This is a genomic window from Mesorhizobium sp. WSM1497 (genome assembly GCF_001672455.2).
Classification (GTDB): Bacteria; Pseudomonadota; Alphaproteobacteria; order Rhizobiales; family Rhizobiaceae; genus Mesorhizobium; species Mesorhizobium ciceri.
The window spans coordinates 3,747,886-3,803,524 of sequence record NZ_CP021070.1 but is presented as its reverse complement, the minus strand read 5'-3'; the positions used below and the strand labels follow the sequence as shown (position 1 = coordinate 3,803,524).

Annotated in this window: 59 protein-coding genes (2 of these 59 running past the window's edge); 34 read left to right on the top strand and 25 right to left on the bottom strand. The window is 62.9% G+C overall.

Going from position 1 to position 55,639, the window contains the following annotated elements; all coding sequences use genetic code 11:
- The 3 genes in view from A9K65_RS18465 to A9K65_RS18455 are tightly spaced (at most 36 nt apart) and all read left to right on the top strand, a layout consistent with a single transcriptional unit that may run on beyond the window.
- Positions 1-173, top strand: partial view of a beta-ketoacyl-ACP synthase gene (locus tag A9K65_RS18465; RefSeq protein WP_013531223.1) — the 3' portion only. 1,105 nt of this gene lie to the left of the window's left edge; the window shows 173 of its 1,278 coding nt (coding positions 1,106-1,278); the start codon falls outside the window, past its left edge; it ends in the stop codon at positions 171-173.
- Between the two features lie 36 nt (positions 174-209).
- The gene (locus A9K65_RS18460; RefSeq protein ID WP_013531222.1) at positions 210-1,238 is read left to right on the top strand and encodes a zinc-binding dehydrogenase; all 1,029 of its coding nucleotides are present in this window, start codon (positions 210-212) and stop codon (positions 1,236-1,238) included.
- A gap of 4 nt (positions 1,239-1,242) precedes the next feature.
- A complete protein-coding gene (locus A9K65_RS18455) occupies positions 1,243-2,232 on the top strand; it encodes a lipid A biosynthesis lauroyl acyltransferase (protein WP_064993698.1) in 990 nt (329 codons plus the stop codon).
- 60 nt (positions 2,233-2,292) lie between these two features.
- On the opposite strand, the gene A9K65_RS18450 is transcribed toward A9K65_RS18455, so the two are convergent.
- Positions 2,293-2,721: a L,D-transpeptidase gene (locus tag A9K65_RS18450; RefSeq protein WP_013531220.1), complete on the bottom strand. Its 429-nt coding sequence runs from the start codon at positions 2,719-2,721 to the stop codon at positions 2,293-2,295.
- Between the two features lie 4 nt (positions 2,722-2,725).
- Positions 2,726-2,932, bottom strand: a complete 207-nt coding sequence (locus A9K65_RS35225; protein WP_127384794.1) for a hypothetical protein — start codon at positions 2,930-2,932, stop codon at positions 2,726-2,728.
- Between the two features lie 8 nt (positions 2,933-2,940).
- On the opposite strand from A9K65_RS35225, the gene A9K65_RS18445 reads away from it, so the two are divergent.
- From A9K65_RS18445 to A9K65_RS18425, 5 genes are all read left to right on the top strand, one after another.
- Positions 2,941-4,221, top strand: a complete 1,281-nt coding sequence (locus A9K65_RS18445; RefSeq protein ID WP_063168179.1) for an acetylornithine deacetylase/succinyl-diaminopimelate desuccinylase family protein — start codon at positions 2,941-2,943, stop codon at positions 4,219-4,221.
- A 161-nt stretch (positions 4,222-4,382) separates the two neighbouring features.
- A complete protein-coding gene (locus A9K65_RS18440; RefSeq protein WP_064993699.1) occupies positions 4,383-5,861 on the top strand; it encodes an ABC transporter substrate-binding protein in 1,479 nt (492 codons plus the stop codon).
- A 13-nt stretch (positions 5,862-5,874) separates the two neighbouring features.
- On the top strand, positions 5,875-6,822 hold the full coding sequence (locus tag A9K65_RS18435) for an ABC transporter permease (protein ID WP_063172358.1): 948 nt from the start codon (positions 5,875-5,877) through the stop codon (positions 6,820-6,822).
- Positions 6,819-7,688, top strand: coding sequence for an ABC transporter permease (locus tag A9K65_RS18430; protein ID WP_064993700.1), 870 nt, complete (start codon positions 6,819-6,821; stop codon positions 7,686-7,688). The genes A9K65_RS18435 and A9K65_RS18430 overlap by 4 nt, the downstream gene beginning before the upstream one ends.
- Positions 7,685-9,307, top strand: a complete 1,623-nt coding sequence (locus A9K65_RS18425; protein ID WP_064993701.1) for a dipeptide ABC transporter ATP-binding protein — start codon at positions 7,685-7,687, stop codon at positions 9,305-9,307. Before A9K65_RS18430 ends, A9K65_RS18425 begins: the two co-directional genes overlap by 4 nt.
- Positions 9,308-9,328: 21 nt before the next feature.
- Here the strand turns inward: A9K65_RS18425 and A9K65_RS18420 are convergent, their stop codons facing one another.
- A complete protein-coding gene (locus A9K65_RS18420; RefSeq protein WP_064993702.1) occupies positions 9,329-9,760 on the bottom strand; it encodes a TerB family tellurite resistance protein in 432 nt (143 codons plus the stop codon).
- Positions 9,761-9,907: 147 nt separating this feature from the next.
- Between A9K65_RS18420 and A9K65_RS18415 the strand changes: the two genes are divergently transcribed.
- The 4 genes from A9K65_RS18415 (at position 9,908) to A9K65_RS18400 (ending at position 12,336) form a co-directional block, all read left to right on the top strand.
- Entirely contained in the window at positions 9,908-10,693 is a 786-nt protein-coding gene (locus A9K65_RS18415) for a TSUP family transporter (RefSeq protein WP_013531213.1), read from the top strand.
- Positions 10,694-10,744: 51 nt separating this feature from the next.
- Complete coding sequence (locus A9K65_RS18410; protein ID WP_013531212.1) at positions 10,745-10,915, top strand: hypothetical protein; 171 nt, start codon at positions 10,745-10,747, stop codon at positions 10,913-10,915.
- Between the two features lie 101 nt (positions 10,916-11,016).
- Complete coding sequence (locus tag A9K65_RS18405; RefSeq protein WP_064993703.1) at positions 11,017-11,847, top strand: AraC family transcriptional regulator; 831 nt, start codon at positions 11,017-11,019, stop codon at positions 11,845-11,847.
- A gap of 72 nt (positions 11,848-11,919) precedes the next feature.
- On the top strand, positions 11,920-12,336 hold the full coding sequence (locus A9K65_RS18400; protein WP_064993704.1) for a VOC family protein: 417 nt from the start codon (positions 11,920-11,922) through the stop codon (positions 12,334-12,336).
- Between the two features lie 12 nt (positions 12,337-12,348).
- Here A9K65_RS18400 and A9K65_RS18395 read toward each other — a convergent pair whose 3' ends face one another.
- Complete coding sequence (locus A9K65_RS18395) at positions 12,349-13,821, bottom strand: cobyric acid synthase (protein WP_064993705.1); 1,473 nt, start codon at positions 13,819-13,821, stop codon at positions 12,349-12,351.
- A complete protein-coding gene (locus A9K65_RS18390) occupies positions 13,821-14,435 on the bottom strand; it encodes a dimethylsulfonioproprionate lyase family protein (RefSeq protein WP_064993706.1) in 615 nt (204 codons plus the stop codon). Before A9K65_RS18390 ends, A9K65_RS18395 begins: the two co-directional genes overlap by 1 nt.
- Positions 14,436-14,579: 144 nt before the next feature.
- On the opposite strand from A9K65_RS18390, the gene A9K65_RS18385 reads away from it, so the two are divergent.
- Positions 14,580-15,746 carry an isobutyryl-CoA dehydrogenase gene (locus A9K65_RS18385; protein ID WP_013531207.1) on the top strand — a complete coding sequence of 389 codons (1,167 nt, stop codon included), beginning with the start codon at positions 14,580-14,582 and terminating at the stop codon, positions 15,744-15,746.
- Between the two features lie 25 nt (positions 15,747-15,771).
- Positions 15,772-16,656 carry a 3-hydroxyisobutyrate dehydrogenase gene (mmsB, locus tag A9K65_RS18380; RefSeq protein WP_064993707.1) on the top strand — a complete coding sequence of 295 codons (885 nt, stop codon included), beginning with the start codon at positions 15,772-15,774 and terminating at the stop codon, positions 16,654-16,656.
- A gap of 327 nt (positions 16,657-16,983) precedes the next feature.
- Here the strand turns inward: mmsB and A9K65_RS18375 are convergent, their stop codons facing one another.
- The 8 genes from A9K65_RS18375 to A9K65_RS18340 all read right to left on the bottom strand — a co-directional run bounded on the left by A9K65_RS18375 (position 16,984) and on the right by A9K65_RS18340 (position 27,081).
- Positions 16,984-19,419, bottom strand: a complete 2,436-nt coding sequence (locus tag A9K65_RS18375; protein WP_064993708.1) for an FAD-dependent oxidoreductase — start codon at positions 19,417-19,419, stop codon at positions 16,984-16,986.
- A 193-nt stretch (positions 19,420-19,612) separates the two neighbouring features.
- On the bottom strand, positions 19,613-20,257 hold the full coding sequence (locus A9K65_RS18370; protein ID WP_064994033.1) for a cytochrome c oxidase assembly factor Coa1 family protein: 645 nt from the start codon (positions 20,255-20,257) through the stop codon (positions 19,613-19,615).
- Positions 20,258-20,338: 81 nt separating this feature from the next.
- Positions 20,339-20,704: a hypothetical protein gene (locus A9K65_RS18365; protein WP_064993709.1), complete on the bottom strand. Its 366-nt coding sequence runs from the start codon at positions 20,702-20,704 to the stop codon at positions 20,339-20,341.
- Positions 20,705-20,846: 142 nt separating this feature from the next.
- Positions 20,847-22,226 (bottom strand): aspartate aminotransferase family protein, encoded by a 1,380-nt coding sequence (locus A9K65_RS18360; RefSeq protein ID WP_013531202.1) that lies wholly within the window; start codon positions 22,224-22,226, stop codon positions 20,847-20,849.
- Positions 22,227-22,274: 48 nt separating this feature from the next.
- Entirely contained in the window at positions 22,275-22,415 is a 141-nt protein-coding gene (locus A9K65_RS18355) for a hypothetical protein (protein ID WP_063172368.1), read from the bottom strand.
- A gap of 68 nt (positions 22,416-22,483) precedes the next feature.
- Positions 22,484-24,556 carry a prolyl oligopeptidase family protein gene (locus A9K65_RS18350; protein ID WP_064993710.1) on the bottom strand — a complete coding sequence of 691 codons (2,073 nt, stop codon included), beginning with the start codon at positions 24,554-24,556 and terminating at the stop codon, positions 22,484-22,486.
- Positions 24,557-24,622: 66 nt separating this feature from the next.
- Positions 24,623-25,795, bottom strand: coding sequence for an MFS transporter (locus A9K65_RS18345; RefSeq protein WP_024501292.1), 1,173 nt, complete (start codon positions 25,793-25,795; stop codon positions 24,623-24,625).
- 110 nt (positions 25,796-25,905) lie between these two features.
- Positions 25,906-27,081: an MFS transporter gene (locus A9K65_RS18340; RefSeq protein WP_064993711.1), complete on the bottom strand. Its 1,176-nt coding sequence runs from the start codon at positions 27,079-27,081 to the stop codon at positions 25,906-25,908.
- A gap of 252 nt (positions 27,082-27,333) precedes the next feature.
- On the opposite strand from A9K65_RS18340, the gene A9K65_RS18335 reads away from it, so the two are divergent.
- From A9K65_RS18335 to A9K65_RS18320, 4 genes are all read left to right on the top strand, one after another.
- Positions 27,334-28,911: a trimethylamine methyltransferase family protein gene (locus A9K65_RS18335; protein ID WP_064993712.1), complete on the top strand. Its 1,578-nt coding sequence runs from the start codon at positions 27,334-27,336 to the stop codon at positions 28,909-28,911.
- Between the two features lie 138 nt (positions 28,912-29,049).
- Positions 29,050-29,535: a DUF559 domain-containing protein gene (locus tag A9K65_RS18330; RefSeq protein ID WP_084015854.1), complete on the top strand. Its 486-nt coding sequence runs from the start codon at positions 29,050-29,052 to the stop codon at positions 29,533-29,535.
- A complete protein-coding gene (locus A9K65_RS18325) occupies positions 29,532-32,102 on the top strand; it encodes an FAD-dependent oxidoreductase (RefSeq protein ID WP_064993713.1) in 2,571 nt (856 codons plus the stop codon). The genes A9K65_RS18330 and A9K65_RS18325 overlap by 4 nt, the downstream gene beginning before the upstream one ends.
- Positions 32,103-32,111: 9 nt before the next feature.
- The gene (locus A9K65_RS18320; RefSeq protein WP_064993714.1) at positions 32,112-33,467 is read left to right on the top strand and encodes a Xaa-Pro peptidase family protein; all 1,356 of its coding nucleotides are present in this window, start codon (positions 32,112-32,114) and stop codon (positions 33,465-33,467) included.
- Here the strand turns inward: A9K65_RS18320 and A9K65_RS18315 are convergent.
- Positions 33,432-34,259, bottom strand: coding sequence for a PhnD/SsuA/transferrin family substrate-binding protein (locus tag A9K65_RS18315; protein ID WP_064993715.1), 828 nt, complete (start codon positions 34,257-34,259; stop codon positions 33,432-33,434). The two genes, A9K65_RS18320 and A9K65_RS18315, sit on opposite strands and share 36 nt — an antisense overlap.
- Positions 34,260-34,350: 91 nt before the next feature.
- Complete coding sequence (locus tag A9K65_RS18310; protein ID WP_064993716.1) at positions 34,351-35,361, bottom strand: fatty acid desaturase; 1,011 nt, start codon at positions 35,359-35,361, stop codon at positions 34,351-34,353.
- Between the two features lie 230 nt (positions 35,362-35,591).
- Between A9K65_RS18310 and A9K65_RS18305 the strand changes: the two genes are divergently transcribed.
- Together A9K65_RS18305 and bmt are read left to right on the top strand one after the other, a co-directional pair.
- Positions 35,592-36,449: a helix-turn-helix transcriptional regulator gene (locus A9K65_RS18305; protein ID WP_064993717.1), complete on the top strand. Its 858-nt coding sequence runs from the start codon at positions 35,592-35,594 to the stop codon at positions 36,447-36,449.
- Positions 36,450-36,580: 131 nt separating this feature from the next.
- A complete protein-coding gene (gene bmt / locus A9K65_RS18300) occupies positions 36,581-37,603 on the top strand; it encodes a betaine--homocysteine S-methyltransferase (RefSeq protein WP_063173709.1) in 1,023 nt (340 codons plus the stop codon).
- A gap of 15 nt (positions 37,604-37,618) precedes the next feature.
- On the opposite strand, the gene A9K65_RS35655 is transcribed toward bmt, so the two are convergent.
- From A9K65_RS35655 to A9K65_RS18285, 3 genes are all read right to left on the bottom strand, one after another.
- Positions 37,619-37,888, bottom strand: a complete 270-nt coding sequence (locus A9K65_RS35655; protein WP_024501300.1) for a hypothetical protein — start codon at positions 37,886-37,888, stop codon at positions 37,619-37,621.
- Positions 37,889-38,099: 211 nt separating this feature from the next.
- Entirely contained in the window at positions 38,100-40,214 is a 2,115-nt protein-coding gene (locus tag A9K65_RS18290) for a VWA domain-containing protein (RefSeq protein ID WP_064993718.1), read from the bottom strand.
- Between the two features lie 2 nt (positions 40,215-40,216).
- Positions 40,217-40,777, bottom strand: a complete 561-nt coding sequence (locus A9K65_RS18285) for an RNA polymerase sigma factor (protein WP_027160496.1) — start codon at positions 40,775-40,777, stop codon at positions 40,217-40,219.
- Positions 40,778-40,934: 157 nt separating this feature from the next.
- Here A9K65_RS18285 and A9K65_RS18280 point away from each other — a divergent pair, with 157 nt between their 5' ends.
- Genes A9K65_RS18280 through A9K65_RS18255 form a run of 6 tightly spaced genes read left to right on the top strand, consistent with a single transcriptional unit; the run spans position 40,935 to position 43,290 of the window.
- The gene (locus tag A9K65_RS18280) at positions 40,935-41,258 is read left to right on the top strand and encodes a metalloregulator ArsR/SmtB family transcription factor (RefSeq protein WP_013531187.1); all 324 of its coding nucleotides are present in this window, start codon (positions 40,935-40,937) and stop codon (positions 41,256-41,258) included.
- Positions 41,255-41,680 (top strand): SRPBCC domain-containing protein, encoded by a 426-nt coding sequence (locus A9K65_RS18275; RefSeq protein WP_013531186.1) that lies wholly within the window; start codon positions 41,255-41,257, stop codon positions 41,678-41,680. Before A9K65_RS18280 ends, A9K65_RS18275 begins: the two co-directional genes overlap by 4 nt.
- A 54-nt stretch (positions 41,681-41,734) precedes the next feature.
- Complete coding sequence (locus tag A9K65_RS18270) at positions 41,735-41,956, top strand: hypothetical protein (RefSeq protein WP_013531185.1); 222 nt, start codon at positions 41,735-41,737, stop codon at positions 41,954-41,956.
- Between the two features lie 13 nt (positions 41,957-41,969).
- The gene (locus tag A9K65_RS18265; RefSeq protein WP_064993719.1) at positions 41,970-42,410 is read left to right on the top strand and encodes a DUF1801 domain-containing protein; all 441 of its coding nucleotides are present in this window, start codon (positions 41,970-41,972) and stop codon (positions 42,408-42,410) included.
- A gap of 39 nt (positions 42,411-42,449) precedes the next feature.
- Positions 42,450-42,842 carry a VOC family protein gene (locus A9K65_RS18260; protein WP_013531183.1) on the top strand — a complete coding sequence of 131 codons (393 nt, stop codon included), beginning with the start codon at positions 42,450-42,452 and terminating at the stop codon, positions 42,840-42,842.
- Between the two features lie 40 nt (positions 42,843-42,882).
- Complete coding sequence (locus tag A9K65_RS18255) at positions 42,883-43,290, top strand: DUF1801 domain-containing protein (RefSeq protein WP_024501305.1); 408 nt, start codon at positions 42,883-42,885, stop codon at positions 43,288-43,290.
- 2 nt (positions 43,291-43,292) lie between these two features.
- On the opposite strand, the gene A9K65_RS18250 is transcribed toward A9K65_RS18255, so the two are convergent.
- The 6 genes from A9K65_RS18250 to A9K65_RS18225 form a co-directional block, all read right to left on the bottom strand.
- Positions 43,293-44,471 (bottom strand): NAD(P)/FAD-dependent oxidoreductase, encoded by a 1,179-nt coding sequence (locus A9K65_RS18250; protein WP_064993720.1) that lies wholly within the window; start codon positions 44,469-44,471, stop codon positions 43,293-43,295.
- Positions 44,472-44,579: 108 nt separating this feature from the next.
- Positions 44,580-45,317, bottom strand: coding sequence for a dienelactone hydrolase family protein (locus tag A9K65_RS18245; RefSeq protein ID WP_027160499.1), 738 nt, complete (start codon positions 45,315-45,317; stop codon positions 44,580-44,582).
- 110 nt (positions 45,318-45,427) lie between these two features.
- The gene (locus A9K65_RS18240; RefSeq protein ID WP_064993721.1) at positions 45,428-46,726 is read right to left on the bottom strand and encodes an MFS transporter; all 1,299 of its coding nucleotides are present in this window, start codon (positions 46,724-46,726) and stop codon (positions 45,428-45,430) included.
- A complete protein-coding gene (locus A9K65_RS18235) occupies positions 46,723-47,400 on the bottom strand; it encodes a FadR/GntR family transcriptional regulator (RefSeq protein ID WP_064993722.1) in 678 nt (225 codons plus the stop codon). The genes A9K65_RS18240 and A9K65_RS18235 overlap by 4 nt, the downstream gene beginning before the upstream one ends.
- A gap of 102 nt (positions 47,401-47,502) precedes the next feature.
- Positions 47,503-48,198, bottom strand: coding sequence for a 4Fe-4S dicluster domain-containing protein (locus A9K65_RS18230; protein ID WP_064993723.1), 696 nt, complete (start codon positions 48,196-48,198; stop codon positions 47,503-47,505).
- 89 nt (positions 48,199-48,287) lie between these two features.
- Positions 48,288-49,862, bottom strand: coding sequence for a trimethylamine methyltransferase family protein (locus tag A9K65_RS18225; protein WP_024501311.1), 1,575 nt, complete (start codon positions 49,860-49,862; stop codon positions 48,288-48,290).
- A 272-nt stretch (positions 49,863-50,134) separates the two neighbouring features.
- On the opposite strand from A9K65_RS18225, the gene A9K65_RS18220 reads away from it, so the two are divergent.
- Positions 50,135-50,833 carry a cobalamin-binding protein gene (locus A9K65_RS18220; protein WP_013531175.1) on the top strand — a complete coding sequence of 233 codons (699 nt, stop codon included), beginning with the start codon at positions 50,135-50,137 and terminating at the stop codon, positions 50,831-50,833.
- An 88-nt stretch (positions 50,834-50,921) separates the two neighbouring features.
- Here A9K65_RS18220 and A9K65_RS36620 read toward each other — a convergent pair whose 3' ends face one another.
- Positions 50,922-51,140, bottom strand: a complete 219-nt coding sequence (locus A9K65_RS36620; protein WP_318011966.1) for a hypothetical protein — start codon at positions 51,138-51,140, stop codon at positions 50,922-50,924.
- On the opposite strand from A9K65_RS36620, the gene A9K65_RS18210 reads away from it, so the two are divergent.
- From A9K65_RS18210 to A9K65_RS18180, 7 genes are all read left to right on the top strand, one after another.
- Positions 51,126-51,755 carry a DUF1638 domain-containing protein gene (locus A9K65_RS18210; protein ID WP_013531173.1) on the top strand — a complete coding sequence of 210 codons (630 nt, stop codon included), beginning with the start codon at positions 51,126-51,128 and terminating at the stop codon, positions 51,753-51,755. The genes A9K65_RS36620 and A9K65_RS18210 overlap by 15 nt on opposite strands.
- 104 nt (positions 51,756-51,859) lie before the next feature.
- On the top strand, positions 51,860-52,435 hold the full coding sequence (locus A9K65_RS18205; protein ID WP_064993724.1) for a DUF4893 domain-containing protein: 576 nt from the start codon (positions 51,860-51,862) through the stop codon (positions 52,433-52,435).
- A gap of 93 nt (positions 52,436-52,528) precedes the next feature.
- Positions 52,529-53,311, top strand: coding sequence for a formyl transferase (locus tag A9K65_RS18200; RefSeq protein ID WP_027160505.1), 783 nt, complete (start codon positions 52,529-52,531; stop codon positions 53,309-53,311).
- Positions 53,312-53,515: 204 nt separating this feature from the next.
- On the top strand, positions 53,516-53,818 hold the full coding sequence (locus A9K65_RS18195) for a virulence factor (RefSeq protein ID WP_013531170.1): 303 nt from the start codon (positions 53,516-53,518) through the stop codon (positions 53,816-53,818).
- Entirely contained in the window at positions 53,811-54,437 is a 627-nt protein-coding gene (locus A9K65_RS18190; protein WP_013531169.1) for a methylenetetrahydrofolate reductase C-terminal domain-containing protein, read from the top strand. The genes A9K65_RS18195 and A9K65_RS18190 overlap by 8 nt, the downstream gene beginning before the upstream one ends.
- Positions 54,434-55,525, top strand: a complete 1,092-nt coding sequence (locus A9K65_RS18185) for a methylenetetrahydrofolate reductase (RefSeq protein ID WP_064993725.1) — start codon at positions 54,434-54,436, stop codon at positions 55,523-55,525. The genes A9K65_RS18190 and A9K65_RS18185 overlap by 4 nt, the downstream gene beginning before the upstream one ends.
- An 81-nt stretch (positions 55,526-55,606) precedes the next feature.
- On the top strand, positions 55,607-55,639 hold the start of the coding sequence (locus A9K65_RS18180; protein WP_013531167.1) for a methyltetrahydrofolate cobalamin methyltransferase. 942 nt of this gene lie beyond the right edge of the window; 33 of the gene's 975 nt are visible here — the first part of the coding sequence; its start codon is at positions 55,607-55,609; its stop codon lies off the right edge, out of view.

Below are 55,639 nucleotides of genomic sequence, written 5' to 3'. Positions count from 1 at the left end.
TGCGCGAAAGCGTCATTCCGCCGACCATCAACTATGACAATCCCGACCCCGCGATCGTGCTCGACGTGGTGCCGAACAAGAAGCGCAACGCCGAGGTCCGCACCGTTCTGTCGAGCTCCTTCGGCTTCGGCGGCCAGAACACTTGCCTTGTCATGGCGCGGGAACCGGTCTAAGCGACCTTTTTCAGCCAGACTGAACCGACAGGCCCCATGCGCGCATTGCAACTTATAGAGGACCGCCGTCTTGAGACGGTGGACCTGCCGCCTCCTCCACCGCCGGCACTCGGCGAAGTCACGCTGCGCATCAAGGCAGTAGCGCTGAACCATATCGACGTCTGGGGCTGGCGCGGCATGGCCTTCGCCAAGCGCAAGCTGCCGCTGGTCGTCGGCGCGGAGGCATCCGGCGAGGTCGAGGCGGTTGGCCCCGGCGTTTCCAGCCTGCTGCCCGGACAATTGGTGTCGATCTATGGCGCGCGCACCTGCGGCCTCTGCCGAGCCTGCCGCGAAGGCCGCGACAACCTTTGCGAACATGTTTCGGGCGTGCACGGTTTCCATCTCGACGGTTTCGCGCAGGAGAAGATCAATCTGCCGGCCCGCCTGCTGGTCCCTGCCCCGCCCGGCGTGACCGACATCGGCGCGGCGGTGGCGCCCGTCACCTTCGGCACCGTCGAGCACATGCTGTTCGACAACGCCAGGCTTCAACCCGGCGAAACCATCCTTATCCATGCCGGCGGATCCGGCATCGGCTCGGCGGCCATCCAGCTGGCCAAGCGGATGGGCTGCACGATCATCACTACGGTCGGCTCCAACGACAAGATCGACAAGGCCAAGGCGCTCGGCGCCGACCATGTCATCAACTACCGCGACGACCGTTTCGAGGGCGTCGTGCGCAAGCTGACCAAGAAGAAGGGCGTCGACGTCGTCTTTGAACATGTCGGCGCCGACACATTCGCCGCCTCGATGCTGTGCCTGAAGCGTGGCGGCCGCCTGGTGACCTGCGGTTCGACCTCCGGCGTGTCGACGCAGATCAATTTGATGCAGCTGTTCCAGCAGCAATTGAAACTGCTTGGCTCCTTTGGCTGCCGCATGGAAAACATGGCCAACGCCATGCAGAAAATGGCGGCGGGACAAGTCGCACCCGTCATCGACACCGAAGTCGGCTTCGACGGTATCGACGCCGCGCTGAAGCGCATGGAAGGCCGCGACGTTTTCGGCAAGATCATCCTGCGCGTCGGCTAGAGCCTTGACCTCTGTATTCAAGAAGTTCCGCCGGGACCTCAAATTTCGTTACGGCAGGCAACTGCGCCAGCTCAATTACTGGCTGGTGGCGCGGGCAGCGATGATGGTCATCTCGGTCCTGCGCCTGCTGCCGGCCGACAGTGCGCTGAATTTCGCCGACCGCGTCGCACGCCTGGTCGGCCCCCGGGTGGGACGCCATCAGGTCGCCATCGACAATCTGCGCAAGGCCTATCCGGAAAAGAGCGAAGCCGAAATCCAAGCGATCGCCTCCGACATGTGGGGCAACATGGCCCGCTTGGCCGCGGAATACATTTTTCTCGACGCCCTCTTCGACTACGACCCCGCGGCCAGCGAGCCCGGCCGCGTCGAGGTCAAGGGAGCTGACCACTTCGTCGAAATAGCCAGCGAAGAGAAGCCGCATATCGTCTTTACCGGCCATCTCGGCAATTTCGAATTGCTGCCGGTGGCGGCCGCGACTTTCGGCATGAACATCACTGCGCTGTTTCGCCCGCCTAACAATCCCTATCTCGCCGACTACATCCTCTCGACGCGCCGCTCGACCATGGGCTCGTTGCTGCCATCCATGGCGGGCGCGTCATTCGCCCTGGCCGGGGTTCTGGAGAACGGCGGCAACATCGGCATCCTTGTCGACCAGAAATTCTCCAATGGACTGGAGACGACATTCTTCGGCCGTCCCTGCCAGAGCAATCGCGTGCTGGCCACCCTTGCCCGCCACTACGACTGCGACGTCTATCCGGCGCGCTGCGTCAGGCTGCCAGGCAACCGCTTCCGGCTCGAAATCGAGGACAAGTTAACCTTGCCGCGCACCGCTGACGGCAGCGTCGATGTCCGTGCCACCACCCAGCGTCTCAACGACGTCGTCGAGCGCTGGGTGCGAGAAGATCCCGGCCAGTGGATGTGGTTCCACAAAAGGTGGGAGATCAGCGGCGGGCGTCGAAAGCGACCGCAGGCAAAGGCGGTCCCAAACGCTTAGGCAGAGCTGCTGGCGTGGGGTTAGCCCAGCGCCAGCAGACAACAGCGAACCTGAACCGCCTTAGTTGGTGACGACAATGCGCGTGTTGCCGAAACCCACTTCCCGCACCATCGAATAGAACGTGGCGGCATTGGCCGTGTGCAGCCTCACGCAGCCATGCGACGCCGGGCGGCCGAGCTGCCTGACGGCGCCGGTTCCATGGATGGCATAGCCGCCATGGAAGAACACCGAATAGGGCATCGGCGACATATGGTATTTGCGCGAATACCACATCCTGGCCGTGCGCTGCGGCCGATAGGTGCCGCGCGGCGTGAAATAGCCGGTGCGGGCGGTGGAGACACTCCACCGGTAAACCGACGCGCCATATCTGACGGTCATCGTCTGCGACGACACGTCTATATTTGCAACGAGGCTGGCTGCCCAGCCCTGCCCCGAAGCACCGAACAGCATTGCAACAAACATGGTTGCCATGAGAACTGTCTTTTTCATGCGATCAAACCCCTTTGATTGCCCCTAACCTGCCTGCCTGATTGTTTTTCATCTTTTTAATGGCAGATGCACGGGCTAACACACACACCTTGACCAATTCGCCAATCCAAAGCAGCGAATTTGAACGATTTCCCGCAATAGTTGCCGCAACGACACGCCGCACCGGCTTGATCGCCGGCGGGCTTGCAAAATCGCTGGGATCGCTGCTCAACTCTGCGCATGAACCAGCGACTCCTCCAGGCAATCGATGACAGGCGCGACGACGTCGTCGCGCTGACCGCCGAGCTGATCCGTTTTCCGACCATCAATCCACCCGGCGAGGCCTACCGGCCATGCGCCGAATATCTCGGCGCGCGGCTGAAGAAGAGCGGTTTCGAGACCGAGTTCATCCGCGCCGAAGGCACGCCCGGCGACACCGACCGCTACCCGCGCGTCAATGTCGTTGCCCGTTCCGAAGGCAGGTCGCCGGGCGCCTGCGTCCACTTCAACTCGCATATCGACGTGGTCGAAGCCGGTGATGGCTGGACCGTCGATCCCTTCGCCGGCATCGTCAGGGACGGCAGGGTCTATGGCCGCGGCGCCTGCGACATGAAGGGCGGCCTTGCCGCCTCTATCATCGCAGCCGAGGCCTTCCTGGAAGTCTTCCCCGATTTTCCCGGCGCCATCGAAATATCCGGCACCGTCGACGAGGAATCCGGCGGCTTCGGCGGCGTCGCGCATCTGGCCAGGCTCGGCTATTTCTCAAAACCCAGGGTCGACCATGTCATCATTCCCGAGCCGCTGAACAAGGACCGCATCTGCCTCGGCCATCGTGGCGTCTGGTGGGCGGAGATCGAGACCAAGGGCGAGATCGCGCACGGCTCGATGCCGTTTCTCGGCGACAATGCGGTGCGCCACATGGGCGCCGTGCTGCGGGCTTTCGAGGACGAACTGTTTCCCGCGCTCGACCGCAAGATGACGCGCATGCCGGTCGTGCCCGAAGGAGCAAAACGCTCGACCATGAACATCAACTCGATCCATGGCGGCCAGACCGAGGATTTCCGGCCCGGCCTGCCGTCGCCCAACGTGCCCGACTCCTGCCGGATGACCATCGACCGCCGTTTCCTGCTCGAGGAGGATCTCGACACCGTCAAAGGTGAAGTGACCGGCATTCTCGACCGGTTGAAACGCGAGCGGACAAAATTCGACTATGAAATCCGCGACCTGATGGAAGTGCTGCCGCTGATGACCGAGCGCGACGCGCCGGTGGTCAAGGCGGTTGCGCAAGGCATCATGGCGATCTTCGACCGCGAACCCGATTATGTCATTTCGCCCGGCACCTATGACCAGAAGCATATAGCTCGCATCGGCCATATCTATGATTGCATCGCTTATGGGCCTGGCATTCTCGACCTCGCCCATCGGCCGGACGAATGGGTCGGGATATCGGACATGGTGGAATCGGCCAAGGTGATGGCGATAGGGCTCAACGTGCTGCTGCGCGGCACAGCCACGGGATAAGGTGTGCACCGCGACAAGCTTCGACTGCCGATGCGGTCGCCAGGACAAAAACATTCCCGGCCACGCCAAGGGGCAGAACGAAACGCAATTTACTCCGTGGCGAAATCACGCTTCTATCACTCGGGTTCGAGCACGTGTCTGAACGCATGGGGAGTTGCACGATGAAATTGTGGAAAACCATTCTGGCGGCCGCGGTGCTGTCGCTGGCCGCCGGCAGCTCTGCGTTCGCCGCGCGAACCGACCTGGTCATCGGCATTCCGCTCGAACCCCCGCATCTCGATCCGACCGCCGGTGCCGCCGCAGCGATCGACGAGGTTCTCTATGCCAATGTATTCGAAGGCCTGACGCGCATCGGGCCGAATGGCGAGGTGCTGCCGGATCTGGCCGAAAGCTGGACCATTTCCGATGACGGCACGGTCTACACCTTCAAGCTGCACACCGGCGTGAAATTCCATGACGGCACCGACTTCGATGCCGCCGACGTGAAATTCTCGCTCGACCGGGCGCGAGCCGACAACTCCGTCAACGCACAAAAGGGCCTGTTCGCCGCCATCGACAAGGTCGACGTCGTCGATCCGGCAACCGTCAAGGTCACGCTGAAGAACCCGCAGGGCTCGTTCCTCTACAATATGGGCTGGGGCGACGCGGTGATCGTGGCGCCGGAATCTGCCGACACCAACAAGGAAAAACCGATCGGCACCGGCCCGTTCAAGTTCCAGAGCTGGGCCAAGGGATCGTCGATCACGCTGGTCAAATCGGACAATTACTGGGGCACGCCGGCGTCGCTCGACAAGGCCGAGTTTCGCATCGTGCCGGATGCCGCGGCCTATGTGCCGGCGCTGCTCTCGGGCGACATCCAGGCTTTCCCGTTCTTCGATGCCGACAGCGTCGCCCAGGTCAAGGACGACCCACGCTTCAAGGTAGTGATCGGCGCGACCGAGGGTGAGACCATCCTGTCGATCAACAACAAGAAGCCGCCTTTCGACAAGCTGCAGGTGAGGCAGGCGATCTCTTACGCGCTCGACCGCAAGGCCATCATCGACGGCGCCTCGGCCGGCCTCGGCCAGCCGATCGGCTCGCATATGTCGCCGGCCAACAAGGACTATGTCGACCTCACCGGCCGCTACCCGCATGATGTCGCCAAGGCCAAGGAATTGCTGAAAGAGGCAGGCCTCGAGAACGGCTTCAAGGCGACGCTGAAACTGCCGCCGCCCACCTATGCCCGTCTCGGTGGCGAAATCATCGCCTCGCAGCTTCGCGACGTTGGCATCGATCTGGAAATCATTCCGGTCGAATGGGCACAGTGGCTGGACCAGGTGTTCACCAAGAAGGATTACGACCTGACGATCGTCTCCCACACCGAGCCCAACGACATCGATATCTATTCGCGCAAGGATTATTACTTCAACTACGACAACCCGGCCTTCGACAACGTGATTGCCGATCTCGGCGTCACCTCCGACGAAGCCAAGCGCAAGGAATTGCTGGGGCAAGCGCAGAAGATCCTGGCCGACGATGCGGTGGTCGGCTTCCTCTATGAATTGCCGAAGATCGGCGTCTGGGACGCCAAGCTGCAAGGGCTGTGGGAAAACGCCCCGATCCAGGCCAATGATTTGACCAAGGTGAAGTGGAGCGAGTGATCCCCCACCTTCCATGACCGCCTACCTCCTAAAACGCCTCGCCATCGCCATCGCCACGCTGGTGCTGGCTTCCATGGTGGTGTTCGCCGTCCTGGAGATCCTGCCCGGCGATCCGGCGCGGCTAATGCTGGGCATGAATGCCAGCGCCGACCAGGTCGAGTTGCTGCGCAACCAGATGGGCCTCAACGCGCCGCTAGCTTGGCGCTATCTGCACTGGGCGGGCGGCCTGCTCAGCCTCGATTTCGGCCGCTCCTACACCTATTCGGTGCCGGTCATCGGTCTGGTTCGCGAGCGGCTGGCCGTCTCGCTGCCGCTGGCGCTGATTGCGCTTGCGCTCTCCACCCTCATCGCGATTCCCGTCGGCCTGTTTTCCGCCAGCCGGCGTGGACGGGCCGGTGATACGATTTCCATGGGCGCCGCACAGCTTGGCGTCGCCGTGCCCAATTTCTGGTTCGCGCTGATGCTGATCTATGTCTTCGCCGTCTGGCTGCGGCTGGTTCCTGCTGGCGGCTTTCCCGGCTGGAGTGCCGGCGTCTGGCCAGCCTTGAAGTCGCTGCTGCTGCCGGCGTTGGCGCTTGCCTTGCCGCAAGCCGCGATTCTGGCGCGCGTCACCCGCTCGGCGCTGATCGAGGTGCTGAACGAGGACTATATTCGTACCGCCCGCGCCAAGGGTCTGCCCTACCGAGCTGTGCTGTGGCGGCACGCGCTGCGCAACGCCATGATTCCGGTGCTGACCATTCTGGGCCTGCAGTTCGCCTTCCTGCTTGCCGGCACCATCATCATCGAGAATGTTTTCTATCTGCCCGGCCTCGGCAGGCTGGTGTTCCAGGCGATCACCCAGCGCGACCTGATCGTCGTCGAAAGCGTCGTCATGCTGCTGGTCGCCGCCGTCATCGCCGTCAATCTGCTGGTCGACCTTTCCTATGCGGTCGTCGATCCGCGCCTGAGAAGCCGGCAATGACATTGCACATCGACATATCAGAAGAGACGTTCGGCAGCATCCTGGGCAAGGCGTTCGGGAATACCGCCTTCGTTGCCGGTTTCGTCATCACCCTGCTGATCCTGGCAATGGCTGTCGTCTCCTATGCCTGGACGCCCTATGACGTCACGAAACTGGTGATATCGGATAAGACGCAAGCGCCCTCGCTGGCGCACTGGTTCGGCACCGACCATTTCGGCCGCGACATCCTGTCTATGGTCATGGTCGGCGCCCGCAATTCGATTGCCGTGGCGCTGGTCGCGGTCGGCATCGGCATGGGGGTCGGCGTGCCGCTCGGCGCCTTTGCCGCGGCACGCGGCGGCCTCGTCGACGAGGCGCTGATGCGGCTGAACGACCTCGTCTTCGCCTTCCCGGCTTTGCTGTCGGCGATCATGATCACCGCCATCTTCGGACCGGGCGCCGTCAACGCCATCATCGCCATCGGCATCTTCAACATCCCGGTCTTTGCGCGCGTCGCCCGGGCCGGCGCGCTGGCGATCTGGCCGCGCGAGTTCATTCTCGCCGCACGCGCCGCCGGCAAGAGCAGCACGCAGATCACAATCGAACATGTGCTGCCCAACATCGCCACGCTGCTTCTGGTGCAAGGCACCATCCAGTTCGCGCTGGGCATCCTGGCCGAGGCCGGGCTTTCCTATCTGGGCCTGGGTGCGCAACCGCCAATGCCGAGCTGGGGCCGCATGCTGTTCGACGCGCAGACCCGCATGGTGGTGGCGCCATGGATGGCGATCTTTCCGGGCATGGCGATCGTTGTCGCCGTGCTGGGGCTGAACCTCCTGGGCGACGGCATCGCCGACATCCTCGATCCGAAATCGCGGCGGCAGCGATGAGCCTGCTCGACATCGAGAACCTGTCGCTGACCATCGGCGACACGCAGATCCTCAAGGATGTGGCGCTTTCCGTCGCGCCCGGTGAGGTGATGGGGCTGGTCGGCGAATCCGGTTCCGGCAAATCGATGACCGCGCTGACGGTGATGCAGCTTCTGCCCCATGCCGCGCGCGCCAGCGGATGTGTCACATTCGACGGCATCGACATCCTGGCAGCAACCGAGGACCAGATGTGTGCGCTGCGCGGCGACGACATCGGCATGGTGTTCCAGGAGCCGATGACGGCGCTCAATCCGGTCAAGACCATCGGCGAACAGGTTGCCGAAGGCATACGCTGGCACACCAGGGCCAGCCGCGCCGAGGCCGAAGACCGGGCGCGAAAAATGCTCGACCGTGTCGGCTTGCCCGAAGCGAAATTCCCGCTGTCGCGCTATCCGCACGAACTGTCGGGCGGCCAGCGCCAGCGCGTCGTCATCGCCATCGCCTGCGCGCTGAAGCCGAAGCTGCTGATCGCCGACGAACCGACGACGGCGCTCGACGTGGTGCTGCAGGCACAAATCCTCGACCTTTTGCGCGACCTCGTCGCGGAGAGCCGCATGGGCCTGCTCCTGATCTCGCATGACCTCGCCGTGGTGACCGAGATGGCTGACCGCATCACCATCCTGCGCCGCGGCGAGGTGATGGAAGCCGGCGACACCGCACGCACGCTATCCGAACAGCTCCACCCCTACACGCGCCAGTTGGCGCAGGCCTCGATGCATGTGCCGGCGCGCGTCAGGCCGCATGGCATCGAGACGGGCCGCCCTTTGCTTCAGGTCGAGGGCGTGACCCGCGACTATCCCGGCCGGCGCACCTGGCTGTTTAAGCGCGCGCCTGGTATCCGCGCCGTCGACGACGTCTCGCTGTCGATGGCGCCGAGTCAGTCAGTGGCACTGGTTGGTCGCTCCGGCTGCGGCAAGTCGACGCTCGCCCGCATGATCCTGGCGCTGGATCGGCCGACATCGGGCTCAATCTCGTTCCGCGGCGGGACCATAACCGGCAAGAGCGAAGCCGAGTTAAAGCCGGCGCGACGCGATATGCAGGTCGTTTTTCAAGATCCCTATGGCTCCTTCGACCCGCGCCAGAAGGTGGAAAAGCTGGTTGCCGAACCCCTGCATGTGCTGGAGAAAAAGCCGACGCGCGCCGAGTGCCGCGAGATGGTGGCGCATGCCCTGCACGAAGTCGGCCTCGGCATCAGCGACATGGACAAATACCCCCATGAATTTTCCGGCGGCCAGCGCCAGCGCCTGTCGATCGCCCGCGCCATCATCACCCGCCCCAAGCTGGTCGTTGCCGACGAGCCGGTCTCGGCGCTCGATGTCTCGATCCGCGCCCAGATCCTCGATCTGTTCGCAGAGCTCAACCAGAAGCTCGGCATCGCCTACCTCTTCATCACCCACGACCTGACCGTGGCCCGCGCCATCACGGACGAGGTGCTGGTCATGCATGACGGCAAGATCGTCGAGCGCGGCAAGACGAGCGAAGTGCTCGACCACCCGCAGTCCGAGGCTGCCAAGGCGCTTGTCACCGCCGCCCCTGACTTGCACCGGGCGATCGCGGAGCGGCTGCGGGAGCAAGGCTGATCAGGAGAGAAGGCGGCCCGATCACTCCTGCGTCTTGACCACATCGACCGGATTGATATCGAGCAGGTCGAGCGTGCGGCGCAGCAGGCGGATCTCGCTCTCGGCTAGTTGCGAATCCGCCTTGGCGATCTCCGCCATATGTTTGGCCAATTGCCGGCGCCGCTCGACGTCGAGATCGCGAAACAGTGCAATCGCCTGCGAGCCATTGGTCTCGTAGCCGAACTCGTTGAGATATTCGATGACGCTGTCGATGCTGCTTTCCGGAATGCCGAAGGCATCCTTGCAGATGCGCCGGAAGGCAACCATTTCGCTCTCGCTGACCGACCCGTCGGCCAGGATCATGCGAAACAGCATCAGCAGTTCCGCCGATAGGACCGGATCGTCCGCCACCTTGCGCACGCCGGGGTCGCCGTCGAATATCTGACGTATCTGGTCCAGCAATGCGAATGCCATCAGGAGCCTCTTTCCGGGTTAACTACACAAACACAATCCAGGCGCGATGCGCTAGGATAGAGGTAGCGCGGAATCGATCTTGCGCAAACAGGGCGGCCGTGGTCGAACGCCCGATATTTCAGCCAGCCGGACACCCCCATACATCAGATGATCGACCTTAGCATCCAGACCGTCGCCATGCTCGCTTTCGCCGCTTTTGCCGCGGGCTTTGTCGATTCGATCGCCGGCGGCGGCGGGCTGATCACAGTGCCGGCGCTGCTGCTTGCCGGCTTCACGCCGGTCCAGGCGCTCGCCACCAACAAACTGCAAGGCATGTTCGGCTCGGGCTCGGCGACCATCCACTACGCGTCGAAGGGGCATGTCGACCTGCGCCGGCAATTGCCGTCGGCGCTTCTGGCCCTTGTCGGCAGCGCCATCGGCGCCTTGCTGGCGACGATCGTGCCGGGTGACATACTGCGGGCTGCCCTGCCCATCGTGCTGATCGCCATCGCGCTCTACTTCGCGTTCAAGCCCAACATGAACGATGTCGACCGCGCCGAGCGCCTGTCGCCGTTCCTGTTTGGATTGACCTTGGTGCCCGCCATCGGCTTCTACGATGGCCTGTTCGGGCCAGGCGCCGGCTCCTTTTACATGCTGGCCTTCGTGGCACTTGCCGGCTACGGCGTGCTCAAGGCGACGGCGCATACCAAATTGCTCAACTTCGCCTCCAACATCGGCGGCTTCATCGTCTTCGCGGCCTTCGGCGTCGTCTACTGGAAGATCGGCCTGATGATGGGCGTCGCCCAGTTCCTCGGCGCTCGCGTCGGCGCCAGCCTGGCCATGCGCATCGGCGCAAGACTGATCAAGCCGCTGCTGGTGATCGTATGCCTGGCGCTTGCTGTGAAGCTGCTGGCTGACCCGGCGAACCCGCTGCGGGCCTTGATTGGTGTGTGATCCCGCGCCCTGATAGGATGCCGCTGTTCGAATCATGTTGGAGAGGCAGACATGAATCTTAGCGCACCTACCCAGATCGTTTTTATCATCTCCGTTGTTATCGCCATCATCGGCGTTCTCGCCGCGCTTGGCGTTCTCTCATTCATTCCACTCGCATCGGTGTGGATCGTGCTTATTGCTTTCATCGTGCTTGCCGGCGGCTGCTTGATGCGCGGCGCCTGACCATTTCCCTTGAAGTGGGGACGAGGAGCGCCCGGCCAAAAGCCGGGCGCTTTTGATTCCGGCCCTTGGTCTGTTAGATTTGACTGGCGCGAGGATGGCCGATGCCAGTCAAGATGCAACCCCAGCAAGAGCAGGACCGGTCCGTCGCCGGGCGGTTTGAGATGCGCCGGCGCCTGCCCGATCCTCGACTTCAGGGCATTGTGTCGGACATTTGCGGCTATCGCGAAACAGCGCCCGGCCATATGCGCAACGTCGAATACGCGTCGCTCACCGTACCGCTGGTCATCAGCTTCGCCGAACCCTTCGCCATCGGCCTCGGCAAGGCGCCCGGCGACGATGACCGCTTCGCCAGTTTCGCCGCCGGCCTCTTTGCCGGACCGGTGGTGATCGAATCCTTCGGCGGCGCCTGCTGCGTCCAGGTCAACTTCACGCCGCTTGGCGCACGCCGTTTCTTCCGCCTGCCGATGAGCGAACTGACAGACAGCATGGTCGTCCTCGACGACGTGCTTGGCGCTCAGGGCTTGGCGCTGCGTGAACGGCTGGGCAATGCGCCGGATTGGACGACGCGTTTCGACATGGCCGAAGCCTTCGTCACCGCCCGTCTCGAGAATGCCGCCGAGACGCCACTTGAAATCGCCTGGGCCTATGACCGCATCATCACATCCGGCGGCCGGACCCGCATTGCATCGATCGCCGAAAGGCTGGGCTGGACCCGCAAACATCTCGCCGGCAGTTTCTCCAACGCCATCGGCATGGGCCCCAAGACACTGTCGCGCATCGTCCGCTTCAACCGCGCGCTCGGCCTGTCGAGGCAGCAGGCCGTCGACTGGGCCGATATCGCAGCCGATTGCGGCTATGCCGACCAGGCGCATCTGGTGCGCGAATTCCGCGACCTCGCCGGCGAGACACCAACCGGAATCTCGGCCAGGTAACATTTCTTCAAGACGCTGGAGTGGCCTTTACCCACAGTGGGGCATCGACCAACCCCGCTGAAGGAGATCGACATGACCACCACCGAAGCGCCCCGCCTCTACCCCGCCTTGCGCTACAGGAACGCGGCAAAGATGATCGACTGGCTGGGCGAAGCCTTCGGCTTCGGCGTCCGGGCCCGCTATGGCGAAGGCGACGTCGTGCACCATGCCGAACTGGTTTTCGGCTCTTCGATGATCATGCTGGGCACCGCGCGCGACGACGACTACGGCAAGATGGTCGGCGAACCTGGCTCAGGCGGCGGCAAGTCGATCTACATCGCCGTCGATGATGCCGATGCCGCCTATGCCAAGGCCAGGAAGGCCGGCGCCACGATCATCCAGGAATTGACCAACCGCGACTATGGCAGCCGCGAGTTCATCTGCCGCGACCCGGAAGGCAACGTCTGGTCCTTCGGCACCTACTGGCCGAAGGCAAGCGACAAGGGCTGAGCCAACCGCGAATTACCGCGCCAGTGCAAAGATCGCGTCGCAGTCGAGATAGGTCTCCAGCTCGGCTGCGACCTCGTCCAGCGCCCGCTCGACCTCGGCTCGGTAATCGATGCCGCCGCCCTTGATGCCGAGGCTTTCGAGGAATCTTCCGCGAAAGCCGTCGGCGCCAAACAGACCGTGCATATAGGTGCCGATCACCTTGCCATCGGCCGACACTGCCCCGTCATCGATGCCATTGATGACTGCAGACGGCCTCAGCGTATCCGGCCCGGTGGTGCGGCCGAGATGGATTTCATAGCCTTCGAGCGGCAGGTCGAACGGCACCGAACGGGCCCTGACGTTGCGCACCGTCTTTTCCGGCTCCATCACCGTTTCGATGTCGAGCAGTCCGAGCCCTTCGGCTTCGGTGACGCTGCCTTCGATGCCGTCGGGATCGCGCACCATACGGCCGAGCATCTGGAAGCCGCCGCAAATGCCCACGACATGGCCGCCGCGCTTGCGATGCGCAAGAAGGTCGCGATCCCAACCGTTCTCGCGGAATTTCAAGAGATCGCCGATTGTCGACTTCGAGCCTGGAATGACCACCAGACCGGCATCGGCGGGCAGCGGCTTTCCCGGCGGCACGAACACCACCTCGACCTGCGGCTCAGCCTTGAGCGGGTCGAGATCGTCGAAATTGGCGATGCGGCCAAGCATCGGCACCGCCACCTTCAGCGCGCGCGCTTCGCCGGACGCCAGCCGCTCCAGCACCACCGAATCTTCCGAAGGCAAGCGTGCCGCCGCCTTCAGCCACGGAACGACACCGAAACAGCGCCAGCCCGTGAATGTCTCGATCGACTTCAGGCCGTCGTCAAACAGCGAAACGTCGCCGCGGAACTTGTTGATGAGGTAGCCGGCGATCATGCGCCGGTCCTCCTCCGGCAGGATCAGATGCGTGCCGGCCACCGAAGCGATGACGCCGCCGCGGTCGATGTCGCCGACCAGCACCACGGGCACATCGGCGCGCGTGGCAAAGCCCATATTGGCGATGTCGCGGCTGCGCAGGTTGATCTCGGCCGGCGAGCCGGCGCCCTCGACGATGACAAGATCGGCGCCCTCGCCGACCTTGCCCCAGGAGTCCAGAACGGCGTCCATCAGCCGGCCCTTCATCGCCTGGTAGTCGCGCGCCCGCGCTTCCCCGAACATTTTGCCCTGCACGATGACCTGCGCGCCGACATCGGTCTGCGGCTTCAGCAGCACCGGGTTCATGTGGACCGATGGTGCGACACCGCAAGCGATCGCCTGCAGCCATTGCGCGCGGCCGATCTCGCCGCCGCCGGCTTTATCCCCGGGGATGTCGGCGACGGCGGCATTGTTCGACATGTTCTGCGGCTTGAACGGCCGCACCTTCAACCCACGCTTTTTTGCCGCGCGGCAGAGGCCGGCGACCAGCACGGTCTTGCCCACGTCGGAACCCGTGCCTTGCAGCATGATCGCTTTGGCCATCAGTCCCTGCCCTGCGCCACGGTCCCGGTGATGTTCGATTTTGCCGCCAGCGGCCCGCCGCGCCAGATGTACAGCGCCAGCAATGGCTTCTTGCCGGTGCGCATGGCGTGATTGACGTTGGACGCGTGATGGACGACCTCGCCGGCCGTACGCATGCAAAAGCCGCTCTCGCCCATGCGCCATTCGGTGCCGCCGGTCAGCGGAATGTAGATTTCCTCGGCGACGTGATGGTGGTCGGGATAGACGATATCTGGTCCAAGGATCAGCAGGCCGGCGGCGGCCGCGTCATTGGCAAAGTGGCCACGTGTGCCGAACACTTCCAGCCAGCCGTAATTCTCGATGAACTCTTTCCCGAAGTCCGCCTCGCCATAAGTCTGCCCCCAGCGGAAATCATTCCGACGTTCGGCAAGCAGTTGCACCAGCGGCTTGGCATCCGGAGGCGCCAGTTCGGCGGCGCGATCGAGATGGCGCAGGCAGGCAAGCGGACGCGGCTCCAGCGTGCGAGCCGGCATGTCCCAGCCGATCCGGGCCACGGCATCGCGCATCAGGACGTGATCCACGGTCGCAAGGTATGCGTGGAACCGGCCCAGCAGTTCATCGAATTTTGTCGTCACATCTTGCTCCGGACATGCATTGATGCACAGCCGCTCCGCAGGGGATCGGGTTGCGCGGCGGCATCATTGGTCTAGATTGGTGCGCGCGCAAAGCCAAAAACAACAGGCCAGCGAGCTAGCTGGCCAGCACACAGGGAGCACGCCATGGACGCCGCGGTCGATGCGAGCACCAGCCAATTCGAACTCAACGAGGAGCAGCGCGCCATCCAGGAGATGGCGCAGGCCTTCGCCGCCGACCGTGTCGCACCGAATGCGCTCGATTGGGACCGCAACAAGCATTTCCCGGCCGACGTGATCCGCGAGACCGGCCCGCTCGGGCTCGGCGGCATCTATATCAGGGACGATGTCGGTGGCTCGGCACTTGGCCGGCTCGACGCCGTGCTGATCTTTGAGGCGCTGTCGCACGCCGATCCGGCCTTTTCGTCCTTCATCTCGATCCACAACATGGTGGCCTCGATGATCGACCGTTTCGGCAATGACGAACAGCGCCAGCGCTTCCTGCCGAAGCTCACTTCGATGGAATGGCTGGCCAGCTACTGCCTGACCGAGCCAGGCTCCGGCTCCGATGCCGCGGCGCTCAAGACCCGTGCGGTGAAAAGCGGCGGCGACTATGTGCTCAACGGCACCAAACAGTTCATCTCCGGCGCCGGCGACAGCGATGTCTATGCCGTCATGGTGCGCACCGGCGCGGACGGGCCGAAAGGCATTTCCACCATCGTCGTGCCCAGAGATGCGCCGGGCCTCTCCTTTGGGGCAAACGAGCACAAGATGGGCTGGCACATGCAGTCGACCCGCCAGGTCATCTTCGAGGATTGCAAGGTGCCGGCGGAGAACCTTCTGTCCGACGAAGGCGCTGGCTTCGGCATCGCCATGGCCGGGCTCGACGGCGGCCGGCTGAACATCGCCGCCTGTTCGCTGGGCGGCGCGCAGTCGGCGCTCGACAAGGCGCTGTCCTACACCGCCGAGCGCAAGGCTTTCGGCTCGAAGATCAATCAATTCCAGGCGCTGCAATTCAGGCTGGCCGACATGGAGACCGAGCTGCAGGCGGCGCGTATCTTCCTTTATGCCGCCGCCTCGAAGCTCGACCGCAAGGCGCCGGATGCTGGCAAATGGTCGGCGATGGCCAAGCGCTTCGTCACCGACACCGGCTTCAATGTCGCCAATGACGCACTGCAGCTGCTCGGCGGCTACGGCTACCTGCACGACTACGGCATCGAGAAACTGGTGCGGGACCTGCGCGTGCACCAGATCCTCGAAGGCACCAACGAGATCATGCGCGTCATCATCGCTCGCGCGCTGATTGGCCGTTGAAGCCAGCAACTCTGGGAGACAGACAATGACGACGATCGCCTTCATCGGCCTCGGCAATATGGGCAATCCAATGGCCGCCAATCTGGTCAAGGCCGGGCATGCGGTGAACGGTTTCGACCTCGTTCCGGAAAACCTCACCGTCGCCAAGGAACATGGCGTGACGATTATGGCGAATGCCTTGGCCGCGGTGAAGGATGCCGACGTCGTGATCACCATGCTGCCTGCAGGCAAGCATGTCCTCTCCGTCTACGAAGACATCGCGCCCAAGGCCAGGCAAGGCGCACTCTTTATCGATTCCTCGACCATCGACGTCGAGTCAGCCCGCAAAGCCCACGCCGTCGCCAGGAAGCACGCGCTGTCGTCGATCGATGCACCGGTCTCGGGCGGCACCGGCGGGGCTGCGGCCGGCACGCTGACCTTCATGGCGGGAGGCTCCGATGATGCCTTCGCTGCCGCCGAGCCGATCCTGAAGCCGATGGCCGGCCGCATCGTCCATTGCGGCGGCGACGGCGCCGGCCAGGCAGCAAAGATCTGCAACAACATGATCCTCGGCATTTCGATGATCGGTGTCGCCGAAGCCTTCGTTCTGGCCGAAAAACTCGGCCTGTCGCATCAGGCGCTGTTCGACGTCGCCTCGACCTCCTCCGGCCAGTGCTGGTCCTTGACCACCTACTGCCCGGTGCCCGGCCCGGTGCCGACTTCGCCCGCAAACAAGGACTACAACCCAGGATTTGCAGCCGCCTTGATGCTGAAAGACCTGAAATTGTCCCAGGAAGCCGCGCAAGGTGCGGGTGCTGTAACGCCGCTTGGTGCCGAAGCGGCTCAGCTTTATGCCTTGTTCAACGCCCAGGGACATGGCGGCGTCGATTTCTCCGGCATAATTAATTTTCTCCGGGGTAACCCGGCGTAACCCGCGGATTTGGCGGATTTTTCCGGTTTCCTTCGGTGGAAAAAATGAAAATTTAGATTTGCTTAAGCTCTCGATAACTCCGCGGTAACGATGTCCCTATAAAACGGACTGTGAGGCGGACATCTCATCCGTCCGGCGCTCCGGATCAGGTCTCGCGTACCGGAGCCCGTAAGTTTCGACAAGTGCCATAAGTTTCGCAAAGTGTTTGCGTAGCGAAGCGCCATGCGTATCTGGCAAAACCGCGTTCCCGATGGAGCGCGGTTTTTGCGTTTTACCCTGCAGCACGGTTGAGACACCGATGAACCGGAAACTGTACTCCGGGATACCTCACATGCGCCCGCGGGCGCCTTCCGGATCATAGGGCGAGTCGGCGATCACCTTTGCCGCGCGGCGCTCGCCGAGGATCGAAACCTCGAGCTCGGTACCGGGCGACACAAGTTCCAGGGGCAGCAGCGCAAGTGCTATGTCGTGACCAAAAGTGTAGGAGTAGCCCGCCGAGGTGATGTGGCCGACGAGCTCGCCTTCGCGGTAAACGCCCTCGAAGGCGAATGCGCTCGCACCATCCGTGTCGATCGACAGTGTGGCGATCCGGCGTGTAACCTGCTGCTGTTTCGCGACCAGTGCCGCCCGGCCGATGAAGTCCCTGTTGTCGAGGCTGATGAAGCGCTCGAGGCCGCTTTCCCAGGCGGACAATTCGGGGTTCATATCGCGGTACATGGCCCGGTAGGATTTATCGAGACGAAGCGATTCCAGCGCTTGAAGTCCGACCAGCCTCAGCCCGTGTGCCTCTCCCGATGCCAGAAGCGCATCCAGCAAATGCCGCTGGTAGCAGAGTGGATGATAGAGTTCCCATCCCAGCTCACCCGAATAGTTGACACGCAGCAGCCGTACGTCGCTGGCCATGCCGACGGTGCCGGACTGTACGCTGAACCATGGGAAGGCCTCGTTGGAGAGGTCGATCTCCGTCAGCGGCTGCAGTATGTCGCGCGCCTTCGGCCCAACCACCGTGAAGCTGCCGCGATCCTCCGTGACGTTGCGCAGATGCACGCTGCCGTCCTTCGGCAACAGCCGGCCGAGATCGTCAAGGTTCCAGCGTTCGGCGCGCGGCGTCGATATGAGATAGAACAGGTCGCTCTGCAGCCGCGCCACCACATACTCGGCCTGCACGCCGCCGGTCGGCGTCAGGTGATGGGCAAGAGCGACACGACCGGGACGCGGCAGTCTGTTGGCCAGGATTCCGTCGAGCCAGCCCTCGGCGCCCGGCCCGCCGACCTCGAACTTGGTCATTGGTGTCATCTCGACCAGACCGCCGGCCTGGCGGACAGCCTGGACCTCTGCGGCGACGTGGTTCCCCTTGGGGGTCCAGCGCCAGCTGTAGACATTGCGCGCCTCGACACCCGCGGGCGCAAACCAGCTCGGCATCTCCCAGCCGTTCAACACGTCCCATACCGCGCCAAGCTGACTTAGGCGGTCATAGGACGGGGCCGTTTTCTGCGGTCGCGCCGCCGGCATGTCCTGGCCCGGATAGTGCTGTACGGCGTGGGTGCCCCAGGCTTCCCGGACCTTGGCCCGGGTCCAGTTCTTGTTGGCGTATCGGCCGAACCTGCGGGGATCCAGCTCCGCCGTGTCGATGCTGTTGCCACCCTCCACGATCCGTTCGGAGAGGTAATAGCCAATCGCACCGCCCCAAAGGATGCCCCCCGGCACCCCTTCGGCGAGCCAGACATTCTCCAGGCCCCACGCCTGCCCCATCAGCGGCAGCTCATCGGCCGTCATCTGGAAAGGTCCTCGCACATTGCGCTTGATGCCGGCGCGCCCGAGCGCGGGAACCAGTTCGGTGGCGCGCTCCCAGTTCCAGGAAACGGCATCGAAATCTTCATCGAGCAGATCGGCGCCGAACCATTCCGGGACACCGTTTTCGGCGAACAGCTTGAGCTGCTCGGTACGCTCATAGGGACCGAACATCAGCCCGTCTCCCTCTTCGCGCAGATAGCCCTCGTAACCCTCGTCCCTGAGGATCGGCATCTCCGGAAGACCAAGCCGTTTGCGTTCCACGATTTCGGGAACCGCCTCGGTGATCCAATACTGGTGCAGGATCGGAATCGCGGGAATGTCCAGGCCCAGCATGGCGCCTGTCTGGCGTGCGTAATTGCCTGTTGCAAGGATGACATGTTCACAGACGATCTCGCCGCGTGAGGTCTTGACCCTCCACCCGCCGCTCGGCATCCGCTCGAAACCCACGACCTCGGTATCAAGATGGATCTTCGCGCCGAGGTCGCGTGCACCCTTGGCCATGGCCTGGGTGACATCGGCGGGTGCAATGTGGCCGTCATCGGGATGGTAGAGGGCACCCAGCATGGTGTTGTTGTCGAGCAGCGGCCATATCTCTCGCGCCTCCGCGGGCGATACGATCCGGGCCCGCACTCCCTGGACCTGGGCAACGTCCATGTAGCTTCTGTACTCGTCCAGCCTGTCGCGCGTGTTGGCAATGCGCAGTTGCCCGCATTTGTGCCAGCCGACGTTCTGGCCCGTCTCCGCCTCCAGGCCTTCATAGATCGCGATCGATCTGGCGATCATGCGGCCGACATTGCGGCTGCGCGCGTAAGAGGGGATGAGCCCCGCGGCATGCCATGTCGAGCCGGCCGTAAGCTGTGTTCGCTCCAGCAATGCCACATCGGTCCAGCCGCGCTTTGCCAGGCCGTAGAGAATGCCGGCACCCACACAGCCGCCACCGACCACGACCGCATGAAAGGAACTCACCATATGCGCGTGCCCTTGTCTGAAATTGCCACCGGTCCACATGAACGCATGCGCATACTGTCAGACAGCATCCGGCTTTTCAGCATATTTCCTTGTCTGGAACGCTGCAGTGGTCACCCGACTGTTGGGCCACGAAGCCGGCCGAACTGTCAGCTGTCGCGCCCGTATTCAGGCCGCTTTTTTGCGTTTTGCCTAGCTATATTCCGATTGCAGCATTCGGGATCGGGACATGATCTTCGTTGATCAGCACGATCGGTGCGTCGGTTCCCTCGACCCTGACGACCAGCAGGCGCAGGCTCCACGTGCCGGCTGTCCGGACAGCCGTCGAATAGGCCGTGCCCTTGCCCCTGGCGCCGTGGACCGGAATGCCGAACTGGGCGTCACCAGCCCCATTCGCATCGACGTTGAGATGGCCGCCGACCCAGAAACTGTCGGTCAAATCATCACCCAACGCCGCCTTGACGCGGTCGTCGGCGCGAAGCCTGTCCATCGTCATGAGATAGGCATCGCTGCCTTTCAGGACGTAGGGAATGCTGCCGACCATCGTCGCGCAGCCGCCAATCCCGACCACCCAGACGGCAAGGCCGGCGATTGCCCAGTTGCGCTGCGTCTTGCGAAACTGCTCCGCGTCGCGCCAGGCGCGGTTCTGCCAGGCCCAGCGGCTGCCGCGCGCGCCCAGCACGATGATCATGATGATATTGACGACAGGGATCAACGCCAGCAACGCAATGAAGGTGCTGTTGCCGATGCCCCAGATCCAGTTGAGGAAGAAGGCGCCCCAGTTCCAGCGGTCGAGTTCGGCTGGAATTTCAGCCGGCTGGTTGAGCGGTTGTCCGGCCATCATGTCCCCAATCGGTAACGTACGGACTGATTCTAGCGCATGCGCTCCTCTATGCGCAAAATCAAAGTTTTGCAGCCCCGGTCAGGTCTTGTTGGACAGCCGGCGAAAATTCGCTTTCACGGCACGGCTTGCGGGCTTCAGCGCGGCGCTGATCGAGCGCTCCGCCGCAACCCCGTTGAACAGCGATGGCGTGCGGCCGGAAAAAACTTCCGGCCAGAACCGCGACGCCGATTGCAGGAAAGACATTTGCGCCGCAAACGCGCCTTCGGCCATAGCGGCGGTCTTCTCGTTGACCGCACGTGCCGTCTCCGTACTCCATGGCTGGCGGCTCCCGCCATCCATGCCCATCAACGGTAGCCGCATCATCGCCACCAGCGGCGCCAGCATCAGGTCGCCGCTGATGCTGGCCGCTTCTCGCGTCCGTCGGCTCTTGCCGGTTTTTCTCATGGAAACAAACCCCTTGTGGCGGCCGAATCAGCCGCTGCCCCACACACTACGCGCTTGTGATGGAATTCGTTCCCTCGCCGCTTCGGCATGGTCTCAAGGCTGGGCGCGCCCGCCGAAGAGCGCCCAGCCGAGGGGTCGAGTTCTACCGCTTGCGAAGATCGGCTTGCGCCAGATCCAGCGCCTTCGAGATGCGGTCGCAGGCCATGTCGATCGTATCGCGGGTCCAGATCAGCGGCGGCGACAGGATCATCGTGTCGCCGGTGGCGCGCAGCATCATGCCATTCGTGATGGCGTGATCCCGCACGGTTACCGCCGCACTTCCAGCCGGCAGGAACCGCTCCTTGGTCGCCTTGTCCTTGACGATCTCGATCGCGCCCATCAGTCCGATCGAACGGACCTCGCCGACCAGATCATGTCCGGCAATGCGCTCCTGCAACGCCTTGGCGAAGTAAGGGCCGGTGTCGTTCCGGACGCGGTCGACCAGCCCTTCGCGCTCGATGATCTCGAGGTTCTTCAGCGCCACGGCGCAGGCCACCGGATGCCCGGAATAGGTGTAACCGTGATTGAACTCGCCGCCCTTCTCGACCAGCGTCGAGGCGATGCGGTCGCCAACCAGCAATGCCGACAGCGGCTGATAGCCCGAGGTCAGCGCCTTGGCGGTGGTGATCGTGTCGGGCTCGATGCCGAGTGTCTGTGCGGCAAACCATTCGCCGGTGCGACCATAACCGGTGATGACTTCGTCCAGCATCAGCAGGACATCGTATTTACGGCAGATGCGCTGCACTTCCGGCCAATAGCTCGCCGGCGGTATCTTCACGCCGCCGGCTCCCATGATCGGCTCGCCGATAAACGCGGCAACCTTGTCGGCGCCGGCTTCGAGGATCGCCTCCTCGACAGCCCCGGCCGCGCGCAGACCGAAATCATGATCGCTCTCGCCAGGCAGCGCTAGCTCATAGGCATAGGGCATCATCACATGGACGATGTTGGGCACCGCACCGTTGAGCTGCTTGTGCATACCATCCATGCCGCCGAGCGAGGTGCCGGCAACGGTCGAGCCGTGATAGGCCATCTTGCGCGAGATGATGCGGTTCTTCTCCGGCTTGCCCTCCAGCACCCAATAGTGGCGCACGAGGCGCAGCGCGGTGTCGTTGGCTTCCGACCCGGAAGAGCCGTAGAATACCTGGTTGACGTGCTTCGGCGCGATCTCCGCCAGCTTCTTGGACAGCAGCACTGGCGTCGGCGTCGAGCATTTGAAGAAGGAGTTGTAGTAAGGCAGTTCCTTCATCTGGGCATAGGCGGCCTCGGCCAGCTCGTCACGGCCATAGCCGATGTTGACGCACCACAGCCCGGCCATGCCGTCGAGGATTTCAGCCCCCTCGGAATCGTAGATGAAAGGGCCGTTGGCATGGGTGATGATGCGCGACCCGGCCCCGCGCATTTCCTTGTGGTCGGTGAACGGATGCAGATGATGCGCGGCGTCGATCTGCTGAAGCTGCTTCAGCGAATAATTCTGATAGGTCATGTCTGATCTTTCCTCTGGATTCTATCCGGCCAAGCCGGGGCGAATGCTTCAGAGGAAGAGAGGTGGCGAATAGCCGATGCGCGCGCACAGCCGCAAAAGCTCGGCGCGCAGCGTACGCGGTGACGGCGTCACCGCGACCCGCAATGCGCGAGCCTCGAATGCGTCAATCAACATCCTGACGAGAGCCATGGAAGCCACCTTAGAGCAAAGGCTGCTCGAGGAGAACCACCCTTTGCTTGGCCCATAACTGAATGACTCTAGGCCTTGGCTGTCAGCGCCCTTTGCAGGAAGACATATTTCATCGCCGTCTGCGCCGCCTGCGGCCGGCGGTCGCCACGCCCGCCATGGCCGCCCTCGGTCTCCTCGAAGAACAGCGTCCTGGCATGGCCGGCTTCCTGCAGGCGGGCGGCCATCTTGCGCGCGTGGCCGGGATGGACCCGATCGTCAGCGGTCGATGTGGTCAGCAGCACAGGCGGATAGGCGGCAGCGGCGTCGACATGCTGGTAGGGCGAGTAGGCTGAAAGCCACTTCGCGTCTTCGGGTTTCGACGGATCGCCATATTCGGCCATCCACGAGGCGCCGGGCGGCAATTCGGCGTAACGCAGCATGTCGAGCAGCGGCACCTCGATGATGACGGCGCCGAAAAGCTCGGGATGCTGCGTCAAGGAAACGCCGGTCAGCAAGCCGCCATTCGAACCACCCTGGATGCCGAGCGAGCTTGCTGTCGCGATGCCGCGCTTGACGACGTCCTGCGCGACCGCTGCGAAATCGTCGAATCCGTTCTGGCGATTGCCCTTGAGCGCCGCCTGATGCCAGGCTGGGCCGAACTCGCCGCCGCCGCGGATGCATGCCTGCACATAGGCATTGCCTTTCTCCAGCCACAGCTTACCACGCACGCCGGCATAGCCGGGCAGCAGCGGCACTTCGAAGCCGCCATAGCCGTAAAGCAGCGTCGGCACCGGACCTTTCTGGTCGCGCCGCCTGACGACGAAATAGGGGATCATCGTGCCGTCCTTGGAGCGCGCCTCGAACTGTTCCGAGATCAGCGGCGAGGCATCGAAACGCGCCGGCTGCGACTTCACGGTGGCGAGCGTCTCGCCATTGTCGTCGGACCAGATGATCGAACTCGGGGTCAGGAAATCGGTGAAGGAGAAGGAGACACTCGAGCCGAACTGCTCGGCATGACTGATGCCGACATTGCCATTTTCGGGCAGCGCCACCGGTTTCAGCGACCAGTTGCCATCCATGCGCTCGCAGACGACGACTTTGCCGCGCACATTGTCCATCAGGCTGATGAACAGCCGGTCCCGCGTGCGGGCAATGCCGGCTATGGAAACGCGATAGGCCGGCTCGAACAAGGTTTCGACAGGCCCGATCGCGCCGGTCTCGACCCAGCGAGCCAGGTCCAGCGAATAGAGGCCGTCGGGCTTGCAAACCGTGCCGCCGGGCGCCGTCCATGCACTGCGCACGCCGAACACGAGCTGATCCCTGAATATTGCCGTATCGGTCATGTCGTCCGGTAGCGGCAGCTGTTTGTTTTCGCCGGAAGGCAGCCGAAGGAAGATGTGCGAAGCGAAGAAATTCAGCGTTCGAGCCAGGACCAGATAGCGTCTGTCACCGTCGTACTCGACAGCGGCACCAACGGCGAGATCCTCTTTCTGCGCCTCGAAGATCGGCGTCGCGTCTTCCAGCTTGGTATCGCGCTTCCACAGCTTTATGACTCGCGGATAGCCGGACTCGGTCTTGTCGGCCTCGTCGAAAGCGGCCGAAACAATCACGGTGTCCTTATCCAGCCAGCTGAAACCCGACTTGGAAGCGGGTGCACGAAACCCACCCTCGACAAACGACTTGGTCGCGATGTCGAATTCGCGCATCTCGCTGGCGTCGCCGCCATCCGGCGACATACTCACCAGGCAACGGTTGAAGTCCGGATAGAGTCGGCTTGCGCCGCCAAAAACCCATTTTATCCCCTCCTTCGCCGCAAGCTGGTCGAAGTCGATGATCGTTTCCCAGTCGGGCTTCTCGGTCTTGTAGGAAGCGACGGTCGTGCGGCGCCAGAGGCCGAGCACATTGGTCTTGTCCTGCCAGAAATTGTAGACATGGCCGGCTTTTGCCGCGCCGACCGCGATGTTGTCCTCGGCCGTCATCAGGTCGAGCGCGGTCTGGAACGACGCCTGATAGGACGGATCGCCCTGCAATTCGCCAACCGTGATCTCGTTCTGGCGATGTACCCAGTCCAATGACTGCTTGGCCGTCCTGTCCTCCAGCCAGAGAAAGGGATCGTCGGTCGTGGGGGCAGAATTCGGCGTCTGGGTAGCAGGCTTGGTCATGAGGTCTCCGATAAACGCGTTGCTTTGAAAAAGCCAACGCCGACAGGCCGTCGATATTCACCATGTTCAGCGCACAATTGAGGCTTTCCGCCGACCAGCGAGGCTCGCAATGGCCAGCGCCAGGCACAGCAGCCCAAGCGTGATCGGCAGTCCGCCGGCGCCCATAACATCCATGGCGCCCCCCGCCAGCGGCGGCACGGCGATGCCGCCGACGCCCCACATCAAGGAAAAGGCCGCATTGCCGGCGACCAGTGCGGAGCCGGTGAAGCGTTCGCCGAGCTCGATGATTGACATCGTGTAGATGCCGTAGGAAACCGCGCCCCAGACAAAGATCATTGGCCAAATCAGCGGCGACTCGATGAGAAGCGGAAGCAGGACGCAGCCGAGCACCGTGATCGCGACGCAGGCAAGCCGCACCAGGCGCGCGGAAAGCCTTTCCGCCAAAAGGCCGAGCGGCACCTGCATGGCGATGTTGCCGGCGATCATCACCGACAGCAGCGCCGACATGCGGGTTTCGGTGATGCCGTGATGGGTGCCATAGACCGGCAGCAACGCCAACGCACCCTGTTCGAAGCCGGCGGCGACTATGACGGCGAACAAAAGCAGCCACGCCAGCGGCACGAAACCCAGGACGGAAACCTGGTGCCCGGCCTCGTCGACCTTGGGCAAACGCGGCAGCACCGAGGCCAGGCAAATGCCACACAGCACGAAGGCGAAAATGCCGACGAGGAAGGGCGGCCAGCCCTCAGTGCCGACTGCAAGCAGGCACAGTGGCCCGGTCGCGAAACCGGCCGAGATGATCGTCGAATAGACACCCATGACGCGGCCGCGTCGGGCCGGCGGTGCCAGCGCGATCACCCAGATCTCGCTCAGCACATAGAGCGGATTGGTCACGACGCCGATCAGGAAGCGCAGGGGAAACCACAAATAGACATTTTGCGTCCAGCCGATCAGCGCCAGCACGACAGCCGAAAGGGCCGCACAGGTGAGCGCGGTGCGCCCTGCCCCGAATCGGCGGGCCAGCGCCGGGATCAACGGCGATGACAGAATGAAGCCAATCGGCGTCATGGCCGCCGACAAGCCGATCATCGCTGGCGAAACGCCCTGGCGCTGCAGGATGAAACTCAGCAGCGGATAGGACAACCCTTGCGCGATGGCGAACACCGAGACGGTCGCGATCACACCGGTGATCGCCGCCCATTGCATCGTCTCGTCCTTGTTCGATTCAACCAAATTCATGTACGCACCGCTGTCGGGCTGCAGGATTAGCGATTGAGTTGCGCAGAGGTAAGCCCCTGGCGGGCGAAAACTGCTTGCTCCAGACAGTGCCTGTCAGGAGGTTGGGCTTATCAGGAAGCTCGGCGCATGGATGAGCGGTACAGCGCGAACATCACCAGCACCGCGTCGAGAGCGGCAATAACCACCGGCAGCCCAAGTGGGCCGATGCCTTGCATGAGCAGGCCCGCACCAGGAGGGCCGACGATGCCACCAACGCCCCACATCAGCGCAAAGGCAGCGTTGCCGGCGACCAGCACAGAGCCCTTGAACCGGCTGCCGAGTTCGACCAATGCCATGGTGTAGACGCCGTAACCGACCGCGCCCATCACCAGCAGCACCACCCAGATCAACGGCGTTGTGATCAGCAGAGGCAGCAAAAGCGCGCAAACGGTTGTTGCCAGTGCGCAGACGATGATCATGGCGCGGCCGCCAAAACGCTCCGCCAGAAGGCCGAGTGGTATCTGCAGCAGGATGTTGCCGAGGGAAAGCGCCATCACCAGCGAGGCCAGAACGGCTTCCGCCAGGCCATAGCTGGCGCCGAAGACCGGGACCAGCGCATAGGTGCTCTGCTGGACCGCCGCCGAGACAAGCACGGCAAGCAGCAGCGCCGGCGCCATTTTGGCAAACCCGACAAGGCCGCTGGCAGGCTGGCCGTCATCCTCGAAGCCGGTGAGCTTTGACGAGACGGCGTGCAGGATCACCGCGCAGAGCGCGAAGCCGGCGACGCCGACCATGAAAGGCGCCCAGCCCGACGTACCGAGCAGGGTCAGCGCGAATGGTCCGGCGGCATAACCGGCGCCCATCAGCGTGTTGAACACGCCCATCACCCGGCCGCGCCGCGACGGCGGTGCCAGCGACAGCGCCCACACCTCGCCAAGGATATAAAGCGGATTGATGACCACGCCGATGATGAAGCGGATGACGAACCACGCCACCCAGTCCTGCAGATAGCCGATGCCCAGGAAGCAGAGCGCGCCGATCAGCGAGCAGCCGACCGCCAGGTTGCGCCCGCCGACCAGCCGCACCGCCGCCGGCACGAAGGAAGCCGACAGGATCAGCCCAAGCGGCATCATCGCCGCCGACAGGCCGATCAGCGCCGGCGACATGCTTTGCTTCTGCATCAGCAATGTGAACAGCGGCGAGCTCAGCCCTTGCGCGGCGCCAAACATGGCAAGTGCCGCGGTGACGCCGGCAAGCGCTGCCCATTGCGTTCCTGCTTCGCCTTCGCTCGAGCCGGTCGCGACCATGCTGCCATCCAGATGAACTGCTGGCCATCAGGCCGGCAAGCCAAGTAGCTATCGGTTCGATCCCCGGAAGGAAAGGGCCGGCCACCGAAATCCGCTTGCTCCAACGCGGCAACCTAATCACGCCGATGTCGCGGCCGGGCACCTGCCGTTCCGGCATGTCGCTTCCCTCGCCCTAGTGGTCGTCGCCTCCGCAATGGCCGGACAGCCGCCGGTCCATTATGCCGCCCGCTATCGCATCCTACGAGGACCATCATGACCGCCGCCCTACAACCCTCAGAACCGGCATTGGCCACCGACCGCGCCCGTCGCGGCGGCCGCGCTGGAAAGCGCGCCGGCGGCTCGGCCGCGTTCGAGCAGCCGGCTTTTCGCCAGTTGAAGAACCCGCTGGCGCCAACCAGGCTGGTCTCCGACGACGAGCTGGAATCGATTCACCTCGCTTCCCTGCGCGTGCTGCGGGAAATCGGCGTCGACGTGCTGCATGACGAGGCCCGCAGCATCATGAAGGCGCATGGCGCCGACGTGCGTGACGGCTCAGAGCGGGTGCGCTTCGACAGCGACATGATCCTCGACCTGGTGTCGCACTGCCCGTCGGAATTCACCATCCATGCCCGCAATCCTGCGCACAATGTGCGCTTCGGCGGCAACAATGTGATCGTCTCGATGATGGCGTCGGCGCCCAATTGCTCCGACATCGATCGCGGCCGCCGGCCCGGCAACCAGCAGGACTACCGCAACTTCCTCAAGCTCGCGCAGATGCACAACATTCTGAACTGCACGGGCGGCTACCCGGTCGAGCCGACCGATATCCATCCATCCGTCCGCCATCTCGAATGCATCCGCGATCTCAGCGTGCTCACCGACAAGGTGTTCCACATCTATTCGCTCGGCAAGGAGCGCAATGTCGACGGCATCGAGATCGCCAGGATCGCGCGCGGCATCAGCCACGAGCAGATGCTCGAAGAGCCGTCCGTCTTCACCATCATCAACACCAATTCGCCGCTGAAACTCGATGTGCCGATGATGGAAGGCATCATCCAGATGTCGAGCAAGGGCCAGGTCGTCGTCGTGACGCCGTTCACTCTGTCGGGTGCGATGGCGCCTGTCACCATCGCCGGCGCACTGGTGCAGCAGAACGCGGAGGCGCTTGCCGGCATCGCCTTCGCCCAGATGGTGCGCAAGGGCGCCCCCGTCGGATATGGCGGCTTCACCTCCAATGTCGACATGAAGTCCGGTTCACCGGCGTTCGGCACGCCGGAATACATGAAGGCGCAGCTCGTCGGCGGCCAGCTTGCCCGCCGCTACAACATCCCCTACCGCACCTCCAACACCTGCGCCGCCAACACGGTCGACGCGCAGGCGGCTTATGAAAGCGTATTCTCGCTGTGGGGCGCCATCCAGGGCGGCGGCAATCTGATGATGCATGCCGCGGGCTGGCTCGAGGGCGGTCTGCGCTGCTCCTACGAGAAGACCATCCTGGACATCGACCTGCTGCAGATGGTGGCCGAATTCCTGACCCCGCTCGACCTTTCCGAAGAGGCACTCGGCTTCGACGCCATCCAGTCGGTCGGCCCGGGCGGCCATTTTTTCGGCACCCAGCACACGCAGGACCGCTACAAGACCGCCTTCTACTCGCCGATCCTCTCCGACTGGCGCAATTACGAGACCTGGGCGGAAGCCGGCTCGCCGACGGCGCTCGAAAAGGCCAACAAGGTCTGGAAGGAGCGGCTGGCGTCCTATGAGGAGCCCTACATGGACCCGGCCGTCCGCGAGGAACTCAACGCCTTCGTCGCCAAGCGCCGGTCCGAAGGCGGCGCGCCGACCGATTTTTGATCGACAGTATTGTTGATGAAGGGTCGACCCCCACTCCGTCGAGCTGCGCTCGACACCTCTCCCCCGATCGACGGGGGAGAGGAAAGGCGCGAGCTTATGCACGCTGGCACCCTTCCTCTCCCTCCGGAGGGGGGAGAGGTGGCGTCGCGAAGCGGCGACGGAGTGGGGGAAGGCGCTCATGAAACCCGTAGCCGTCGCAAAACGGGCACTACCCAGCGAGCCAGAAAACTCAGGCAAGGTGACAACCAGGCCGAAGCGCTGCTTTGGCTTGAGTTAAAGGCCCGCAAGCTTGGCGGCTACAAGTTCACGCGACAGTTCTCTATCGGACCATACTACGCGGACTTCGCTTGCCGCGAAAATTGGCTTGTCGTGGAAGTCGACGGACACCAACACGCCGGCAGCTCATATGACCGCCGCCGCGACGATTTCATGCATGCCCAGGGCTATTCGATCCTGCGTGTTTGGAGCCATGAAGCCCTGAAGCATCGTACTTCGGTTTGTGAAACCATCCTTGCCGCGCTCGATGGCAGGCTGGCCGAGAACATCACGGCACCCGACCTCCACTTTGTCTTCACGCCCCACTCCCCCGATTCAATCTCTCCAAAAGCGGACCTATCCAGATGAAATCTCACGTAAAAGCGGTTGTCATCGGCGGCGGCGTCGTCGGCTGCTCGGTTCTCTACCACCTGGCCAAAGCCGGCTGGACCGACATCATGCTGATCGAGCGCTCTGAACTCACATCCGGCTCGTCCTGGCACGCGGCGGGCGGCTTCCACACGCTGAACGGCGACCCCAACGTCGCCAAGCTGCAGGCCTATACGGTGCAGCTCTACAAGGAGATCGAGGAGATATCCGGCCAGTCCTGCTCGCTGCATTTGACCGGCGGCGTGATGATGGCCGATACGCCCGAGCGCATGGACTTCCTGCGCCTTGCCCACGCCAAGGGCCGCTATCTCGGCATGGACACAGAGCTGATCACCCCTTCCGAAGCCAAGGCGATGTTCCCGCTGATGGACGAGACCAATTTCGTCGGCGCCATGTGGGATCCGGTCGAAGGCCATCTCGACCCGTCCGGCACCACCATCGCCTATTCAAAGGCGGCGAAAAAACTCGGCGCCGAGATCGTGCTGCGCAACCGCGTCGTGGAATTGACGCAGGAGGTCGACGGCACCTGGAATGTCGTCACCGAACAGGGCACGGTGAAGGCCGAGCATGTCGTCAACTGCGGCGGCCTGTGGGCGCGCGAGATCGGCCGCATGGTCGGCGTCGAACTGCCGGTTCTGGCCATGGAACATATGTATCTGCTGACCGAGCCGATGCCGGAGGTCGAGGAGTTCAACAAGTCGACCGGCCGCGAAATGATCGGCGTGCTCGACTTCAAGGGCGAGATCTACACCCGCCAGGAGCGCAACGGCATTCTGCTCGGCACCTACGAGAAGGCCTGCAAGCCGTGGTCGCCGGTCAACACGCCATGGGATTTCGGCCACGAATTGCTGCCGCCGGACCTCGACCGCATCGCGCCGTCGCTGGAAATAGGCTTCAAGCATTTCCCCGGCATCGAGAAGGCCGGCATCAAGCAGATCATCAACGGCCCCTTCACCTTCGCGCTGGACGGCAACCCGCTGGTCGGCCCGGTGCAGGGCCTGACCAATTTCTGGTGCGCCTGCGCCGTGATGGCCGGCTTCAGCCAAGGCGGCGGCGTCGGTCTGGCGCTGTCGAACTGGATGGTGCATGGCGATCCTGGCTTCGATGTCTGGGGCATGGATGTTACACGCTTCGGTGAATGGGCCGGCCTGCGCTACACCAACGCCAAGGTGCGGGAAAACTATTCGCGCCGCTTCTCCATCCGCTTCCCCAATGAGGAACTGCCGGCGGCACGTCCGGCGCAGACGACGCCGCTCTACGACACGATGCTGGCCAACAACGCCGTCATGGGCGACAGCTGGGGCCTCGAAACCCCGCTCTGGTTCGCACCTGAAGGCAAGGAACCCAGGGATATCGTCTCCTTCCATCGCTCCAACGATTTTGGGCCGATCGGCGAGGAAGTGCGCGCCACGCGTGAGCGCGTCGGCGTCACCGAGATCGCCAATTTTGCCAAATACGAAGTCTCGGGACCCGCGGCCGAGGATTTCCTCAACCGGCTGATGACCAACCGCATGCCGAAGACCCGCCGCATCGTGCTGACGCCGATGCTCAACGAGTTCGGCAAGCTGATCGGCGACTTCACCATCGCCAAGGCGGCAGAAGACCGCTTCATGATCTGGGGCTCTTCGGCGGCGCAGAAATACCACATGCGCTGGTTCGAGAAGCACCTGCCGAAGGACGGAACGGTGCGCATCCACCGCTTCGACCAGACGCTGGTCGGCCTGTCGATCGCCGGGCCGAAATCACGGGACCTGCTGCAGAAACTGGTCGATGTCGACGTCTCGACAAAAGCCTTCCGTTTCATGGATTTCCGCGAGATGGCTGTTGGCGGGGCGCCCTGCATGGTCAACCGCATCACCTACACCGGCGACCTCGGCTATGAAATCTGGATGGCGCCGGCCTACGAACGCCTGGTTTACAAAGCAATCAAGGACGCCGGCGAGGAATTCGGCCTTGTCGATTTCGGCATGCGCGCTCTGCTCTCCATGCGCCTCGAAAAGAACTTTCCGACCTGGTTCCGCGAGTTGCGGCCGATCTATGGACCGTTCGAGGGCGCGATGGACCGCTTCATCAAGCTCGAGAAGAATGACTTCATCGGCCGCGAGGCCGCCGCCAAGGAACAGGCCGAGGGGCCAAAGCTGCGCCGCGTCTCCTTCATCGTCGATGCCGCCGACGCCGATGTCATGGGCGACGAGCCGATCTGGGCCAAGGTCAGCAAGGACTACGGCACGGTGGAAAAGCCGCATGGCTATGGCGCGCCGCGCTTCGACAAGGGCGGCAAGGAAATACGTGGCTCCAAGGCTGCCGAAGGCGCATCCGCCGTGCGCGGCATCGTCGACGGCGACTGGCGCGTGGTCGGCTGGGTCACATCGGGCGGCTATGCGCATTATGTGCAGAAGTCGATGGCGCAGGGCTACATCCCCGCAGCGCTTGCCGAGGACGAAAGTGCCGGGCTGTTCGAGATCGAGATCCTCGGTCACCGGCGCCCGGCCCGCATCAATGTCGAAGCGCCCTTCGATCCGAGCGGCGAGAAGATGCGGACCTGAGGTTCGACGATGGACAGCGCGGGGCCGAAGGGCAGCTTTGGCCGCCACCGCAAGATCATGCCGTTCGAGCCGGGCTCGATCGAAGCTTTGCGCGACGCCTCCCGTCAGAAGGCGGGTTCGCTCAATCAGCATGTGCTGGGCTATGGCCCGCAGGCCGAGGCTGAGTGGGCGGCGGCAGGCATTGCCGCGCCCGACCTGGCGGCGATGCGAAAATACCGGCTGGAGCGTATCCGCGCCGAGTTGAAGCGGCGCGGCTATGCCGGCGCCCTGCTCTACGACCCCGTCAACATCCGCTACGCCACCGACAGCACCAACATGCAGCTTTGGGTGGCGCACAATCCGACGCGGCATTGCTTTATCGCCACTGAAGGCCCGGTGGTGCTGTTCGATTATTTTTCCTGCGAGCACCTGTCCGACCATTCCGGCGTCGTCAACGAGGTGCGGCCGGCGGTGTCGTGGATGTATCTCTATGGCGGTGAGCTGACCGAGCAAAAGGTCCGCCGTTGGGCCGCCGGAATAGCCGATTTGGTCAGGGAATATGGTAGCGGCAACAGCCGCATCGCCGTCGACCACATCAATCCCGAAGGCGTCGAGGAGCTGGCTCGCCTCGGCATTTCCATCGGCAATGGCGAAGCCGTGATGGAGAACGCGCGGCTGATCAAATCGCCGGACGAAATCCTCGCCATGCGCCGGGCGATTGTCGCTTGCGAAGCGGCGATGGGCGAGATGGAACAGGCGCTGAAGCCGGGCATTTCCGAGAACGAGCTATGGGCGGAATTGCATCGTGGCAACATCGCGCGCGGCGGCGAGTGGATCGAGACGCGACTGCTGACGTCAGGCCCGCGCACCAATCCGTGGTTCCAGGAATGCTCTTCGCGAAAGATCGAGGCTGGCGATCTCGTCGCCTTCGACACCGACCTGATCGGCCCCTACGGCTTCTGCGCCGACCTGTCGCGCACCTGGCTGTGCGGCGATGCAAACCCGTCGAATGAACAGCGCGCCCTGTTCCGCATCGCCGCCGACCAGATCGAACACAACACGGCTCTGATGCAGCCAGGCATCTCGTTTCGCGACCTCGTCGAAGGCTCGGCGGTGCCGCCGGGTGACTGCTTCCCGACGCGCTACGGCGTGCTCTATCACGGCGTCGGTCTGGCCGATGAATACCCGACCTTGCCGCATGCCAGCGACTGGACATCGGACACGCCGGACGGCGTGCTGGAACCTGGCATGGTGCTGTGCGTGGAAAGCTATATCGGCCGGCTTGGCGGGCGCGAAGGCGTCAAGCTCGAAGAGCAGATCCTGATCACCGAGGCCGGCAACGAACAGCTCTCAACCTACCCGCTGGATACGAGGCTGCTCGGATAGTCCGGCAAGCGCTTCTCGCATTGCCCTGACTGTCTTTTCCGGCGTTGCCCTCGCCGTGATGAACGGCAGGCCTTTGCGCCGTCCGGTCCAGCCGACGATCGCGACTTTCCGCGCTGCTGGCTCGAAGCGCTGCGCCAGCGCCCAGCTTTCGCAGTCGATCGCTGCAACATCGGCCCAGCCCTCGGCAATGGCGACGATTGAAGCGCGGTGACCGCCGCTCTCGCTACGCGACGAAAAGATGTCCAAGCCTTCGCCGGCCGCTTGCAGGTCGCGCGTCAGCGCAATGATGCCCGACATGGAATCGAGGCTGTTGAAGGTGAAGCGCTTGCCGCGGATCAGATCGAGCGGGATGAGAGCGCTGCCATCCGCAGGCGATCGAACTTCCGGTCCCTCGCCTATCCGCATCACCAGAGCGCTCGAATAGAGCTCGCCCTGCCCGCCTTCATAGGCGTCATAGCTCGGCTGGCCGACCACCTGCACATGCCTGGACAGGCCAAGTTCCATCGGCCCCCAGCAGGTCTGCGCGAACAGCAGCAACGGATGCAGCCACAATCTATGGAAATCGAGTTCATCCGGTGGCAATGTCGCGGGATCGGGTGCGATCAATGCACCGGCAGCATCGCGAATTCCGCCCGGCACCGGCGGCAGGTCGCCATTGCGCCGCACGATGGCTCCCGGCGCGTCGATCCCCTTTTGCCGAAACGCATCGCGCAGCAGCACCCATTGCGCGTCGACCTCATCGCGCACTTCGGGCCAATCATACATCGGCAACGCCGCAACCAATTCACTCATGCCGATATCAAATCATCATGTCTGGAAAAAGGATCGCGAAAACGCGGCGTCCAATCAGAATTGGCCGACACGGATTCCGGGTAGGCCGGAATTATTCCTTGGGCGGCTCGGCGGGAACCGGCGCACTGCCGAGCCCGCTGATGCTGCGCGCCCTGATGCGCGGCTTGAAGGCCCTGCCCGGCTCAGGCGCACGCCGCAGCACCGGGTGCACGATCGGCTCTTTCGCCTTGAACGCATAGGCTTTGACCAGCGCGAAATAATTCGGATAGGCATAGCCATTGTTCATCCGCAGCCATTCCTCACGGCGGTCGCGAAACAGCTTGGGCAGCTTGTACCAGGCCACGGTCGGGATCTTGTGATGGACGAAATGCAGATTGTTGTTGAGGAACAGGAACGACAGCGGCGAGCGCTCGACGATCACCGTACGGCCTTCCGGATGTTCCGACCATTGATGCTCGGCGAACGTACGGATCGAGATCAGCGACTGGCCGAGCCAGACCGGCACCAGAATGTAAAGCCACAGCGGGATGCCGAAGCCGAACTGAACGATCGGCAGCACGACGGCCAGGCCGATCGCATGCAGCAGCCAGGCCTTGCGGATCGGCTTGTCGCCAGCGATCACCTGCTTGGCATCGTCGATGAAGAAGCCGACGCAGGACAGCCACGGGCCGAGCACGAAGCGGCCTGCCATGGTGTTGTTGATCTTGAGCAGGAATTTCATCGTCGGCGGCAGCTCGTCATGCTGCCAGAGCGCCTGATAATAGCTTTCCGGATCGTCCAGCGGGTCGGTCAGCCGCTCGTCGGCGTGGTGACGCAGATGAATGGTCTTGAAGCGGCGGAACGGCCAGACCAGACCGATCGGCAGAAACACGAAGGCTTCGTTGACCCGCGCGTTGCGCGTCGGATGCCCGTGCAGCACTTCGTGCATGATCGACGACTGCAATGCGGCGGTGAAGGCGAGGACGGCGAGCGCCAGGACGGGATAGGAAGGCCAGAGCAGGAAACCGGTGGCGAGCCATGTCGCGTAGCAGAAGAAGGCGAGTACCACGGTTGGCCACTCAATGGCCCGTACGCTGTGTCGCCTGATGCTCTTGCTCGTCATGCTATCGACCACTGCCCCTCAGTCGCCGGAATCCCAATTGATTCCTGACAGCATTGTGTCAGGAGAAATGATTCCACTCAACGAGACAAAGTGCACAAACTGTTGCGATTGCGCATTTTTGACCGCACATGTTATACATTGTAAACAGACTTAGGGATTCATTTACGCCTAACGCCACCCTCGGAGCGGTTCCGGCGCAAATTTTTCCTCAATCCAGGTGGAGCACGGACATGGACAAGCGCGACCTGTCGACGATCTTCCGCGAGCGACTGAAAATGCTCTTGACACGCTCCGACCTGAACCAGTCGGCCTTTGCAACCGCGGTCGGCATCGACCGCTCGGCGCTGTCGCAACTGCTGTCGGGCGCCTCGACGCGCCTGCCCCGCGCCGAAACACTGCTTAACATCGCCGCCGAGTTCAAGGTGTCGCTCGATTGGCTCCTCGGCCTCAGCCAGGACGAAGGTCTCACCGGCGAAATCCGCGAAAGCCTGGAGATCGAAGAGGCACCGGATGGTTTCGACCGCACGCTGTTGGCCAAATGGCATGCCGAGGCGGCAGGCACCAAGATCCGCTACGTGCCTGCCGGCATTCCCGATCTTCTGCGCACCGAAGCGCTGGTCGACTACGAAGCCGGCATCGCCAACAAGAGCCGCCTGGCGCAGGCCGGCGAAACGCAATACCGCATCGACTACAACAGGCGGCCTGAGACCGACATGGAAGTCTGCATGCCGCGCCACACGCTGGAGATATTTGCCCGCGGGCTGGGTGTCTGGGACCGTTTCCCCGAAGCCGACCGGCGCGCCCAGCTGCTGCACATGGCGACGCTGCTCGACGACCTCTACCCGACCTTCCGGCTGTTTCTCTATGACGGGAGGGTGCGCTATTCGATCCCCTACACAATCTTCGGCCCTTATCGCGCCGCCATCTATGTCGGCGACATGTATCTGGTGCTCAACGCCACTCAGCCGATCCAGACGCTGATCCAGCACTTCGACAATCTGATCCGGGCCGCCGACATCAATGCGCACGAGGCGTCCGGCTTCGCGCACAGACTGGCCGGCATGTCGTTCCCAACAGGCACTGTCTGATCTTCGGCAACAATGATCCTTCGGACGGAAACCGGCCTCCGCATTGGTGGCCGCGTTGCCGCCATTCCATTGACTACACATAAAGACTTCTTTATATCCTTATTCGACTTCGAAACATGAAAGCCAATCCGATGACGACCACCAACCCGATCGATGCTCTGCTGGCCGAAAAGGGCGTGCTGCTGGCCGATGGCGCCACCGGCACAAACCTGTTCGCCATGGGGCTGGAAGCCGGCGAGGCGCCCGAGCTGCTCAACGAGACGGCGCCCGACACCATCACCAGCCTGCATCAGAATTTCGTCGATGCCGGGGCCGACATCATCCTCACCAACTCGTTCGGCGGCACCCGCCACCGGCTGAAGCTGCATCATGCGCAGGACCGTGTGCATGCGCTGAACAAGCGCGCCGCCGAGATCGCCCGTGCTGTCGCCGACAAGGCCGGCCGCAAGGTGATCGTCGCCGGTTCGGTCGGACCGACCGGCGAATTGCTGGTGCCGCTCGGCGCCATGACCTATGACGAGGCGGTCGACGCCTTCGCCGAGCAGATCGAGGGTCTCAAGGAAGGCGGCGCCGAAGTCGCCTGGATCGAGACGATGTCTGCTCCCGACGAGATCCGCGCCGCCGCCGAGGCTGCCATCCGCGTCGGCCTGCCCTACACCTATACCGGTTCCTTCGACACCGCCGGCCGCACCATGATGGGCCTGCTACCCAGGGATATCCACGGCGTCACCGACGGGCTGTCGCAGGCGCCGCTTGGCGTCGGCGCCAATTGCGGCGTCGGCGCGTCCGACATCCTGGCCTCGCTGCTCGACATGACCGAGGCGAAGCCGGAGGCAACGGTGATCGTCAAGGGCAATTGCGGCATTCCCGAATTCCGCGGCACCGAAATCCATTATTCCGGCACACCCGAACTGATGGCCGACTATGTCAGGCTCGCCGTCGATGGCGGCGCCAAAATTATCGGCGGCTGCTGCGGCACCTCGTTCCAGCACCTTGCCGCCATGCGCAAGGCGCTCGACGCGCACACCAAGGCGGATCGTCCGACGGTTGCCGCGATCGTCGAGCGCATCGGTCCGATGCGCAACAAGGTGGCGACGGAAAATACCGCCGAGACCAGCGAAGCCCGCCGCGAGCGCCGCCGCAGCCGGGCCTGAGCTTATCGGTTTCGATTATTCGCTATTGTCGGCGTAGCTCGACTGCGCCGACTTGAAGTCGACCACATTGTCGCTGTGCATCGTCATCAGCGCGCCGGATGAAACCGGATCGGTTATCTGCTCCAGCATGATGCGGAAGCGGTCGTTGGTCAGCGCCGACATGGCGGTGTGGCGCGCCTGCGCGACATCGTCACTGATACGCCTGGATTCCGATGATGGGGCCGATGAAACCGCCGAAGCATCTCTTGCCGGCGGTGTCGAGTTGGCGATAGTCCTGATCTGCAATTTCGGCTCCCTCAAGCCCGGTACACCTGTCCTGCGTAACAAGCAGGGGGTTGCGATCCGCTACCGGAAATGCCGCGCAATTTAACGACCTGGAGATTCTCCGAAAAAAGGCCGGCAAGGGAATGAATCCCTCGCCGGCATGCCTCACCCGCCCGCGGTCGGTTTCCCTGTCAGAACGATCCCATCTGAAAGAAACCGGCCGTCATCACCACTACCGATTACCGCCCAGTGCCGAGGCAAGGCGCACAAGCGAGAGGAACTCGGACCTGTACCCAAACGGGTCGGCTCCTCGAGCGGCAGTGGCGATCTCCATGATCTTGTCGTAACCGAACTTCGCGGTCGCATCCTCGTCGCGCAGCTTCTGGCCGAAGGCGGCGACCGCGACGGAGAAGCGCTGGTCGGTGCTGGCCTGGTCGAAAGACGAGATCTCGTTGGCCGAGGTCACCGGCGTGGTGATCAGCTTCGAGACGTCTTCATTCGGCAGCTTGTAGCGGATCTTGACGAAGGCATATTCGTCCGCATTGGCAACGCCGCCATTGTCCATCGACGCCTGGCCATAACGCAGCGCGTCGATCTGTTCGCCGCCGCTGCCCTTTGGCGTGATTTCATAGATCGCGGTGACGGAATGGCCCGAGCCGATATCGCCGGCATCGACGCGGTCATTGTTGAAATCCTCGCGGTTCAAGGCGCGGGTCTCGTAGCCGATCAGGCGATATTCCGAGACCTTGTTCGGATTGAACTCGACCTGGATCTTGACGTCCTTGGCGATGGTGAACAGCGTCGACGATGCATCTTCGACCAGCACCTTCTCGGCTTCGGCCAGCGTGTCGATATAGGCGGCGGTGCCGTTGCCGTTCTGGGCGATGGTCTGCATCATCTGGTCGTTCAGATTGCCGCGGCCGAAGCCGAACACCGACAGGAAGACACCGGTCTTGCGCTCTTTTTCGATCAGCCGCTTCAGATCGTCGTCGTCGCTCTGGCCGACATTGAAGTCGCCGTCGGTGGCGAGCATCACCCGGTTGACGCCGTCCTTGACGAAGGATTTCTGCGCCAGCCTGTAGGCTTCCTTGATGCCCGCCTCGCCGGCCGTGCTGCCGCCGGGCGTCAGATTGTCGATGGCACTGAGGATCTTGTTCTTTTGGGACGCCTTGGTCGGCTCCAGGACCGTGCCGGCGTCACCCGCATAGGTGACGATCGAGATCGTGTCGTCGGCCTTCAGCTTGCTGACCAGCAGCCGAAAAGCCGATTTGAGCAGCGGCAGCTTGTCCGGCTCGTCCATCGAGCCCGAGACATCGATCAGGAAGACCAGATTGGCCTTCGGCTGCTCGGTCGGCTTGACGTCAAAACCCTTGATGGCGACATGCATCAGCCTGGTATGCGTGTTCCACGGCGTCGGCATGACGCTGACGGTCGAGTTGAATGGTGTCGAGGCCGACTCCGGACCCTTCCAGTCATAGGGGAAGTAGTTGATCATCTCCTCGACGCGGACAGTATCGACCTGCGGCAGGGTGCCCTGCTTCAGCGAGCTGCGCACGAAGGAATAGGAGGCTGTGTCGACGTCGATCGAGAAGGTCGAGACCGGATCCTCGAGTGCCGCATGCACCGGATTGGTCTTGAAATCCTCGATGCGGTCGCGGTTTTCCGGTTGCGGCTGCATCTGGTCGGCCGGCAAGGTCGACGGCTGCTGCGGCGCCGTCAGCTTGGACTCGGCCGGCATGCGGGCCCGCGACGTACTGGGCGCACGTACGGCGCCATCCAATGCGAATTCGCCTGTCGGAGCCGGTGGCGCAGGCTCGGCCAGCACACCGCGCTCCAACGCATTCTGTTGTGCCGCGCCGCCGGCAACGGTCGATTCGGATTTCTGCGGCGAGGCCGGCGCCACAAGCGCATCGGTCGCGTCGCGGCTTTCCACATCGGCGTCGGCCTTCTTGTCTTTCTCCAGCTCGCTGCGAGCCGGCTTCGGCTCGGCGGTCGTCGGCTTGACGGTCGCCGGCTTGTCGGCCAGCGTCTCGGTGATTTTCTCGTCGCCGCCGAATTTCGGCGGCTGTTCCCTCAGCATATGGAAGGTGGCGTATCCGGCGATCGGCAGGGCGACGAGCCCGGCAAGAACCGGCGTGGCAATGAGTTTCTTTTGCATGATCTCGCTCCAGAGCTTTTGTGCTCGCTCTGTGAGACGAAGCCCGCCAACCGATCCTTGGGTAACGGCAGAAATATTTTCCTGATCGTATGCGCGCAGGGCGGCTTCGAAAGCACGTCCTTTGGCATCCTTGGCGGGCGCCGGCGCTGCTATATCGCGCAGTCTGTTGAGTTCGTTGTCGTCAGCCATGGTCACACTTCCCCGGCCGCGCGCATCAGCGTCTTCAGCCGTTTCTTCGCTTCATGGATGTGCCAGGAAACCGTCGTCTCCGAGATTGTCATCGCCTCGGCCGCGGCCGCATGGCTCAACCCTTCGCCATAGACCAGCAAAACTGCGTCGCGCTGCTTGTCCGGCAATCGCCGGACGGCCGCCCATAACGCTTCGGCAGGGTCTTCCGGTTCGACCGACGCCTCGCTCGAGATCAGTGCATGGACGCCATAGGCCTCGGTCTTGACGGTCTCGCGGGCGGACTTTCGCATCACGTCGCGCGCGGCGTTCATCGTCACGGAATAGAGCCATGTGGTGAAGGCGCCGCCGCCGCGATAGTCGCGGATCGCTTTGCCCAGCCTGACGCAGACTTCCTGGGCGATGTCTTCGGCATCGGCCTTCCTGCCGCACCAGCGATAGGCGGCGCGATAGACGAAGTCATAGTGCCTTTCCAGCAATGTGCTGAAGGCCCTCCTGTCTCCGCCCTTCGCCCGCCCGATCAGTTCGGCGTCGGAGGCTTCGCTCTCATCCAGCATCATCGCCATCATTTGCCTGTTGGGACGAAGGCTAATGGCTAATCCTTGGGGCAATGGAAAGATTTTTTTGGAAACCGCCGGATCGGGACCGCCAACACCCCCGCTTGACATATCCATATCTCGACAGTTATACGTAAATCAATAGCCACAGGGTTATCGATCCCGGATGACGAACGCTCACGATGTCCTCTTCAGAACGCTCTCCGATCCGACGCGTCGCGCGATCTTCGAGCGCCTGTGCCGGCAAGGCGAGCAGACGGTCGGCGCCCTGACGGCTCAGTCGGGGGTCTCTCAACCTGCGGTGTCGAAGCATCTCGGCGTGCTCAAGCAGGCCGGGCTGGTGCGCGATCGCCATCAAGGACGGCAGACCCATTACAGCGCCCAACTGGCAGCACTTTCCCCACTGACCGACTGGACGAACCAGATGAACGCGTTCTGGCAGAGCCGGTTCGACGATCTCGAAAATTTGCTCAAAAGAATGGACCAATGACCAACATTGCGACCGAAACGCGCTCTGTCATCGTCGAACGTGAGATCCCCTATCCGCCGGAAAAAATCTGGCGCGCGCTGACCCAACCGCATCTGATCGAGGAATGGCTGATGAAGAACGACTTCAAGCCAGTCGTGGACCACCGCTTCAAGCTGCGGAAGGAACCGCAACCTGACGTGAGCATCGTTGTGGACTGTCAGGTAACAGCCGTCGAGTTGAACAAGACACTGTCCTACACCTGGCAGGCCTATGGCCTTGAGAGTGTCGTCACCTGGACCCTCGTGCCGACCAGCACAGGCACCCGGTTGCGTATGGAACAGTCCGGCTTCCGGCCGGATCAGGAGCAGGCGTATCGGGGCGCGACGAGCGGGTGGCGACAGTACTTTGCAAATCTGAGTCAGGTCCTGGCGAGGATAGATTGAAACCCGCAGGTGCGGATCGGTGGTCCGCACCGGCTGTTTTGACAGGAGGATCTATTGGACTGGAACAAGTGGGTTCGGCAAATGCATCGCTGGCTGTCGATCATCTTTGCGCTGACCGTCATCGCCAACTTCGCCACCATGGCATTCAGGCAGCCTCCCGCCTGGGTGGTCTACTCGCCGCTCCTGCCGCTCCTCCTGCTGCTGCTCAGCGGCCTGTACATGTTCGTGCTGCCCTATGCCGCCAAGGGACGCGGCGTGCAGCGTGCCGGCGGATAGGGAGTGGGGCAGAGTGGCCAGGACGCAGGGACAATCGACCGAGGCCAAGGCTGCGCCAGTGCTGCTCTCCGGCGGCAACCCGCAAATCGCCAAGGGCGACGGCGACGCCCCGGTGCAGGCCTATATCGCTGCGATGCCGGACTGGAAGCGCGGCCTGGGCGAGCGCCTCGACGCGCTCATCGTGGGCAACGTGCCTGACGTCCGCAAGGCCGTGCGATGGAACTCACCCTTCTACGGCATCGAAGGCCAGGGCTGGTTCGCGAGTTTCCATGTATTCACCCACTATGTGAAGATGACCTTTTTCAGTGGCATCTCATTGCAACCGATCCCACCAGGCGGCACGGCCAAGAGCAAGGATGTGCGCTGGATCGACATCCGCGAAGACCGGTTCGACGAGGCGCAAATGGCGGAATGGATCAAGCAGGCCGCCGCCCTGCCCGGCTGGACCCCGTAGCGGCCACAGACGCAAGAATACGACAGAGGAGAAAGAGCGATGAAGATCAAGCTGACCAGCGTGTATGTGGACAACCAGGAAAACGCACTGCGCTTCTACACCGACGTGCTGGGCTTCACCAAGAAGGCCGATTTCAGCAACGGGCCCTATCGCTGGCTGACAGTGACCTCGGCTGAAGAGCCTGATGGAACCGAACTGCAGCTCGCGCTCAACGACAACCCGGCCGCCAAGGCCTATCAGGAAGCCATCTTCCAGCAGGGTCAGCCTGCGGTCATGTTCTTCACCGACGACGTCAAGGGCGACTACGAGCGCATCAAGGCGAAGGGTGGCGCGTTCACCATGCCGCCGACCGAGGTGACCGGTTCAACCATCGCCCAGCTGAACGACAGCTGCGGCAACCTCGTTCAGATCACCCAACTGGCGCGCTGGTGACAGGCAGCGGTTGAACGCGTCGACGCACAGGAGACACCAAATGACCCCCTCGCAACAGATCGACCAGTTGATCGCCGGTCTCTCGGACTGGCGCGGCGAGACGCTCGCCGACATCCGCAAGACCATCCTTGCAGCCGACCCGGACATCATCGAGGAGTGGAAGTGGATGGGCAGCCCGGTATGGTGCCTCGACGGCAACATCGTGGTCGGCAACGCCCACAAGGACAAGGTGAAGCTGACCTTTTCCCATGGCGCCAGCCTGCCGGATCCCGACAGGCTGTTCAACAATGGTTTTGGCGGCAAGGTGTGGCGGGCTATCGATGTGTTCAAGGGCGACACGCTCAATGAGAGCGCTTTGAAAGAGCTCGTCCGGGCCGCCATCGATTACAACAAGGCCAAAAAGAAGAAAAAGGCGCCGGCAGCTACTGGGGCGAAGCCACGGAAGTAAGTCTATGCTGCCTGGCCTGCCACCCAGCCCGACGACCATGCCCACTGGAAATTATAACCGCCCAGCCAACCCGTGACATCGACGACTTCGCCGATGAAAAACAGGCCCGGCACGGATTTCGCCTGCATCGTCTTCTGGTCCAGCCCGTTGGTGTCGACCCCGCCCAGTGTCACTTCGGCGGTGCGGTAGCCCTCAGAACCGGCAGGCTTGACGCGCCAGTCATTGACTGCGGCAGCTATGGTTTTGATCTGGGCGTCCGCAAGATCGGCGAGGTTGCCGTCGATGCCGGTTCGTTCGGCGATCGACTGCGCCAGCCGCTTCGGCAGGTGATTTGCCAGCACGGTCTGCACCGCCTGCCGCCCATTACCGCGCTTGGCACTACGAATGAGGTCCGCCACGTCAACTCCCGGCAGCATGGCGATGCGGATTTCGTCGCCCTCGCGCCAATAGGACGAGATTTGCAGGATGGATGGTCCGCTGACGCCGCGATGCGTGAACAGCATCGCTTCGGAGAACTGCGTCTTGCCGCAGGCGACTTCCGCGTCGACGGCGTTGCCGGCCAGCGGCGCGAGCCGTTCGAGCGTGTTTGCGTCGAAGGTCAGCGGCACCAGCGCCGGCCGCGTTTCGACGATGGCAAGCCCAAACCGTTCGGCAAGCTCGTAGCCGAAACCGGTCGCCCCCATCTTGGGGATCGACTTGCCGCCGCAGGCCACGACCAGAGACTGGCAGCTAATCGTGCCCGTGGAGAGAGTGAGCACAAACCCCTCCACGGTTTTGCGGACATCCTCAACGCTGGTCGACAGCACCAGTTCGGCGCCCTTGTCCTGCATTTCCGAGACCAGCATGTCGATGATCTGGCGTGCGGAGCCGTCGCAGAACAACTGCCCAAGCGTCTTTTCGTGATAGGCGATGCGGTGGCGTTCGACGAGGGCGATGAAATCGCGTTGCGTATAGCGGCTGAGCGCCGAAATGCAGAAATGCGGATTGCCCGACAGAAAATTCTTCGGGCTGGCATGGATGTTGGTGAAATTGCACCGGCCCCCGCCGGAGATGCGGATCTTCTCGCCAGGCGCCGCCGCATGATCGAGGATCAGCACAGAACGGCCGCGCTTGGCCGCCTCCACGGCGCACATCATTCCGGCGGCACCCGCGCCGATGATCACGACATCATAGGATTGCATCAGGCTGTTCGTTCCCGCTCGGCCCACTCATCCGGCGCAGCGCATTTGTGCTGCCTGATACCGCGAACGGGGCGGACAGCCAACAGGCAAGAACAGCCAGGCAAAGGCTCAGATCAGCGTCTCTGCGAACAACGTCGTCAAGCGCTTCCAGTGGCGTTCGGCGCCCGCGGCATTGAAAACGCTGTGATCGGGCACGCACCAGCCATGCGCCATGCCGGCATAGTTCTCGATGACATGATCTACTTCCGCAACCCTGAGCGCCTCGGCCAGCCGCGCCGACTGTTCCGGCGGGAAACTCCTGTCGACGCCGGATGTGCCGACATAGACACGCGCCTTGATCGAGGCTGCCTTGCGATGCGGGCTGTCGGCGGCGTCGCCGGCCAGATTGCCGCCATGGAAGCTTGCGGCCGCTTTTATCCGTTTGGGATAGGTTGCAGCCGCATTCAATGATCGACCGCCGCCCATGCAATAGCCGATGGTGCCGATCGGCCCGGTGATGCCCTCGGCAGCAAGCGCATCGAGGAACGCACCGCTGTCGCGGATGGTCATCTCCTGCGTCGTGCCGGTGACCAGCGCCATCAGCGGGATTTTGGTCTTTTCCTCGGCGAAGGCGGTCTTGGCGTCGAACGGCCCGTAAGGCGCATTGCGGTAGAACAGGTCGGGCACCAGCACCGCATAGCCTTCATTCGCCAGCCGCTCCGCCATACTGTCGAGCGCCGGCCGCGGACCAAAGGCGTCCTGATAGAGAATGACGCCGGCCTTGGCAGGAGATGCGTTTGCCGAGCGGAAAAGCCCGGCATTGGCAACACCATCCCTGGTCTTGATCTGAAGGTCGTGTTTCGTCATCGCTCGCTCCGTTCGACAGATGCGCGATACATATCCGCGCAAGCCTATACGGCAAGGCGCTCCCTGAGCATGGCAGTCAAAATTTCGTGCGGGATTGCGTGACGCTATTGCTAGCCTTCTCGCACCGTCCGCGCACCGACATGCAGCGCGCGGCCGGCACCGAGCCCCATAATGGCTACGCCAAGCCCGAGCGCGACGAACAGGAACGCCGTTCCCGAAAAACTGCCGGTCCAGTCGCGGATCAGGCCCACCAGCAGCGGGCCGAATGCCGCCAGCACATAGCCGACGCCTTGCGCCATGCCTGAAAGATGCGCGGCGACATGCGAATCCGGCGAACGCAGCACGATCAGGCTCATGGCAGCCGCGATCAGGCCGCCCTGCCCGATGCCTTGCAGGATCGCCCAGAACAGCACGGTCGAGGTCGGTGCGAACAGAATGCCGAGCAGCGCGATCACCGCCGTGGCAACGAGCGCCACATTGATGCCGCGCTGGTCTTTCAGCCGCATCGCGAAGGATGGCACGGCGAGGCAGGTGATGACCTGCGCCATGACAGAGACCGAAACCATGGCGCCGGCGGTGGCCGCATCGAAGCCACGCTCGCGCAGGATCGGCGCCAGCCAACCGAAGATGCAATAGGCAAGTGCCGACTGCAGGCCCATGAACAGCGTCACCTGCCAAGCCAGGCGATCGCGCCAGAGACCAACGACGCGAAAGCCCCGATGACTGACCTGCCGACGGCTGCCCAGCGCCTGCGGAATCCAGATCAAAAGCACGACCAGTGTAGGCACCGCCCAGGCAGCAAGTGCCCCGGACCATGAACCGGTGACAAAATGCTCGATCGGCAGTGTGAAGCCGGCGGCGGCCGCCGAGCCGGCACAGAGCGCCATGGTGTAGAGCCCGGTCATGACGGCGGCCTTGTCGGCGAAATCTCGCTTCACCAGGCCCGGCAGCAGCACATTGCCGATGGCAATGGCGCCGCCGGCAAGGAAGGTGGCGACAAACAGCAGGGGAACCGTACCGAACCAGCGCAGGCCGGTTCCCAGCACCAGCAAGGTGAGCGCCCCGAGCAAAGTGCGCTCGGCTCCATAGCGCTGGGCAAATCTTGGCGCGAAGGGCGCGAACAGACCCAGGCACAGAACCGGCAGCGTCGTCAGCAGGCTGGCGCCCGTCGTCGACAGTCCGGTTGCCTGCATCACCTCGGGCAGCAGTACCGACAGGCTGGAAAACAGCGGCCGCAGGCTGAAGGCGATCAGCACAAGGCTCGCGCCAAGCACGATGCGCGCCGCACGGCTGCCCAGTTCAGACGGCTGCGGCGCGGGCAGGCTGTCGGCCTCGGCATCGATGAGTTCCAGACCCTCGATGGCGGCGGATTGCGCCGTCGGGTCAGGCTGACGAAAACTCTGGTTCATTGCGAAAGCAGTCTTTCAAGTTGGGCAAGCACCGGCGCCATGAAGGCGCGAACGGCGGCAACGGCGCGCTCGGGATTGCTCGCGGCAATGGCGTCGACGATTGCCGCATGCGCCTGGTGGTCCGGTTCGGGCAGATCGCCGTCGATGGTGGCATGGATGGTCTCGGTGATGGCGGCGGTGAAGAAGTCGTAGAGCTCCATCATCGCTTTGTTGCCGGACGCCGCGACAACCGATTTGTGGAAAGCGAGATCGCGCCGGATGAAGGCATCGCTTCCGCCGCCCGCGACGGTGCCGCGTTCGGCAAGCAGTTGCCGCATCGTCTCAAGATCGGCTGGCGTGTGGCGCATGGCGGCGAGCCGTGCCGCCTCCAGGTCGAGCGCCGCCCGCGCCTCCCACTGATCGCGCAGGCCGGTGCGCTTGACCCGGTCGAGCGCGGCAGAGGCATCGACGGTAGAGCGCACATATGTGCCCGAGCCCTGGCGCGTATCCAGCAATCCTTGCGAGACCAGCACCCGCACCGCCTCGCGCACCGTGCCGCGGCTGACCGACAGAAGCTCGGTCAGGGCTGCCTCATTGGGAATGCGCTCGCCGACGCCCCAGCGGCCGCTGACGATCTCCGCACGCAGGCTGCTGGTGGCGCTGTCGGTGAGATTGGTTCTGGTGGCGGGTTGCATAGGCCTATTCATAAGTCATCAGATGACTTGATGAATAGGCCTGCTTCTAGCTGCCGTCAAGATGCTCATCGAAGCCAACGAGCACCACGCAATGGGAACGGATCAGCTGGTGGCTCGTGCGAAGCTCGCCATGTGAAAGGCCTGGACCTCCGGCGGATAGCGATACCCCGTGCCATAGGGGCACGCATTGCGATCGAGGCAACCGCCGCTGCGGCAGGGTTCGCCATTCGCTCCCCCCACATGCGCCAGGCAGGATTGATAAGCGAATCCTTGCGCGGAATAGGCGTCGACCGGGCAGGATTTCAGGCAGGGTTTCTCGACGCAGCTATCGCAAAGGTGGGGCGCTGCCTCGGCAACTTGAACTGGAATTTCGTCCTCAAACAGCAGCGCACCGCGGTAGGCATGCCATAGCCCGTAGCGCGGATGCATGAGGATGCCGAGCGGCGACGGTTTCAGCCCCTCCGCCCGCATCGCCCATTGCTGGAACGGCAGATAGGGCTTGTCCGACGGAGAAATCGCCCGTGCGCCAAAATCCTGCGCCACGGCGCCGATCACTTCGCGCGACCATGTGTCGAGCGGACTGGCGATTGCCTGTGGCTGTTGCTCCCACCAACGCAGGAAATGCGGCCAGGGTGCCGCGCCCGCCTGCCCCACCAGCAGGACGGCCGCTGCCGGCGCACCCGATGATCCCGTTGGCGGCGCATCGCTTGGCGTAAAATTGAAGCCGCCGCGAAGAACAAGGCCGTTGGCGAGAAGCGCCGCAGCAATGCGGTCAACGCTGCCGGCGGGCGTAATCATCCCTTCTTGTCCGGATCGGAGAACGCGCTCCGCCAGACTTCCTTGTGGATGATGTTGGCGACTTTAGCCCCGCCTGACTCGGGCTCCTTTCAAGTGAAGGCGTCGGGCATCGACCCCTTCTTCTTGGCGATGAAGTCCTTCAACGCTTCGTCGATGCTCGGATCGAGATGCGGCGCCTCATAGCTTTCCAGCCAGCGGCGGGCGAGTTCGTTGGCGCGCTGCGGCGCTGTCTTCTCGCCTTCGGCCAGCCACTGCTCGTAGGAATTGTTGTCGGCGATGTTGGAGCGGTAGAAGGCGGTCTGGAAATTGGCCTGGGTGTGGTCGCAGCCGAGATAGTGGCTGCCCGGCCCGACCTGGCGGATGGCGTCCATCGCCTGGCCGTTTTCCGACAGGTCGACGCCTTCGGAGAATTTCTGCGTCATGCCGAGCTGGTCGATGTCCATCATGAACTTTTCGTAGCAGGAGGCCAGCCCGCCCTCGAGCCAGCCGGCCGAGTGCAGCACGAAATTGGTGCCGGCCAGGATGGTCGAGTTCAGCGTGTTGGCGCTTTCATAAGCCGCTTGTGCATCCGGAACCTTGGACGCGCAGAGCGAGCCGCCGGTGCGGAACGGCAGGCCGAGACGGCGCGCCAGCTGTGCGGCGCCATAAGACACCAGCGACGGCTCCGGCGTGCCGAAGGTCGGCGCCCCGGACTGCATCGAGATCGACGAGGCGAAGGTGCCGAACAGCACCGGCGCGCCTGGCCGGATGAGCTGCGTGAACGACGCGCCGGCCAGCACTTCGGCCAGAACCTGCGTCAGCGTGCCGGCAACCGTCACCGGGCTCATCGCGCCGGCGAGGATGAACGGCGTGACGATGCAGGCCTGGTTGTGGCGCGCATAGACCTTCAGCGCACCGAGCATGGTCTCGTCGAACACCATCGGCGAGTTGGCGTTGATCAGGCTGGTCAGCACCGTGTTGTTCTCGACGAAATCGTCGCCGAACACGATCTTGGCCATGGCGACGGTGTCCTCGGCGCGTTCCGGCGCGGTCACCGAGCCCATGAACGGCTTATCGGAATATTTGATGTGGCTGTAGATCATGTCGAGGTGGCGCTTGTTGACCGGCACATCGACCGGCTCGCATACCGTGCCGCCCGAATGGTGGATCGACGGCGCCATATAGGCGAGCTTAACGAAATTCTGGAAATCCTCGATCGTCGCGTAGCGCCTGACACCGTCGAGGTCACGCACGAAGGGCGGGCCATAGACCGGCGCGAACACGGTGGCATTGCCACCGATCTGCACCGAACGCTCGGAATTGCGGGCGTGCTGGGTGTAGACGGACGGTGCGGTCTTGAGCAGCGAACGGCACAGCCCCTTCGGGAAATGCACGCGCTCGCCCTTGACGTCGGCGCCGGCCTCTTTCCACAGTTGCAGCGCTTCTGCATCGTCGCGAAAGATGATGCCGATCTCCTCGAGAACCGTGTCGGTGTTCTTCTCGATCAGCGCCAGGCCTTCCTCGTCCAGCACCTCGTAAACGTTGATCTTGCGCTTGATGTAGGTGAGCTGCGTGCCCGGGCCTCCGCCCGAACGCGCGGCCCGCCGGGCAGCAGCCCCGCCGCTGGCGCCGCGCCCACGTCGCGCGTTTGACGCTTCCTGATCGACTGCCGCGTGTTCGCTCATGGTGTTCTTCCCTGAATCTGTTCTTGTCTGGAATCCATAGCGGCTGCTCTCGCCGCTTCTTGCCAGATCGTAGCCATGCACCCTATTCGAAACGGCCCGCCAGCGCCAACGCCTGTCGCAAAATCGACAAGAATTCCAAGAGAGTTACGGTCGCTTTCCTTTTGCGGGAAGTCGCAAATCAGCTATGGATACATGCCCTCAGCGGGTTAGGTATGAACGCGAAGATATGTGCCTTGCGACATGGTCGCGATGCCGGCAGGAGCTCGATACAAATGTCCGACGACGAGATCATCCTTTCCGAACTTTCCGACGACGAGTTGGTGCAGCAGATGCACGACGATCTCTATGACGGGCTGAAGGAAGAGATCGAAGAAGGCACCAACATCCTGCTCGAGCGCGGCTGGGCGCCTTACAAGGTGCTGACCGAGGCGCTGGTCGAAGGCATGCGCATCGTCGGCGAGGATTTTCGCGACGGCATCCTGTTCGTGCCGGAAGTGCTGCTTTCCGCCAATGCGATGAAGGCGGGCATGTTCATCCTGCGCCCGCTGCTCGCCGCCACCGGCGCGCCCAAGCAAGGCAAGATGGTCATCGGCACCGTCAAGGGCGACATCCACGATATCGGCAAGAACCTTGTCGGCATGATGATGGAGGGCGCTGGCTTCGACGTCATCGATCTCGGCATCAACAATGCGGTCGAGAAATATCTCGATGCGATCGAACAGCACCAGCCCGACATCATCGGCATGTCCGCACTGCTGACCACGACCATGCCCTATATGAAGGTCGTCATCGACACGATGAAGGAAAAGGGCATCCGCGACGATTATGTCGTGCTGGTCGGCGGCGCACCGCTGAACGAGGAATTCGGCAAGGCCGTCGGCGCCGATGCCTATTGCCGCGACGCGGCGGTGGCGGTCGAGACCGCCAAGGACTTCATGAAGCGCAAGCACAATGTGCGCGCTTCGGCCTGATTGGCCAATTCGGCCTGGACGACAGGAGAAGCCGCGCCCTTGCAGCGCGGCTTTTTTGTTACCAGATGATGAGGTGGCCGCGTGCGGATCAGGGCTTGGTGACGGTGTCCTCGACCGCCTTGGCCGTCGATTTGACATCCCTGCCGACGCCACGGACGGTGTTCGCGCAGGCCGCAAGGGCCAAGGCGCAGGCCAGGATGGCAATCGGCGTGATGCGCAGCAGTTTCATGGACGGTGTCTCCCTCAACAGATAAATTAGCGCCACAACAACGAAAGCCGCTCGACTGGTTCCATGGCCAAGACGCAAAAAACGAAACCGAATCAAGACGACAGGCTGCTCGTCATCGCCTGCGGGATGATTGCGCGCGAAGTTCTGGCCGTCAAGGAACAGCTCGGGCTGGATCACCTCGACCTGACCTGCCTGCCGGCGGAATTCCATTTCTACCCGGACCGCATCGCACCGGCCATGGACAAGGCGATCGAAAAAGCCAAGACGGAAGGCTACAGCAACATCTTCGTCGGCTATGCCGATTGCGGCACCGGCGGTCTGCTCGACCGCATCTGCGAGAAGCATGGCGTCGAGCGCATGGCCGGCCCGCATTGCTTCGCCTTCTACCAGGGCATGGAGGCCTATGCGAAAGTCGCAGACGACGACATGATGTCGTTCTACATGACCGACTTCCTCTGCCGGCAGTTCGACGCTTTCTTCATGAAACCGCTCGGCCTCGACAAGCACCCGGAGTTGATCAAGGACTATTTCGGCAATTACGAGAAGCTGATCTACCTCGCCCAGACCAACGATCCGGAACTCGACAAGGTCGCCGAAAAAGCCGCCAGAATGCTCGGTCTCGTCTATGAACGCCGCGCCACCGGTTACGGCGACCTGACGGCCGGGATGGCGCAGGCGGCTGCAGGCGCCTGAAGCAATTCTTGCCCCGCGATGACTCAAGGCTAGATGACAGGCCGCCGTGGACGGGTAAGGTGTGCGCCACAAGCAAACAGACTGCCAGCCATGGAAACGCACTGATGACCCCTCGCCTCTTGATAGCTGCACTCGGCCTCCTCTGTTTGGCCCTGCCCGCCCATGCCGACGGCGAGATACAGAAACTCATCACCCCGGCCGACAAGACGCGGCTCGACAAATATGGCGAGACCCGCAAGGCAGCCCTTGCCGAGGCGAAGACAGGCAACCCGGCCGAGGTCAAGCAACTCGATGCCCTGTTGGCAAAGCCGCTGGTGGCCTTTTCCGACAAGGACCTGACCGGCAACTGGCAGTGCCGCACCATCAAGGCCGGCGGACCTTTGCCGCTCGTCATCTATGGCTGGTTCAAGTGCAAGGTGACCGATGACGGTTCCGGCTGGCGGCTGGAGAAGATCAGCGGCTCGCAGCGCACCAGGGGCCGTTTCTTCGACGATGGCGAGAAACGCGCGATCTATCTCGGCTCCTTCTATGTCAACAGCGATCCGGCAAAGCTCTATGGCAGCGGTCCGCAAACCGACCAGGTCGGCTACGCCTTCCGCAACAGCGCCAAGGAATGGCGCATCGAATTTCCGGCGCCCTACTATGAATCGAAGCTCGATATCATCGAATTCAAGCGCTGACTGTGTATCGAAGAGCTGATCACCAAGGATTAACCCGGACACCCTAGCATCCCGTCTATTGTCGAGAACGGTTGCTTGGAGGGGGCAAGATCCATGGCAGCATCAGAATCCAATACGCGTCCGATCGTGGTCGTCACCGGAGGCGGCCAGCATGTCTGGGCTATGATCAATGCGATCGCCGACCGCGTAGGTCCTGTCAGCGTCGTCCTCGAAACGCCTGAATCCAAAAAGCAATTGCTGCGTGGCCGGGCTCGCCGCCAAGGCTGGATTTCCGCCATCGGCCAGCTTGGCACGATGGTACTGAGTAGGTTGGGCAAGCGATTCCTGGCCGGCCATAGCGCGCGACTGATTGCCGAGGAGAAGCTGGAGGTTGAGCCGCGACCAGGCCAGGAGATCATCCCGGTAGCCTCGGCCAATGGGCTTGAGTGCCTGCAGGCGATCCAGAAGATCCGGCCAGGCGTTGTGCTGCTCAACGGTTGCCGACTAATCTCGGCTGAGATGCTGAGCAAAATGCCCTGCCCGGTGCTCAACTACCATGCGGGCATCACGCCGAAATATCGCGGCATGAATGGCGGCTATTGGGCTCTGGTATCAGGCGATGCGGAGAATTTCGGCACGACTGTCCACCTCGTCGACGCTGGCGTCGACACTGGTGGCGTGCTGAAGCAGGCGCGCGGCAGATCGAAAAAAGGCGACACCATCTCAAGTCACGCGCTACGCCAGACGGCGTTCTCGCGCGACATCTGCGTCGAGGCTGTCAGCGATGCACTGGCTGGAAAACTCACGACGATCGATCCCGGCCTGCCTTCGAAACTCTGGTATCATCCGACGATCTGGTTCTACGTCTGGACGGGCCTCAGAACTGGCATCTGGTAGCGCGTTTTTCGTCCTGGACGGCATACTGCGCGCCAGCGTTTCCGACGCGCTGGACCGGGCGCCGGCACACGCCGCAAACGAATAAACCCACCTTTCATTTTACGACATCGATATGCGTCGCTTTTGAATGCGCGCGCGTCGTCCCATAACAAGCGGCACCACTGCGCTTGCGGCAATGCTCGATAGTTCGAGGAGTGAGAATTCATGGCCGATCTGATCGTCGTCTACTGGCGCGACATCCCTGCCCAGGTGATCGTCAAGAAGGGCCGGCAGAACGCCAAGCGCGAACTGCCGCTGCGCTTTACCGAGGCGATCGACATGTGCGCCATGCGCACCGGCGCCGGCGGTACAGACGACTATCTGGCCGAATGGCGCAAAGCCGATCCCATTCCGGTCGGCGACGACCTCGAAGCCGAAGTCGAGAAGGCATTCAACGACATCGACACGAGATATGACCGCGAGCGGCTGGTCGCTCTGGTCAAGGCGGGCGGCAAAGAAAATGTCTGAAACCATTCCTGCCAAGGAGAGGCCGGCTGTTACCCAGGCCACTCTGGTCAAGAAGGCAGCGCCGAAATCCGACTACAAGCCGGCCGACGTGTCGCCGCAGCGTCGCGTGCAGCGTTCCTTCGCGGTCAGATTATGGTCGGTGCGGCACTCGCGATTACTCGAATGGTTCTACGCCAAATTCGCCGACATGTTCCTGCTCCTCCATCCCTTATGGAAAGGCATAGGCTATGGCCGTGTCGAAGGGCCGATCAAATTTGTCGAGAAGCGCGTCAAGGGCTTCATGTTCGACTGCCGCATGTGCGGCCAGTGCATCTTGTCCTCGACAGGCATGTCGTGTCCGATGAACTGCCCCAAGCAATTGCGCAACGGCCCTTGCGGCGGTGTCCGCGCCAACGGCAATTGCGAGGTCGAGCCCGATATGCCCTGCGTCTGGGTCAAGGCCTGGGAAGGCTCGCAGAACATGGTGCACAGCGACAGGATCCTGACCGTGCAGAAGCCGGTCGACCAGTCGCTGCGTGAAACCTCGGCCTGGCTGCGGGTGACCGCTCAGGCGGCCACCGCGCGCGAAGCCGCCGCTGCCGCCAAGAATGAGGCGGCCAGCACCGGGGCGTCGGCATGATCGGCCGCCAGCGCGACGAAAACCCGGCCGGCATCCACCTGCCGCTCGAACCCCTGCCCGGCCACACCTCGCGCGGTCGGCTGGAGCGCGTACTGCGGCGCGGCGAGTTCGCTGTGACGACGGAACTCAACCCGCCCGACAGCGCCGATCCGGAAGACGTCTACAACAGGGCGAAAATCTTCGACGGCTGGGTCGACGCCATCAACGCCGTCGATGCATCGGGCGCCAACTGCCACATGTCCTCGGTCGGCATCTGCGCACTTTTGACCCGCATGGGCTATGCGCCGATCATGCAGATCGCCTGCCGCGACAAGAACCGCATCGCCATCCAGGGCGACGTGCTGGGCGGGGCTGCGATGGGCGTCGCCAACATGCTGTGCCTGACAGGTGACGGCGTCCAGGCCGGAGACCAGCCCGGCGCCAAACCGGTGTTCGACCTCGACTGCATGTCGCTCCTGGAAACCTGCCGCATCATGCGCGACAACGGCAAGTTCCTGTCCGGCCGCAAGCTGACGACGCCGCCGCAGCTTTTCCTGGGTGCTGCGATCAATCCTTTCGCGCCGCCGATCGACTTCCGCCCGCATCGGCTGGGTAAGAAGATCGCCGCCGGTGCGCAATTCGTGCAGAGCCAGTATTGCTTCGACGTGCCGATGTTCCGCACCTACATGCAGAAGGTGTGCGACCTCGGTTACACCGAAAAATGCTTCATCCTGGTTGGTGTCGGACCGCTCGCCTCGGCCAAGACGGCCAAGTGGATCCGCTCGAACGTGCCGGGCATCCATATTCCCGATTCTGTCATCAAGCGGCTGGAAGGCGCCCAGGACCAGAAGAAGGAAGGCAAGCGGCTCTGCATCGACATCATCAACGAGGTGAAGGAAATATCAGGCGTTTCCGGCGTTCACGTGATGGCCTACCGGCAGGAAGAATATGTCGCCGAGATCGTCGATGAATCGGGCGTGCTGAAGGGCCGCCAGCCGTGGAAACGCGAGATCCGTCGCGACGATCAGATGGTCGCCGATCGGCTCGAGCACATACTGCACGACGATGTTACCGAAACGCAGGTGGACATGGTGAAGACCGCGCACTGACGGCGGGGACGGCCACCCATTCGCTTGAACGAAACCAGACAACGATATAAAGAAATCTTTATATCACGGCGGAGAGAATTTATGACCCGTACCATCGTCGCTTCGGCGACACGA

Coding starts and splice junctions, on each gene's coding strand:
- A9K65_RS18190 (WP_013531169.1), top strand. CDS start 53,811: ATGTCTGAAACCATTCCTGCCAAGGAGAGGCCGGCTGTTACCCAGGCC.
- A9K65_RS18355 (WP_063172368.1), bottom strand. CDS start 22,415: ATGGCTCTCGTCAGGATGTTGATTGACGCATTCGAGGCTCGCGCATTG.
- A9K65_RS18450 (WP_013531220.1), bottom strand. CDS start 2,721: ATGAAAAAGACAGTTCTCATGGCAACCATGTTTGTTGCAATGCTGTTC.
- A9K65_RS18200 (WP_027160505.1), top strand. CDS start 52,529: ATGGCAGCATCAGAATCCAATACGCGTCCGATCGTGGTCGTCACCGGA.
- A9K65_RS18370 (WP_064994033.1), bottom strand. CDS start 20,257: ATGGCCGGACAACCGCTCAACCAGCCGGCTGAAATTCCAGCCGAACTC.
- A9K65_RS18250 (WP_064993720.1), bottom strand. CDS start 44,471: ATGCAATCCTATGATGTCGTGATCATCGGCGCGGGTGCCGCCGGAATG.
- A9K65_RS18210 (WP_013531173.1), top strand. CDS start 51,126: ATGGCCAAGACGCAAAAAACGAAACCGAATCAAGACGACAGGCTGCTC.
- A9K65_RS18360 (WP_013531202.1), bottom strand. CDS start 22,226: ATGACCTATCAGAATTATTCGCTGAAGCAGCTTCAGCAGATCGACGCC.
- A9K65_RS18205 (WP_064993724.1), top strand. CDS start 51,860: ATGACCCCTCGCCTCTTGATAGCTGCACTCGGCCTCCTCTGTTTGGCC.
- A9K65_RS18405 (WP_064993703.1), top strand. CDS start 11,017: ATGCCAGTCAAGATGCAACCCCAGCAAGAGCAGGACCGGTCCGTCGCC.
- A9K65_RS18415 (WP_013531213.1), top strand. CDS start 9,908: ATGATCGACCTTAGCATCCAGACCGTCGCCATGCTCGCTTTCGCCGCT.
- A9K65_RS18195 (WP_013531170.1), top strand. CDS start 53,516: ATGGCCGATCTGATCGTCGTCTACTGGCGCGACATCCCTGCCCAGGTG.
- A9K65_RS18325 (WP_064993713.1), top strand. CDS start 29,532: ATGAAATCTCACGTAAAAGCGGTTGTCATCGGCGGCGGCGTCGTCGGC.
- A9K65_RS18310 (WP_064993716.1), bottom strand. CDS start 35,361: ATGACGAGCAAGAGCATCAGGCGACACAGCGTACGGGCCATTGAGTGG.
- A9K65_RS18365 (WP_064993709.1), bottom strand. CDS start 20,704: ATGAGAAAAACCGGCAAGAGCCGACGGACGCGAGAAGCGGCCAGCATC.
- A9K65_RS18430 (WP_064993700.1), top strand. CDS start 6,819: ATGACATTGCACATCGACATATCAGAAGAGACGTTCGGCAGCATCCTG.
- A9K65_RS18290 (WP_064993718.1), bottom strand. CDS start 40,214: ATGGCTGACGACAACGAACTCAACAGACTGCGCGATATAGCAGCGCCG.
- A9K65_RS18235 (WP_064993722.1), bottom strand. CDS start 47,400: ATGCAACCCGCCACCAGAACCAATCTCACCGACAGCGCCACCAGCAGC.
- A9K65_RS18460 (WP_013531222.1), top strand. CDS start 210: ATGCGCGCATTGCAACTTATAGAGGACCGCCGTCTTGAGACGGTGGAC.
- A9K65_RS18350 (WP_064993710.1), bottom strand. CDS start 24,556: ATGACCAAGCCTGCTACCCAGACGCCGAATTCTGCCCCCACGACCGAC.
- A9K65_RS18260 (WP_013531183.1), top strand. CDS start 42,450: ATGAAGATCAAGCTGACCAGCGTGTATGTGGACAACCAGGAAAACGCA.
- A9K65_RS18410 (WP_013531212.1), top strand. CDS start 10,745: ATGAATCTTAGCGCACCTACCCAGATCGTTTTTATCATCTCCGTTGTT.
- A9K65_RS18395 (WP_064993705.1), bottom strand. CDS start 13,821: ATGGCCAAAGCGATCATGCTGCAAGGCACGGGTTCCGACGTGGGCAAG.
- A9K65_RS18305 (WP_064993717.1), top strand. CDS start 35,592: ATGGACAAGCGCGACCTGTCGACGATCTTCCGCGAGCGACTGAAAATG.
- A9K65_RS18185 (WP_064993725.1), top strand. CDS start 54,434: ATGATCGGCCGCCAGCGCGACGAAAACCCGGCCGGCATCCACCTGCCG.
- A9K65_RS18315 (WP_064993715.1), bottom strand. CDS start 34,259: ATGAGTGAATTGGTTGCGGCGTTGCCGATGTATGATTGGCCCGAAGTG.
- A9K65_RS18335 (WP_064993712.1), top strand. CDS start 27,334: ATGACCGCCGCCCTACAACCCTCAGAACCGGCATTGGCCACCGACCGC.
- A9K65_RS18285 (WP_027160496.1), bottom strand. CDS start 40,777: ATGGCGATGATGCTGGATGAGAGCGAAGCCTCCGACGCCGAACTGATC.
- A9K65_RS18275 (WP_013531186.1), top strand. CDS start 41,255: ATGACCAACATTGCGACCGAAACGCGCTCTGTCATCGTCGAACGTGAG.
- A9K65_RS18375 (WP_064993708.1), bottom strand. CDS start 19,419: ATGGTGAGTTCCTTTCATGCGGTCGTGGTCGGTGGCGGCTGTGTGGGT.
- A9K65_RS18280 (WP_013531187.1), top strand. CDS start 40,935: ATGACGAACGCTCACGATGTCCTCTTCAGAACGCTCTCCGATCCGACG.
- A9K65_RS18230 (WP_064993723.1), bottom strand. CDS start 48,198: ATGATTACGCCCGCCGGCAGCGTTGACCGCATTGCTGCGGCGCTTCTC.
- A9K65_RS18240 (WP_064993721.1), bottom strand. CDS start 46,726: ATGAACCAGAGTTTTCGTCAGCCTGACCCGACGGCGCAATCCGCCGCC.
- bmt (WP_063173709.1), top strand. CDS start 36,581: ATGACGACCACCAACCCGATCGATGCTCTGCTGGCCGAAAAGGGCGTG.
- A9K65_RS18440 (WP_064993699.1), top strand. CDS start 4,383: ATGAAATTGTGGAAAACCATTCTGGCGGCCGCGGTGCTGTCGCTGGCC.
- A9K65_RS18220 (WP_013531175.1), top strand. CDS start 50,135: ATGTCCGACGACGAGATCATCCTTTCCGAACTTTCCGACGACGAGTTG.
- A9K65_RS18255 (WP_024501305.1), top strand. CDS start 42,883: ATGACCCCCTCGCAACAGATCGACCAGTTGATCGCCGGTCTCTCGGAC.
- A9K65_RS18420 (WP_064993702.1), bottom strand. CDS start 9,760: ATGGCATTCGCATTGCTGGACCAGATACGTCAGATATTCGACGGCGAC.
- A9K65_RS18320 (WP_064993714.1), top strand. CDS start 32,112: ATGGACAGCGCGGGGCCGAAGGGCAGCTTTGGCCGCCACCGCAAGATC.
- A9K65_RS18445 (WP_063168179.1), top strand. CDS start 2,941: ATGAACCAGCGACTCCTCCAGGCAATCGATGACAGGCGCGACGACGTC.
- A9K65_RS18345 (WP_024501292.1), bottom strand. CDS start 25,795: ATGAATTTGGTTGAATCGAACAAGGACGAGACGATGCAATGGGCGGCG.
- A9K65_RS18385 (WP_013531207.1), top strand. CDS start 14,580: ATGGACGCCGCGGTCGATGCGAGCACCAGCCAATTCGAACTCAACGAG.
- A9K65_RS18425 (WP_064993701.1), top strand. CDS start 7,685: ATGAGCCTGCTCGACATCGAGAACCTGTCGCTGACCATCGGCGACACG.
- A9K65_RS18245 (WP_027160499.1), bottom strand. CDS start 45,317: ATGACGAAACACGACCTTCAGATCAAGACCAGGGATGGTGTTGCCAAT.
- A9K65_RS18340 (WP_064993711.1), bottom strand. CDS start 27,081: ATGGTCGCGACCGGCTCGAGCGAAGGCGAAGCAGGAACGCAATGGGCA.
- A9K65_RS18435 (WP_063172358.1), top strand. CDS start 5,875: ATGACCGCCTACCTCCTAAAACGCCTCGCCATCGCCATCGCCACGCTG.
- A9K65_RS18225 (WP_024501311.1), bottom strand. CDS start 49,862: ATGAGCGAACACGCGGCAGTCGATCAGGAAGCGTCAAACGCGCGACGT.
- mmsB (WP_064993707.1), top strand. CDS start 15,772: ATGACGACGATCGCCTTCATCGGCCTCGGCAATATGGGCAATCCAATG.
- A9K65_RS18400 (WP_064993704.1), top strand. CDS start 11,920: ATGACCACCACCGAAGCGCCCCGCCTCTACCCCGCCTTGCGCTACAGG.